Raw genomic sequence first — 57,066 nt, forward strand, 5'->3', positions numbered from 1 at the left:
GGGCCGCGATGGCCGCGGCGGCCGGATCCGCGGGCGCCGCGGCGACGACCGGCGCGCCCGCGTCGCCGCCCTCGCGCAGCGGCACGCTGAGCGGGATGCGCGCGAGCACGTCGACCTCGAGCCGCCGCGCGACCTCGTCGCCGCCGCCCGAGCCGAACAGCTCGCCGGTCATGTTCTCGACCACGCCGAGCACGGTCTGCCCGAGCTGTCGAGCGGCCAGGCCGCTGCGCTCGGCGACGTCGGCGGCGGCGAGCTGCGGCGTCGTCACGACGAGCACCTCCGCGTTCGGCAGCAGCTGGCCGAGCGAGATCGCCACGTCGCCGGTGCCCGGCGGCAGGTCGAGCAGCAGCACGTCGAGGTCGCCGTAGTAGACGTCCGTCAGGAACTGCTGCATCGTGCGGTGCAGCAGCGGCCCGCGCCACGACACCGCGCGGCCGCTGCGCGAGTCGTCGAGGAACATGCCGATCGAGATGACGCGGATGCCGGAGCCGCCCGGCACGTCCACGACCGGGGGCAGGATCATGCCGCCGACCTGCGTCGGCTTCGCGCCGGGGATGCCGAGGATGCCGGGGATCGAGTAGCCGAAGACGTCCGCGTCGACGAGCCCGACCCGCAGCCCGCGGGCGGACAGCGCGACGGCGAGGTTCGCGGTGACGCTCGACTTGCCGACGCCGCCCTTGCCGCTCGTCACGGCGATCACCCGGGTCAGGGTGCCGGGGCCGAACGGCATCGTCCGCACACCGCGCAGCCGCGTGACGAGGGCCTCGCGCTCCGCGGGCGTCATGACGCCGAGCTCGAGCCGCACCTCGTCGACACCCGGCACGGCCGCGGCGGCGGCGCGCACATCCCGCTCGATCCGGTCGGCGGCGGGGCATCCGACGATCGTCAGGCGCAGATCGATCTCGGCGGCGCCGTCGACGACACGGGCGCCCGCGATCATGTCGAGGTCGGCGAGCGGCCGCCGGATCTCCGGATCGAGCACCGCCCCGACCGCCGCGCGCAGGCGGGCGTCGAGGTCGTCAGTCACGCGATCGGGCCCTGTCCGACCCGCCCTCGCGCTCCTTGTCGAGCTCCTCGAGCATGGAGCGCAGCTCGTCGCGGATGAAGTCCTTCGTCGCGACGTCCTGCATCGCGAGCCGCAGCGCCACGATCTCGCGGGCGAGGTACTCGGTGTCGGCGAGGTTGCGCTCCGCGCGCTGACGGTCCTGCTCGATCTGCACGCGGTCGCGGTCGTCCTGCCGGTTCTGCGCGAGCAGGATCAGGGGAGCGGCGTACGAGGCCTGCAGCGACAGGATCAGCGTGAGCAGCGTGAAGTTCGTCACCGAGGGGTCGAAGCGGAGGCTCTCGGGCGCCGCCGAGTTCCAGATCAGCCAGAGCACGACGAAGACCGTCATGCCGATCAGGAAGAAGCTCGTGCCCATCGCCCGGGCGAACGACTCGGAGAACCGGCCGAAGCGGTCGTTGCCGCCCCCGCGGCGGAGCACGGCGGAGAGTCCGCGGCGCGAGCCGCGCGGCTCCTCGAGCCGGCGGTCGCGGTCAGCGTCGACGCGGGCCATCGGCGGTCCTCCGTCCTCGGATCGGGATCATGCCCGTGCTGGTCGTCACGGGCGGGGGCTGTTCGTCGCCCGAGGTACTTCGCCAGTCGTCGGGCAGCAGGTAGTCGAGGACGTCGTCGATGGTCACCACCCCGACGAGCCGGTGCTTCTCGTCCACCACGGGCAGGGAGACGATGTTGTAGGAGGCGAGGATTCGCGACACCTCGGCGGCGCTGGTCTCCGGGCGCACCGGCTCCAGCCCCGGGTCGAGCAGGGTGCCGAGGCGCTCCATCGGCGGGTAGCGGAGCATCCGCTGGAAGTGCACCACGCCGAGGAACCGGCCCGTCGGCGACTCGTACGGCGGCAGCGTGACGCAGATGGCGGCGCCGAGCGCCGGGGCGAGCTCGTGCCGGCGGATGAGGGCGAGGCCCTCCGCGACGGTCGCGTCGGCCGACACGATGATCGGCTCGGTGGTCATGAGGCCGCCGGCCGTGTCGGTGTCGTAGGCGAGCAGGAAGCGGACGTCCTCCGCCTCCTCGGGCTGCATGAGCTCGAGCAGCGCCTGGCCCTTCTCGTCGGAGAGCTGGCCGATGAGGTCGGCGGCGTCGTCCGGCTGCATCCGGTCGAGCACGTCGGCGGCGCGCTCGTCGGCGAGGTGGCTGATGAGCTCCACCTGCTGGTGCTCGGGCATCTCCTCGAGGGCGTCCGCGAGCCGCTCGTCCGGCAGCTCCTCGGCGACCTCGCGGCGGCGCTCCTCCGGCAGGTCGAGCAGCGTGGAGGCGAGGTCGGCGGGCAGCAGCTCGGAGTAGGTCGCGATGAGCTGCTCGGCCGACTGCGACTCGCCCGGCGTCGTCTTCTCGCGCACCTGGTCCCAGCGCGCGAACATGGTCTTGCCGCGCCCGAACGGCGCCCCCGCGGTGCGGGGACGGCGGAGGAAGAGCTCGCTGACGCTCCACTCGCCGGGGCCGGTCTCCTCGATGGCGACGTCCTCGATGGCCGCCTCGCCGGAGCGGTCGCGCAGCACCACCTTGCGGTCGAGCAGCTCCGCGATCACGCGGACCTCGCCGCCGCGCTGCTCGAAGCGGCGCAGGTCGATGAGGCCGGACGCGATGATCTGCCCGGAGCCGATGCTGGTGACCTGGTTGATGGCCATGAACACCCGGCGCTTGCCGGGCACCTCGACGATGATCCCGGTCACGGTGGGCGGGTCGTCGGTGCGGTAGACCACGAGCACGTCGCGGACCTTGCCGACCTTGTCGCCGGCGTCGTCGAAGACGCTCCGCCCGGCGAGCCGGGCGACGAAGACTCGGGCGGCGCTCACACGGAAACCCTACTCGCGCGCGGTGTCCATCCCGGCCCGCCGACGGCGCCGCGCGCGGGGATTCCCAGGCGGCGGCGCGGGCGTTCCTGCCAGAATCGGCGCATGACGAATCCCGGACTCTTCGGCCCCCGCCGAGCCGCCCAGCCCAGCGTCCCCCGCGGCGATGTGCTCGGCACCTACGACACCTACCCCGAGGCGCAGGCGGTCGTGGAGCGGCTCGCGCAGCACGAGGAGTTCCCGATCGACGCCCTGAGCATCCTCGGCAACGACCTCAAGACCGTCGAGCGCGTGACCGGGCGCCTGAGCTACCCGCGCGCCGCGCTCGCCGGTGCCGCGAGCGGCCTCTGGTTCGGCCTGTTCGTCGGCCTGTTCTTCCTGCTCACCGGCGGCGGGCTGCAGTTCCTCATCGTCGCCATGCTCATCGGCGCGGCGTTCGGCCTGCTGTTCGGCGTGATCAGCTACGCGGTCACGCGCCGCCAGCGCGACTTCGCCTCGCAGTCGCAGGTGCTCGCGTCGAACTACCAGGTGATCGTCAAGCCTGAGCTGACCGCCCGCGCCGAGCAGCTGCTCGCGCAGGGACCGCCGCAGCAGCAGTAGCGCTCACGACGGCCCCGTTCGGCGCTTGCGGACGGGGGCGCGCTCGTCCGCGAGCGCCGGAACCGTCCTCGGCGGGCTCGGCGACTCAGCGACCCGCGAGCCAGGCCTCGACCTCGTCGGCGGTGCGGGGGATCGCGGCCGAGAGGTTCTCGGCACCGTCGGACGTGACGACGATGTCGTCCTCGATGCGCACGCCGATGCCGCGCAGCTCCTCGGGCACGGTGAGGTCGTCGGGCTGGAAGTACAGGCCCGGCTCGATCGTGAACACCATGCCCGGCTCGAGCACGCCGTCGAGGTAGAGATCGCGACGGGCCTGCGCGCAGTCGTGCACGTCGAGCCCGAGGTGGTGCGAGGTGCCGTGCACCATGTACCGCCGGTGGTACTGCGCGTCCGGATCCAGCGACTCCTCGGCGCTCACCGGCAGCAGGCCCCACTCGGCGGTGCGGCGCGCGATGACCTCCATCGCCGCGGCGTGCACCTCGCGGAAGCGGATGCCGGGCCGCACGATCGCGAACGCCGCGTCGGCGGCCTCCCGCACCGTCTCGTACACGCGGCGCTGCACCTCGGTGAAGGTGCCCGACACCGGGAGGGTGCGGGTGATGTCGGCGGTGTAGAGGCTGTCGATCTCCACGCCGGCGTCGAGCAGGATGAGGTCGCCCGGGGCGACCGGCCCGTCGTTGCGAGTCCAGTGCAGGATGCAGGCGTGCGGGCCGCTCGCGGCGATCGTGTCGTAGCCGACCGCGTTGCCGTCGGCGCGGGCCCGGCGGTTGAACGTCCCCTCGACGAGGCGCTCGCCGCGCGGGTGGGCGACGATCTGCGGCAGGTCGGCGATGACGTCGCCGAAGCCCTGGCGGGTCGCCTCGATCGCGTCGCGCAGCTGGCCCAGCTCCCAGTCGTCCTTCACGAGCCGGAGCTCGCTGAGGTCGCGGAGCAGCTCGGCGTCGCCGTCCTCGTCGATCTCGTCCACGCCCTCGGTCGCAAGCAGCCGCACGCCGTCGAGTCGGTCGGTGAGGTCGCGATCGGCCTCGCGCACGACGAGCGCGTCGGATCCCGAGCCCTCGAGCACGGCGGCGACGTCGGCGAGATCGCGGGTCGCGAGGCCGAGGTCGGCGGCGACGTGGGCGAGCGAGGGACGGGGGCCGACCCAGAACTCGCCGATCTCGGGGTTCGCGTAGAACTCGTCGGTGCCGCGGCCCGCCGGGGAGCGGAAGTAGAGGGTGGCGACGTGGCCGTCGGCGCTCGGCTCCAAGACGAGCACGCTGCCTGGCACGGCGTCCGTGCCCCAGCCGGTCAGGTGCGAGAACGCGGAGTGCGCGCGGTACGGGTAGTCGGTGTCGTTGCTGCGCACCTTCGCCGGGCCGGCCGGGATGATGAGGCGGCGTCCGGGGTGCAGCGCCGAGATGCGACGGCGGCGCTCCGCGGCCGGATCGGCGGCCTCGCGCGGCGCCGGGACCGGCTCGTCGCGGTCGGCCCAGCCGCTCGAGACCCAGTCCGCGAACACGCCGCTCCTCGGCGTGGTCGACCGGTTGCCGGTGGCGCGCGGCGTCTCGGCCGGGGTGGCGGGTGCAGGGGTCGTCTCGGAGGCCATGCCTCCATTCTCCACCCGGCGCGCGACTCAGCCCGTGTGCTGGAGGTGGGCGACCACGGGGCGGTGATCGCTGCCGGCGTCGTCCTGGTCCTCGATGACGTCGAAGCGGGTGAAGGTCCAGTCCGATCCGGCGACGACGTGGTCGATCGCCGTGCCGAGGCTGACGGGCAGGTCCGTCGGCCAGGTGCCGAGCGCGGCCGAGCCGGCCTCGCGGGCGCCGTCGCGGCATCCGCCCAGCACGCCGCCGTCACGGCCGAGCGCGCCCCAGTGGTCGAGGGTCGAGTTGAAGTCGCCGGCCATGATCACGTCGGGGTCGGTGCAGTGGTCGGCGAGCCACTTCAGGCCGACGCGCCAGTTCGCCATCTGCCCCTGCACGGGCGCGACGGGATGCGCGGCGACGATCGTCGGGCCGTCGCCGTCGACCGGCTCGAACACGCCGCTCGGGATCACCGGCGTCGAGCTCGCCGTGGCCAGCCGGTAGCGGCCGAGCTCCGAGCTGACGAGCAGCGACGTGGTGCGCGCCTTGAGCACCTTGTCGAAGTAGCGGTTGTGCACGCCCATCGGCCGCCCGGACTGCGCCATGAGGTCCGCGACGGCGGCCGCGGTCTCGGCGCTCGTCTCCGGCAGCACCACGATGTCCGCCCGCTCGCGGAGGGCGAGCGCGGCGATGCGCTCGGCGCCGGGCTCGTCGCCGCGGGTGTTCCAGCTCAGCACGGTGACGTCGTCGTCCGCGGCCGCGGTCGCGGATCCGCCCCAGCCGCGCACCGACAGCACGGCGCCCTCGACCGCGGCGAACGCGAGCACGATCGCGGCGATCAGCGCGAGGCCGCGGCGCGCGCGCTTGACGGCCAGTGCGAGCAGCGCGAACGCGATCGCGGCGCCGAGCGCGGCCAGGCCGGCGATGGCGCGGAACGAGACGAGCTGCGCGACGCCCGGCTGCCGCTCGATGCCGATCAGCTGCGGCCATCCGAGGAGCACCAGGCCGACGACGAGCGCCGCGAGCAGGACGACGGCGAGGACACGACGGAGCATGGCCCCGCGAGACTAACGACCTAGCATGTGAGGATGCCAGCGCCGAGCCCCGCCGACGACGTCGCGGCGGCGTCGCCGCACGCGCGCATCGACCTGCACACGCACTCGTCGGCGTCCGACGGCACCGAGACCTCGGGCCGCGTGATCGCGCAGGCGGTGGCCGCCGGGCTCGACGTCGTGGCCCTCACCGACCACGACTCGACGGCCGGCTGGGCGGAGGCGTTCGACGCCGCGCGCGGCACGGGCATCGTGGTCGTGCCGGGCATCGAGCTCTCGACGCAGCTCGACTACGCGAGCGTGCACGTGCTCGGCTACCTCATCGACCCGGACCACCCGGAGCTCGTCGCCGCCATGCACGAGCTGCGCGAGGAGCGCCTGCACCGGGCCGAGACGATGGTCGGGCGCATCGGCCGCGACTACGACCTCACCTGGGACGACGTGCTCGCGCAGACGAGCCCCGGCGCCACCGTCGGCCGCCCGCACATCGCCGACGCGCTCGTCGCGAAGGGGCACGTGAGCGACCGCACGGCGGCGTTCGAGAGCATCCTGCACTGGCGCGGCGGCTACTACCAGCCGCACCGCGCTCCGGCGCCCGCCGTCGGCGTCCGCCTGGTCCGCGCCGCCGGCGGGGTGCCGGTGATCGCGCATCCGGGCGCCCGCGGTCCGCAGCGCGTGCTGGCGGGCCGGATGGGCGAGCTCGTCGACGCCGGACTCGCGGGCCTCGAGATCGCCCACCGCGACAACCCGGAGGCCGCGCGGCGGTCGTGGTCGGAGGTAGCCGCCCGCTACGGGCTGATCACGACCGGCTCGAGCGACTACCACGGCGCCGGCAAGCCGAACCGGCTCGGCGAGAACCTGACCGCCCCGGCGCAGTACGACCGGATCGTGGCCGCCGGCACCGGATCGGTGCCGTTCCGCGGCTGACGGTCGCGCGTGCCCGGCCCCGGACGCAGCAGGGCGCCGGGATCCCGGAGGATCCCGGCGCCCGGGAGTGCTGCGTGCTGCACGCTACGCCGTGGGGGGCGTCGCGGGCGCGCCGCCCGATGCGCCGCCGCGGCGGCGGCGGGTGCGGCGGCGACGGGCCGGGGTGGCGCCGTCGTGCGTGCCGCCGCCCTCCGAGCGGGTCGGCTCCTCCGAGGAGGGCTGGTCGCCGTGGGCGTGGGCTCCGCCGGAGCGGGTGCGCGAGCGGGACGAGCCGGACCGGGATCCCTCGCCGCGCGCGGAGTCGCGGGACGAGTCCCGCGCCGGTCGCTCGGTGTGCGGTGCAGCGGGGGACGGCTTGAGCCGGCCCTTCACGCCCGCGGGGATCGAGAGCTCCTCGAACAGGTGCGGCGACGACGAGTACGTCTCGCGCGGCTCCGGCTGCCCCATGTCGAGGCCCTTGTTGATGAGCGCCCACTTGTGCAGGTCGTCCCAGTCGACGAAGGTCACGGCGATGCCGGTCTTGCCGGCGCGGCCCGTGCGGCCCGCGCGGTGCAGGTAGGTGTCCGGGTCGTCCGGCACGGTGTGGTTGATCACGTGCGTGACGTCGTCGACGTCGATGCCGCGCGCGGCCACATCCGTCGCGATGAGCACGTCGCGCTTGCCGGCCTTGAAGCCCGCCATCGAGCGCTCGCGCGCCTCCTGGCTCATGTCGCCGTGCACGGCGCCCGCGTTGAAGCCGCGGTCGTTGAGCTCCTCGACCAGCTTCGCGGCCGCGCGCTTCGTGCGGGTGAAGATCACGGTCTTGCCGCGGCCCTCCGCCTGCAGGATGCGCGAGATGACCTCGTCCTTGTCCAGGCTGTGGGCCCGGTAGACCATGTGCTTGATGTTGGCCTGCGTCAGGCCCTCGTCGGGGTCGGTCGCGCGGATGTGGATCGGCCGGTTCATGAAGCGGCGCGCGAGCGCGACCACCGGGCCGGGCATCGTCGCCGAGAACAGCATGGTGTGGCGGGTCGCCGGCGTCTGGGCGAACAGCTTCTCGACGTCGGGCAGGAAGCCCAGGTCGAGCATCTTGTCCGCCTCGTCGAGCACCATCGTCTGCACGCCGGCGAGGCTGAGCAGGCGCTGGCCGGCGAGGTCGAGGAGACGGCCGGGCGTGCCCACGACGATCTGCGCGCCGTCCTTGAGCTGCTCGACCTGGCCCTCGTAGGCCTTGCCGCCGTAGATGGCGACGATCTTGGTGGGGCGGTTGGAGGCGGCGAGCTCGAGGTCCTCCGCCACCTGCACGCAGAGCTCGCGGGTCGGCACGACGACGAGCGCCTGCACTCCCGGAGCCGGGTCGGGGCCGAGCGACTGGATGAGCGGCAGGCCGAACCCGAAGGTCTTGCCGGTGCCCGTCTTCGCCTGGCCGATGATGTCCTGGCGGGACAGGCCCAGGGGGATGGTCTGCGTCTGGATCGGGAAGGGCTCGATGATGCCCTTCGCCGCCAGCGCGTCGACCATGTCCTGGTCGATCTTGAGTTCGCTGAACGTCACGGAATGCCTTCGTAATAGGAGAGGCCAGTCTACCGGGGCGATGCCCGGCGGGCCGACGTGCGGGTCCGCGCGCCGTCGCCTCTACGATTGACGGGTGGCGAACTGGTTCCGGCGGCGGCGTCCGCGCCCCGCTGAGTCGCCGCGACTCGGCCGCGAGCAGACGATCACCGCGAAGGTCGAGCTCGCGGATCTCGCGCCGGACCCCGTCGACTTCCTCGGTCTCGCCGCCTATCTCGAGCTCGCCCTGTTCGAGGACGTGTCGCGGGCGATCGCCGCTGCGCCCACCACGGAGGCGAAGTCGGCGCTGAGCCGCGTGGCGTCGCCGCACCTCGCCGCGCATGAGGGGCTCGTGGCCGAGCTGCGCTCGCACGGCGCCGACCCGGCGGAGGCGATGGACCCGCACCGGCGCGACCTCGACGACTACCAGCGCCGCACGCAGGGGCAGGACTGGTACGAGAACCTCGTCACCTGCTACATCACGGCCGGCTTCCTCACCGACTTCTTCCTCGGGCTGGCGGCCGGGCTGCCGCGCGACCTCCGCGACCGCGTGGTCGCGCTGCTCGACGTGGAGGCCGGCGAGGAGGTGCTCGTCGCCGAGCTGCGCGACGCCGTCGACGGCAACGCGCGCCTGGCCTCGCGGCTGGCGATGTGGGGCCGGCGCCTGGTCGGCGACACGATGCTCGTCGCGCGCAGCGCGCTCGGCATCGACGAGGCCGGGCACGTGCGGCCGGGGGAGGCGCGCATCGAGCCCGTCTTCACGGAGCTGGTCGCCGCGCACACGCGCCGGATGGACGCGCTCGGGCTGACGGCCTAGCGCCGGGCCGCGGTTGTCGCGTCCGGCGAAGCCGGTCCGCTCCGCCGCGCCGGGTCAGGCGACGCGGCCGCCCGAGAGCGAGTGCAGGCGGTCGCGGTCGATCCGCGCGCGCATCCGGTCGACGAGGATCGCGACGGCGGTGGACACGATCACGGCGCCGCCGATCGCGGCGACCCAGATCCAGGTGCCGTCGGCCTTGAGCCCCGCCCAGGTCAGCGCGACCCAGAGCGCCGCCGCCGTGACCGCGCCCACGGCCGGCAGCAGGAACAGGCCGTAGCTGCCGCGCCCCGGGAGCGCGTAGCGCAGCACGTAGCCGGCGCCGAGCCCGATGACGGTGACGTAGATGAACTCGGCGGGCATGTCAGGCGACGAAGCCGACGCGGCGCTCGGACTCGCTGCCGACCTCGAGGTAGGCGAAGGAGGCGGTGGGCACGATGTAGACGCGGCCCTTGGCGTCGGCGAGCTTGATGTACCTGCCCTCGGACTCGAGGGCCGCCGACACGACCTTCTCGACCTCCGCGGCGGTCTGCGAGGTCTCGAACGCGATCTCGCGGGGGGAGTTGGCGATGCCGATGCGAATGTCCACGGTGCGAGGATACGGCAGGCGCGGGGCCGCTCCGCCGCCGTTTCACCCTGAGCAGAACGCCGGGAAGCGCCGGACTCCCGGACGAGGCCGTCGCCGCCGCGCCGCGCGGCGGCACCCGGTCGCGGTGTCGTCCGGACCGGTTAGCGTGGCCGCGTGACAGGCACCCGGTTCCAGGCGGCGCGTGCCGACGCCGCGGGACTCGAGCTCGATGCCGGCCAGCGCGCCGTCGTCGAGCTGCCCGCCGACGCGAGCGCCGCCGTGCTCGGCGCGCCCGGCACCGGCAAGACCACGACGCTGCTGGAGCTCGCGGCCGCACGGGTCGCCGCCGGCGCCAGTCCGGACGAGCTGCTCGTGCTCGCGCCGTCGCGGCAGACGGCGACCCGGCTGCGCGACGACCTCGCGCTCCGGCTCGGGGTGCCGACCGACGGACCCCGCGTGCGCACGGTCGCCTCGCTGGCGTTCGAGATCACCTCGTCCGCCGCACGTCGCGCCGGCGCCCCGGCACCCCGGCTCATCACCGGCGGCGAGCAGGACGCCGACCTCGCCGCCCTGCTCGAGGGCGAGCTCGAGACCGGGAGGGGAGCCGGCTGGCCCGACCATCTCGGCCCAGCGACCCGCCGGCTGCGCGTCTTCCGCACCGAGCTGCGCGAGCTGCTCGGCCGGATGACGGAGCGCGGCTTGGACCCGTCCAGCCTCGCGGCGGTCGCCGCCGAGACGGGGCGGCCGGAGTGGGCGGCCGCCGCGCGCTTCCTGGCCGGCTACCTCGACGTCGTCAGCTCCGTCCGACCCGGGCAGCTCGACTCGGCGGAGCTCGCGCGGTTCGCGGTCGGCGCGATCGAGGCCCGCACGGCGGGGGAGCGCATCGACCGCCTCCGCCTCGTGCTCGTCGACGACCTCCAGGAGGCGACGGAGGCCGGGCTCGGCGTGCTGCGCGCGCTCGCCGCAGTCGGGGTTCCCGTCGTCGCGTTCGGCGATCCGGATGTCGCCGCCAACGCGTTCCGCGGCGGCGAGCCCGACGCCCTGGGCACGCTCGGCGCGGTGCTCGGCGTGCCGGTGCGCACGCTCGTGCTCGACCGCGTCCACCGGCACGGCGGCGGGATCCGCGAGCTCGTGTCCCTCGCGGCCGGCCGCATCGGCACCGCCGCGGCGGGCACCCAGCGCGCCGCGGCACCGGCCGAGGGCGCCGACGGCGTCGTGGAGCGGGTGACCGCCCTGTCGCCGGCGCGCGAGTCGGCCGCCATCGCCCGGCTGCTGCGCGAGGAGCACCTCCTCGGCGGCGTGCCGTGGAGCCGGATGGCGGTCGTCACCCGCAGCGGCGCGCGCGCCCCGGTGCTCGCCCGCAGCCTCACCGCCGCCGACGTGCCGACCCGCGGCGGATCCGGCGGCGTCGCGCTCCGCGACGAGTCCGCGGCCCGCGCGCTGCTGCGCGTCGTCGACGTCGGCATCGGCCGGGCCCCGCTCGATGCCGAGGCCGCTGAGGAGCTGCTGCTCGGTCCGTTCGGCGGCCTCGACGCGCTGCGCCTCCGCCGGCTGCGCCGTGCGCTCCGGGCCGAGGAGCTCGCCGGCGGCGGCGCGCGCTCGGCCGGCGAGCTGCTCGCGGAGGCGCTCGCCGCTCCGGCGCACCTCGCGACGATCGACTCGCTCGCCGGCCGCCGCGCGACCTCGCTGGCCGAGACGCTGGCCGACGTCCGCGCGTCCGACGGGTCCGTCGAGGACCTGCTCTGGCTGGTCTGGGATCGCAGCCGGCTCGCCGAGCCGTGGCGGCGGCAGGCGCTCGGCGCGGGCATCGCGGCCGCCGAGGCCAACCGCGACCTCGACGCGGTCGTGGCCCTGTTCACCTCGGCCAAGCGGTTCGCCGAGCGCCGGCCGGACGTGCCGGCGTCGGAGTTCCTCGCGGAGGTGCTCGACGCGGAGGTGCCGGAGGACATCCTGACGCCGCGCAGCCTCGACGACGCCGTCACGGTGACGACGCCGTCGGGGCTCGTCGGCACGGAGTTCGACGTGGTGGTGATCGCGGGGCTGCAGCAGGGCGTCTGGCCGAACATGCGCCCGCGCGGCACGCTGCTCGCGCCCCAGCGGCTCGCCGTCTCGCGCGACCCGGGCTCGGCCACGCTCGACGAGCGCCGGCTCGTGCTCGACGACGAGCTGCGGATGTTCGTGCTCGCCGTGTCGCGGGCGACCCGCCGCGTCGTGCTCAGCGCCGTGGCCAACGACGACGAGCAGCCGAGCGCGCTGTTCCGGGTCGGCGAGCCGCCCGAGCCGGACGAGTCAGCGGCGGGGGCGGCGACGTCGCGGGATGCTGCCGTGCGGCTTCCGCTGACGCTGCGCTCCGCGGCCGGTGCGCTGCGGCGGCTCGCGGCCGAGACGCGCGATCCACGGCTCCGCGACGCGGCGATCTCGACGCTCGCGCTGCTCGCGGAGGAGCGGGTGCCGGGGGCCGATCCGTCCGACTGGCTCGGGCTGCTGCCGGCCTCGACGGAGCGCCCGCTGTTCGACGGCGAGACGGTGCACCTGTCGCCCTCGAAGGTGGAGCAGATCGAGGACTCGGTGCTCGACTGGTTCCTCGAGCGGATCGCGGGCGGCGACGCCGGCATCTACGCGAGTGTCGGCACGATCGTGCACTGGGCGATGGAGACCGCGGAGGACCCGGCCGTCGACGCGCTCTGGGCCGCGATCGAGTCGCGCTGGGACGAGCTCGTGTTCGACGCCCCGTGGCTCGCGGAGCGGCACCGCCGCATCATGCGCCGGATGGCCGAGGGCGTGTCGTCGTACCTCCGCGCCGGGGCGGCCGCCGGCGTCACCCTCGTCGCGGCGGAGGGCGGCTTCGAGCTCGAGCTCGACGGGGCGCTCGTGCGCGGCAAGATCGACCGGATCGAGCGCGCCGCCGACGGGTCCGTCGCGATCGTGGACCTCAAGACCGGCACCACGCAGCCGACGAAGGCGCAGGTGCCGGAGCACCCGCAGCTCGGCGCCTACCAGCTCGCCTACGCCCTCGGGACGCTCGACGAGGCGCTCGCGCCGCACGGCGAGCACCGCGCCGGCGGCGCGCGGCTGCTGTTCGTGCAGACGAAGAACAAGAAGCCCTACGACCAGCACGACCAGGCGCCGTACGACGCGGAGGCGCTCGAGCGGATGCGCGCCCGGCTCGAGCAGGCCGCCTCGCTCCTCGCCCGCGCGGAGTTCCGTGGCCTCATCGAGGTCGCCGACCGGGGCCAGGTCGACAAGACCGGGTTCCGGATCCAGCGGGTGCCGGCCGTGACCAGCGACCGCATCGCGCTCGAGGGAGACGAGGACCGCCGGGATGCCTGAGCGCCGACATGCCTGACGCCCGCGAGATCGCGCAGCGCCTCGAGCTGCCGCAGCCCACCGACCAGCAGCAGGCCGTGATCGAGAGCGCCCCGGACCGGCCGGCGCTCGTCATCGCCGGCGCCGGCAGCGGCAAGACCGAGACGATGGCGGCCCGCGTGCTCTGGCTGCTCGCCAACGACCACGTCGCGCCGGACGGCATCCTCGGCCTCACCTTCACGCGCAAGGCGGCGGGCGAGCTCGGGCTGCGCATCCGCCGCCGCATCCGCCAGCTCGCCGACCGCGGCATGCTGCCCGGCGGGCACGACCCGTTCGCCGAGCCGGTCGTCGCGACCTACAACTCGTTCGCGAACACGATCTACGGCGACTACGCCGCGCTGCTCGGCCGCGACGCCGACGGCCCGCTGCTCGGCGAGGCGGCGGCCTGGCAGCTCGCGCGCTCCGTCATCCTCGCGAGCGGCGACCCGCGGCTGCCGGAGCTCGACCGCGGGCTCGACAGCCTCGTCGACGCCGTGCTCGAGCTGAGCCGCGCGATCGCGGAGAACGTGGTCGACGTGGACGCGCTGCGCGCCCTCGCCGCGGACTTCGGCACGCTCGCCGACCTGCCGCCGGGCGGCAAGGGCGCCTACGCGGAGGTCGAGTCGTGGGCGTCGCGCGTCGCGTCCCTCGACGTGCTCGTCGAGCTCGCGACCGCGTACGACGCGGAGAAGCGCCGCCGCAGCGCGGTCGAGTACTCCGACCAGGTCGCGCTCGCGCTCGAGGCGGTGCGCATCCGCCCGGCGATCGCCGACGAGCTGACGTCGCGGCACCGCATCGTGCTGCTCGACGAGTACCAGGACACCTCGGTCGTGCAGACCGACCTGCTCCGGCGGCTGTTCGCGGCGCACCCGGTCATGGCGGTCGGCGACCCGAACCAGTCGATCTACGGCTGGCGCGGCGCCAGCGCCTCGAACCTCGGCGCGTTCGCCGACGCGTTCGGGGTGACCGATCCGGTGTTCCACCTCTCGACCAGCTGGCGGAACGGCCGCGACATCCTCGCGGCCGCGAACCTGCTCGTGACGCCGCTGGCCGCGGGCTCCCGCGTGGAGGTGCCGCCGCTCGAGTCGCGGGCGGATGCGAGCGCCGAGCCGGTCGACGTGCGGTATCCGGAGACGCTCGACGACGAGGCGGACGCCGTCGCGACCTGGCTGCGGGACCGCGTCGGCACGCGCACCGCGCCCGTCGTGGACGCGGCGGGGCGGCGGCCGTCCGCGGCCGTGCTGTTCCGGGCGCGTCGGACTCAGACCCGGTTCCTGCAGGCACTGCGCCGCCTCGACGTGCCGTACCACGTGCTCGGCATCGGGGGGCTGCTGCAGGAGCCGGAGGTCGCCGACCTGGTCAGTGCGCTCGGCGTGATCGACGATCCCGGCGCGGGCCTCGAGCTCGTCCGGCTGCTGGCCGGCCCGCGCTGGCGCGTCGGCGCGGCGGACCTCGAGGGACTCCGGGTCGCCGCCGGGTGGCTCGAGCACCGCGACGACGCGCAGCACGCCTACGCGGACGAGGTGCGCGAGCGGATGCGGCAGTCGGTCGCGCCCGGCGACGGCGGCTCGCTCGTCGATGCGCTCGACGTGCTGGAGCGGGCACGGGATGGGCATCCGGCGTTCGAGGCGATCAGCCCGACCGGGCGCGAGCGGCTCCGCGACGCGGCCGGCGTGCTCCGCCGACTGCGCGAGCGCGCCGGCTGGGAGCTGCGCGACCTCGTCAGCTCGGTGGAGCACGAGCTGCTGCTCGATGTCGAGGTGGCGGCCAACCCGTACCGCTCCGCCGAGGCGGCGGCGATGGAGGCCTTCGACGACGCGCTGCGGGGGTACGTCGATCTGGCCGAGACCGCGACGCTGCGCGGCTTCCTCTCCTGGCTGCGGGCCGCGGAGAAGAAGGAGGACCTGGCGCCGCGTCCCGAGCCGCCGGAGCCCGGCACCGTGCAGGTGCTCACGATCCACGGCTCGAAGGGCCTGGAGTGGGACGCCGTCGCCGTGCCGCGGCTCGTCGCGGGGGAGCTGCCCGGGCTGTCGCAGGAGACGATGGGCTGGCTGTCGTTCGGCGCGCTGCCGTACGACTTCCGCGGCGATCGCGCCGACCTCCCGGTGCTCGCCTGGCGCGCCGCCGAGACCCGGAAGGACCTCATCGATCGGGTGGCGGACTTCAAGGCGCAGGTGAAGGACCGCTTCGAGGCGGAGGAGCGCCGCCTCGCCTATGTCGCCGTCACGCGCGCTCGCGACAGCCTGCTGCTCTCCGGCTCGTACTGGGCGGGTCAGCAGAAGTCCCGCGAGCCGAGCACGTACCTGACCGAGCTGCGCGACGCGGGCATCGTGTCCGGGCTGCCGGAGGGCACGCTCCGCGAGGAGCGCCCCGAGGACGCGGACCCCGACACCTTCCTCTGGCCGCCGGATCCGCTCGGCGGACGCCGCGCCGGCGTCGAGCGGCTCGCGGCCGCCGTCCGCGGCGCGACCCCGGAGCTCGCCGGTCCGTGGGCGGAGGACGTGCGGCTGCTGCTGGCGGAGCGCGACGCGCACGCGGCGGCGGCGGGGCGGATCGCGCTGCCGGCGCGCATCCCCGCGTCGCGGTTCAAGGACTTCGTCTCGACGCCCGACGAGGTCGCCGGCGCGATGCTGCGGCCGATGCCCGAGCGGCCGTACCGGGCGACCCGCCTCGGCACGCTGTTCCACGCCTGGGTCGAGCAGCGCTACGGGATGGCCGGCGGATCGGACGAGCTCGACGCCGAGACGTTCGAGCTGGACGGCGTCGCGGACGCGGACGCGGCACCCGACGACGCGGCGGCGCTCGCCGCGCTGCAGGAGACGTTCGCGCGATCGCGATGGGCGACCCGTCGTCCGGTCGAGGTGGAGCGCGAGATCCACCTGCCGTTCGCCGGGCGGATCGTGATCTGCAAGATCGACGCGATCTACGCCGTCGGCGACCGCTTCGAGGTCGTCGACTGGAAGACCGGCAAGGCGCCGAAGGACGAGGCCGACCTGCAGCGCAAGCAGCTGCAGCTGGCCCTCTACCGGCTCGCCTACGCGCGCTGGAAGGACATCGACCCGTCGCGCATCGACGCCGCGTTCTACTTCGTCGCCGAGGACCGGGTGATCGAGCCGCCGCACATCGACTCGGAGGAGGAGCTGCTCGCGCAGTGGCGCGAGGCGTTCCCCGAGGGCGGCGACGGCAGCGTGCTGCTCCGCGCCGCCGGGGAGGCCGCTACCGGCTCGAGGTGATCGCCGAGATCAGCGCTTCGACCGGCTCGCGCGGCGCCCGCGGGCTGTCGAGCAGCGTGAAGTCCACCTCGCCGAGCTGCGGCAGGCCCCACGACTGCGGCACCGGGTCGAGGTCGGCCGGCACCATGTTCCGCGGGAAGACGGCGACGCCGATGCCGGCCCGGGCGGCGGCGCTGATGCCGCTGACCTCCCGTGCGTTGCAGGTGATCCGCCAGCTGCGGCCGGCGTCCTCCAGCGCCTGGATCATCGCCGCGCGCGACAGGCTCGGCGCCTGGTAGACGATGAGCGGCACGGGCCGGGTGGCGTCGAGCTGCAGCGAGCGGTGCGCCACCCAGACGAGCCGCTCGCGGCGCACCAGCCGTCCGTCCGGCAGCCCGCTGTCCTGCTTGATGTAGACGAGGTCGAGCTGGCCGGCCTCGAGCCGGCGGGTCAGCGCGTACGACTGCGCGACCGTGAGCTCGAGGTTGATCTGCGGGTAGAGCTGGCGGAAGTCGCGGAGGATCTGGGGCAGCTGGGTCAGGGCCAGGTCGTCCGCCGAGCCGAAGCGCAGCCGGCCGCGCATGGCGGACCCCGTGAAGTACGCCGCGGCCTCGTCGTGCGCGGCGAGGATCGTGCGCGCGAAGCCGAGCATCGCGTCCCCGTTGTCGGTGAGCGCGACGCGGCGGGTGTCGCGGATCAGCAGCGCCCGCCCGGCGGTCGTCTCGAGCTTCCTGACGTGCTGGCTCACGGTCGGCTGGCTGAGCCGCAGCAGCTCGCCGGCCCGGGTGAAGCTCAGCGTGTCGGCGACGGCGACGAAGGTGCGCAGCAGCTGCGGGTCGAACATCCGGTGCTCCCGATCTCGGCGGCCCGACGGACCGGTCATTGACGGATCTTATGAGACTAATAGCCGGTATTCGCCGATCCAATGCTGAGGGCGTCCGTAGGCTCGGTGGACGTGACCGCGACGATGCAGATCCCCACCCAGTCCCCGGAGTTCGGGACGGTCACCGAGCCCATCCCGGTGCTGAGCCGGCGGCCCCGCTGGAGCGACACCTTCGGCGCGCTGCGCGCCTACAACTACCGGCTCTACATCGCCTCGATGCTGTTCGCCAACGTCGGCGGCTGGATGGCGCGCATCGCGATCGACTGGCTCGTGCTCGAGCTCACCGGCAACGTCGCGCTCGTCGGGCTGGCGGTCACCCTCCAGTTCGCGCCGACCCTGTTCCTCGGCCCCTGGGCGGGTGTGATCTCCGACCGCTTCCGCCGGCACCGCACCCTGCTGTTCTGCCAGTCGTGGGGCACCGTCGCGAACGCCGTGCTGGCCGTGCTCGTGCTGACGGGCGTCGTGCAGGTCTGGCACGTCTTCGCCGTGGCGCTCACGACGGGCGTCTCGATGGCGATCGACGGACCCAGCCGCTCGGCGTTCGTCTCGGAGATGGTGGGCACGCACCGGCTGCGCAGCGCGATCAGCCTCAACGCCACGATCTTCCACTTCTCCGGCCTCATCGGCCCCGCGATCAGCGGCGCGCTCATCGTGGTCGTCGGCTCCGGCTGGTCGGTCGCCATCAACGCCTCCACGAGCGCGATCGCCGTCGTCGCGCTGCTGCTCATGCGGCGCCGGGAGCTGGTGCGGGTGCCCCGTCCGGCCGCCCGGCGCGGCCAGATCCGGGAGGCGCTCGCGTACGTGCGCCGCAAGCCGACGATCATCTGGCCGCTGACGATGCTCGCCGCGGTCGCCGTGTTCGGGATGAACCTGCCGGTGCTGTTCACCGCCTCGGCGAACGGCACGTACGGCACCGGCGCGGCCGGCTACGGCCTGTACAGCTCGCTCGCGGCGTGCGGCGCGTTCATCGGTGCGATCCTGTCCACGCGCCGGCGCACGCTGCGCCTCCGCGTCATCGTCTTCGCCACGATCGGCTACGGCGCGATCACGATGTTCGCGGGCATCGCGCCGATCTACCCGCTCTTCCTCGGGGCCCTGGTCGGCATCGGCATCACCCGCCTGACCTTCGCCACCGCGGCGGAGTCGATGACCCAGCTCTCCACGAACCTGACCATCCGCGGCCGGGTCATGTCGTTCTACCTCATGACGATCACCGGCGGGCAGGCGCTCGGCGGCGTGATCGTCGGCGGCATCGCGGAGGCCTTCGGCGGCCAGGTCGCCTTCCTCATCGCCGGCGGGGTGCCGTGCCTCGCCGGGCTCGTCGGCGCCGCCGTGCTCGCGCACCGGCATCAGCTGCGCGTGCGGCTGTCGCCGCGCCGGGGCGTGCGGATCGTGACCCGCGCCGCGGCCTGAGACCGGCGGTCCCGCCCCCGCGCGCCGGATCCGCGCGGGCGGCGGGGCCGCTTCAGGACGTCGCACGACCGGAGGCGGCCCAGGCAGGCCGGACGGGCGGCGCGCTCAGCGGTCGTCCCACGCGTACCAGGCACCGTCGGCCTCGAACGCCTTCCAGTTGCCGCACGCCAGCCCGTCGGCAGGCACGTCGGCAGGCCACCAGGTCGCATCCGACGCGCCATCGCCCCCGAGCTCGGAGGGCGAGCAGTAGTCCGCCGTCACGCCCGCGTCGGAGTCGAAGCGGAACCAGGCGCCGGTCGCGGTGCTGAGGTCGTAGCGCAGGCGGATGTCGGTCGCGTCGTCGGGGACCAGGTTCGGCACGCGGTAGCCCTCCTCCGAGTCGGCGACGGCGGGCTGGTCGTCCCAGCGGAGGTCGGCGCGGCCCGTCGAGAGGTTCGCGGGCAGCTGGACGCAGCCGGTCAGGGTGACGGCGAGCAGGGCGGACGCCGCTGCGGAGACCGCGAGCGCGCGGACCTGGCCGGAACGGCGGGGACGGGGGAGGGGAGTGGATCGCATGCTCTCATCCGACCCGACCGGCGCGACGCGGGCGTCAGCGCACAGGACGATCCGGGTCCGCCGAGCGGACGACCGCGAGCGGCGGGGTCAGCCGACCTTCTCGACGCGGTCGAGCAGCGCCTCGACGTCGTGCACGGCGAGGATCGGCGCGGTCGCCGGGCCGATCGAGTTCATGAGGTCGCTCTGCACGTCGTCGACCAGGCCGTGCAGCATCTCGACGGCGTCGTCGACGACGGCGGTCTGCCGCGTCTCGGAGCCGTGCAGCAGCCACTTGGCGAGCTCGAGCTCGGAGTAGAGGGTCGCGCGCTGCGCGAGCCGCCGGTCGGCGGCGGGCCGGGCGTGGAGGTAGCCCGACAGCGCGTCGCCCGCGATGTCGCTGCGGCGGCCCGCGAAGAGCCACGCCAGGTCGCGCGCCGGGTCGGCCACGCGGAGCTCGTGCCAGTGCAGCAGGGCGGTGACCGCGTCGCCGTCGGTGAGCACGGCCTCCGTCGACAGCGCGCCGTGCACGACGGTCGGCTGGAACTGCCAGAGCTGGTCGTCGGCCAGCGCGGCCTGCCAGCGCTCGGCGAGGGCGGCGGGCAGCAGCCCGGTCCTGACGGAGCGCTCGACGACCGTCTGCGAGGTCTGGTGCGCGTGCACCGGCCCGAGGGAGGGCAGCCCGACCTCCGTGACGCAGCTCGTCGGCAGCTCGTGGACGGCGGCGATGGCGGTGCCGACCGCGGCGGCGAGGGCGGGTGACATCCGGGAGAGCGGGGTCTCGGATCCGGGCAGGTGCTCGGTGACGACCGCGCGCGTGCCGTCGACGGCCGCCTGACCGGCGCAGCTCGCGATCGCGAACGGGAGGCGCGAGCGGATGCCGCCGGTGAGCGCGCCGAGGGCGAGCAGCTCGGCGGACTGCCGGGCCTCCGCCTCGGGGCTGCGTGGCACTCGGATGACCCAGTCGTGGCGGTCGGCGCCCGCGAGCAGCGCCGAGTCGAAGGCGCTGCCGCGCAGCGGGGCGACGCCGATGACGTCGAGCCCGGGCACGGCCGAGGTGGCGAGCGCGGCTAGAGTGAGCGGGGACCTGGCCATGCCGACAGGGTAGGTCGCGAGTGGTCCCCGACGGCTCTGCGCCACGCCCTTCCGCCCACTCCCGATCGGCTCCGATGTCCCGCTCCTTCGCCTCGCGCCTTCCGCTGTCCCGTGCCGGACTCGATCGCGACGGGCTCTCCCGCGCCGCCGGCGTCGAGGTGCTCCGCGCCGAGGAGCACGCCCGCATGGTCGTGCTGCACGATGCGCGGATGCTGCTCGACGGCGAGCGGATCGCGCTGCTCGCCCCGGACGAGGTGCCCGCCGCCGAGCTCGTGCTCTACCTCGGCCGCACCACCGAGGCCGCGCCGGACGCCCCGCTCGGCGCGCCGGTGCTCGCGGCCGTGGTGGGCGACGACGCGGCCGCCGTCGTCGCCGCCGCCCCCGACCGGGAGTGGGGCGAGCTGCGGCGCATCGGCGCGACGCTGAGCGAGCGCGACGCCGGCATCTACACGGAGGCCCTCGGGCTCGCGAACTGGCACGCCGTCGCCGGCTTCGCGCCGAGCACCGGCCGCGCCACCGACATCGGACTCTCCGGCTGGATCCGCGTCGACCCGGAGACGAAGAAGGAGTTCTACCCGCGCACCGACGCCGCGATTATCGTCGGCATCACCGACGACCGCGACCGGATGCTGCTCGGCTCGAACGCGCTCTGGCCGGGCGGCCGCTTCTCGGTGCTCGCCGGATTCGTCGAGCCGGGGGAGTCGCTCGAGCAGGCCGTGCGCCGGGAGGTGTTCGAGGAGTCGGGCATCACCGTCGACGACCCGGTGTACCTCGGCAGCCAGCCCTGGCCGTTCCCCGCGTCGCTCATGCTCGGCTTCACCGCGCGCGTCGCCGAGGGCACGAGCTCGGAGCCCCGGCCAGACGGCGAGGAGATCCTCGAGCTGCGCTGGTTCGAGCGCGACGAGCTGACCGAGGCCGCGGCCTCCGGAGCGATCAAGCTGCCGGGCAGCTCGTCGATCGCCCGCGCGATCATCGAGCAGTGGCACGGCGGCGACCTGGGCGCCGACACCTGGTGAGGCGGCGGTGAGCGACCCGGCAGGGGAGCACGAGACGGATCCGGTCGATCCGTCGGCCCCCGAGCGGCTGCTCGACGGCCTCGACGACGGCCAGCGCACGGCGGCGACCTCGCTGCTCGGCCCGGTCTGCATCCTCGCCGGCGCGGGCACCGGCAAGACCCGGGCGATCACGCATCGCATCGCGTACGGCGTCGCGACCGGCGCGTACACGCCGGAGCGCGTGCTCGCGCTGACCTTCACGGCCCGCGCGGCCGGCGAGCTGCGGACCCGGCTGCGCGGGCTCGGCGCGACCGGGGTGCAGGCCCGCACCTTCCACGCCGCCGCGCTCTCGCAGCTCGGCTACTTCTGGCCGACCGTCGTCGGCGGCCCGGCGCCGCGGGTGATGCCGGCCAAGGCGTCCGCGGTCGGCGAGGCGGCCGACCGCCTGAAGCTCCGGCTCGACACGGCCGCGCTCCGCGACGTCGCCGGCGAGATCGAGTGGCGCAAGGTGTCGCGCCTCACGCCGGCCGCCTACGAGCGGGCGGCGCGCAGCCGCGACCTGCCGGCGGGGCTCGGGGTCGAGGCGATGCTCGAGCTGCAGGCCGGCTACGAGCGGGTGAAGGACGAGCGGCGGCGCATCGACTTCGAGGACGTGCTGCTCGCCACCGCCGGCATGCTCGAGGCGGAGCCGTCCGTCGCGGACGAGGTGCGCGAGCGCTACCGGTTCTTCGTCGTCGACGAGTACCAGGACGTCTCACCGCTGCAGCAGCAGCTGCTCGACCTGTGGCTCGGCCGCCGCACCGACCTCTGCGTGGTCGGCGACGCGAGCCAGACGATCTACTCCTTCGCCGGCGCGTCCGCCGACTACCTGCTCGGCTTCGGCTCGCGCTACGACGACGCGGTCGTGGTGCGGCTCGAGCAGAACCACCGCTCGGCGCAGCCGATCCTCGACGCGGCGAACCGCCTCATGCGCGACCGCGCGGGCGCGCTCGAGCTGCATCGGGCCTCCGGGGCGCCGGCCGACGAGGTCGCACCGGACATCGCGGCCCACGGCTCGGATGCCGACGAGGCGGAGGCGGTCGCCGCGTCCGTCGCCGCCGAGGTCGCGTCCGGCCTCCGCCCCGAGCGGATCGCGGTGCTCGTCCGCGTGAACGCGCAGGTGCCGGCGCTGGAGCAGGCGCTCGCGGCGCGCGGCGTGCCGACGCGGCCCCTCGCGGGCGCGCGCTTCTTCGACCACCCGGCCGTGCAGCAGGCGCTGCTGCTCCTCGGCAGCGTGGCGAACACGCCGTCGCCGGCGCCGCTGTTCCAGCGGGTCAGCGACGTGCTGCACTCGATGGGCTGGACGAGCTCGGCCCCGGCCGGCGGACCGGCGGAGCGCGAGAAGTGGGAGCTGCTGACCGCGCTCGTCGAGCTCGCCGACGCCGCGCCGGAGGGCACGACCCTGAAGCGGTTCGCGGCCGAGCTCGAGGATCGCCGCACCGCCCAGCACGAGCCCGCGGTCGCCGCCGTGACGATCGGCACCCTGCACGCGGCCAAGGGCCTGGAGTGGGACAGCGTGCACATCGTCGGGCTCGCCGAGGGGCTGCTCCCGGTGTCGTACGCGAAGACCTTCGACGAGATCGCGGAGGAGCGGCGGCTGCTCTACGTCGGCATCACGCGTGCGCGGCGGCGACTGGCCCTGAGCTGGGCGGAGCGCTACGGCGCGTCGCCGGCCGGGGCGGGGCGGCGGCGCGAGCCCAGCCGCTTCCTGGATGAGCTCCGCACGCGCACGCCGGATGCGGGGCGACCGGCCGCGCGACCACCTCGCCGGTGAGGGCGTCGAGCACGAGCTGATCGTGCGGGCCCGCGCCGGCGAGCGATGACAGCGCGGCACGGGTCGCCAGCGCCGCCGCCTCGGACGCGGCGAGCACCGGCAGCTCGGGCGCGGGCCGCGCGAGCAGCTGCGCGGCGATCGAGGGCCAGGCCGCGTCCGCGTCCGCCCGGGCGCGGTGCAGGCAGTACAGGCACGCCGTCTCGCCGGGCCGGATGAGCGGGCCGACGAGCACCACGCCGTCCGCCGCGACGACCGGCAGGTGCGGGATGTCCCGGCTCATCCACTCCACGGCGGCCCCGGGCGGCAGCACCCAGTCGGCGACGAGCACGACGGCGCCGAGCGGTCCGGTGTCGGGTGCCGCGCCGACACCGGCGAGCAGGCCCGCGATCCGTCCGGCGAGCGGACCGGCACCGAGCACGAGGCAGCCCGCCCGGACGGGCGCCGGGTCCGCCGTCTCCCGGATCGCCGGTGCGAGCCGCGCCAGCAGCCGGTCGACGGTGCCGCGCGCCGCGACGGCGTCCGCGGCACCGCCGAGTCCGGCGACGACCTCGAGCGCCGGGCGGGGAGCGCCGCCGCGGAGCGCCTCCAGCACGAGCTCCTCGGCGCGGCCGACGCGGTCGAGGATCAGCGGCTCGCGCTCCACGCCGAGCTGCAGGGAGTCGGGGGTGCGCCACACCAGCGGCACGGCCGGATCGAGGCGCAGCACCATGCCGTCAGGATGCCGCGGCGCCGCCCGGCGCGGGCGCGCTGTCCACAGCGGCGGCCGCGGTGCGCGTCAGCCGCGCTGCGGGTCCTGGCCGTCGGGGCGCTCGCCGGAGTCGTCGCCGAGCAGCTCCTCGAGCGCGCGGTCCACCTCGTCCGACTCGTCGAGGCCGCCGGTGAGGCGGGTGAGCAGGAACGACGGGTCGTCCACGTCCGCGCTGCCCGGCACGACGTCCGGGTGCGCCCACAGGGCGTCGCGGCCCGCGGGTCCGACGGCGTCGGTGACGGCCTGCCACATGGCGGCGGCCTCCCGGAGGCGGCGCGGCCGCAGCTCCAGGCCCACCAGGGTCGAGAACGCGGATTCGGCGGGGCCGCCGGAGGCGCGGCGTCGTCGGACGCTCTCGGCGATCGCGTCGGCGCGGGGGAGTCGCGAGGTGGCCTGCGCGGTCACCGTGTCGACCCAGCCCTCGATGAGCGCGAGCATCGTCTCCAGTCGGCCGAGGGCGGCCTCCTGCTCCGGGCTCTTCGGCGGGATGAGCGCGCCCGAGGTCAGCGCGGTGCGCAGCCCCTCCGGGTTCGACGGGTCGAAGTCGGCGGCGAGCTCCTGCAGGCGCTCGGTGTCGATCCGCACGCCGCGCGAGAACTCGGCGATCTGGGTGAGCAGGTGCAGCCGCAGCCAGCGCGCGTGGCGGAACAGCCGCGCGTGGGCGAGCTCGCGCACCGCGAGGTAGAGCGCCACCTGGTCGTCCGGCACGTCGAGCCCCTGGCCGAAGTCGTGCACGTTCTGCGTCACCAGTGCAGCCTGCGTCGTGGTGCCGTCGAGCAGCGGGATGCCGACGTCGCCGCCGGAGACCACCTCGGCGGAGAGCTGGCCGACCACCTGCCCGAGCTGCATGGCGAACAGGGTGCCGCCGACGTTGCGCATGACGCGGCCGGCGCCGGCGATCATGCCGGCGAGCCCCTCCTGCTCGAGGTCCTCGCGGCTGTCCTCGAGCACGGTGCTCATGGCGTCGGCGATGGAGCCCGCCACGGGCTCGGCGAGCTGCGTCCACACCGGCATGGTGAGCGTCGCCCACTCGGTGCGGCTCAGCAGCCGCGGCTCGGTCGTGAGCGACGAGATCTCGGTGGCCTCGTCGAGCCAGAGCGACGCGACGTGGAGCGCCTGCTCGAGCGACGAGCGCTCGCCCGGCGTCGAGGGCACCGAGCTGCGCGTGGCGAGCTGGGTGGCCTGCTCGCCGGCGATCGACCAGTCGATGGTGTCGCCGGAGTTCGCCAGCGCCTGCTGCAGCTGGCCGATCAGCCTCGCCACGAGCTCCGGATCGTTCGGCAGTCCGGCGGCGCCGGCCAGCTTCGCGGGGTCGATGTCGGAGTTGCCGGCGAGGAAGTCGCGCAGCATGTCGCGGAACTCGTCGTCGTCCCGTCCGCTCCCGCCGTCCCGCGGGGAGTCCTCAGCCATGCCGACTACGCTAGCCCGCACCCCCGAGCGCGAGCCGGGGAACCGGGCGCACCGAGGTGCGCCCCTGGCGAACAGAGGACCCGCGTGACCAGCAGTCTCGACGACGCGGCCCCGCCGCGCCGCCGCCGGATCGCACCGACGACCTGGGGCTGGATCCTGCTCGTTGCCGGCGTCGCCGGCGCCGTGATCGTGGGGATGCTGCCCGCGCCGTACGTGATCGAGGAGCCGGGCCCGGTGTACGACACCCTCGGCAGCTCGAACGCGGAGGGCTCGAAGAAGGTGCCGCTCATCGACATCGACGACGCGAAGACCTATCCGACGACCGGCACCCTCGACCTGCTGACCGTCTCGGTGCGCGGCTCGCGGGAGCGCCCGCTGAGCTGGATCGACGTCGCCCTCGCCTGGTTCGACCGCACCCGGGCGATCGTGCCGGTCGAGGCCGTGTACCCGGTCGGCGTCAGCGACGAGGAGTCGGACGCGCAGAGCGCCGCCCAGATGTCGAGCAGCCAGCGCGAGGCCATCGCCGCCGCCGAGCGCGAGCTCGGCTACGACGTGCCGGGCTCGGTCGCCGTGCAGAGCGTGCAGAAGGACTCGGCCTCGTCCGGCGTGCTCGAGGCCGGCGACCGGATCCTCACGGTCGACGGCGCCGCGCTCGACAGCGCCTCGGCGCTCCGCGCCGCCATCGCCGCCAACGGCACGACCGGCGCGCTGGAGTTCGGCATCCGCCGCGACGGTGCGGACAGCACGGTCGAGATCACGCCGAAGACCGGCGACCGCGGTGACGGCACCACCGGCCCGCTCATCGGCATCGTGACCGAGGTCGCCTACGACTACCCGGTGAAGGTCGACATCCGCCTCGACCAGGTCGGCGGCCCGAGCGCGGGCATGATGTTCGCCCTCGGCATCATCGACAAGCTGACCCCCGGCGCGATGACCGGCGGCGAGCGCATCGCCGGCACCGGCACGATCGACGCGGCCGGCGAGGTGGGCGCCATCGGCGGCATCCGCCAGAAGCTGGTCGGGGCCCGCGACGCCGGGGCCGACTGGTTCCTCGCCCCCGCCGACAACTGCGACGAGGTCGTCGGCCACATCCCGGACGGCCTGACCGTCTACTCCGTCTCCACCCTCGAGCAGGCGCGCGACACCGTCGACGCCATCGCGAGCGGCTCCGGCCGCTCCAAGCTCGCCACCTGCTCTGGAAAGTAGGATCCGAATGCCCCGACCGCTTGGAGCGTCCGCGTGACCACCGCATCCCCCGCCGCCCCGCGCAGCCGAACCCGCACGACCGTGGCCATCACGGTCGTCGTGCTCGCCGCGCTGGTGATCGCCTTCTTCATCTTCTCGAACCTCTACACCGACTGGCTCTGGTTCCGTCAGCTCGGCTACCTCGAGGTGCTCACGACCCAGTGGTGGGCCGCGATCGGCATGTTCGCCGTCGGGTTCCTCGGCATGGGCATCCCCGTGTTCCTCACCGTGGAGATCGCCTACCGCGCCCGCCCGATGATGGCGAAGCTGAGCTCGCAGCTCGACCGCTACCAGCAGGTCATCGAGCCGCTCCGCCGCCTCGCGATGTGGGGCGTGCCGGCCGTGCTCGGCCTGTTCATGGGCGTCTCGACGGCCATGCACTGGCAGACCGTCGCGCAGTTCGTGAACCGCACGCCGTTCGGTCAGACCGACCCGCAGTTCCACCTCGACGCGTCGTTCTACATCTACGAGCTGCCCTTCTACCACGGGCTCCTCGGCTACGCGTCGGCCGTGCTCGTCGTCGCGCTCATCGCGACGCTCGCCACCACGTACCTCTACGGCGGCGTGCGGATCGTGAACCGCGAGGTGCGGATCACCCGCCCGACGCGCGTGCACCTCGCGATCATCGCCGCGCTGTACCTCGCCGTGCAGGCCGTGAGCATCTGGTTCGACCAGTACTCGACGCTCACCGACCCGAGCGGCATCAGCAGCAACGCGAACGTCGGCACCGGTGCGACCTACACCGACGTCGCCGCCGTCATCCCGGGCCGCGCGATCCTCGCCGGCATCGCGCTCATCGTCGCGGTCCTGTTCCTCGTCACGGCCTTCGTCGGCCGCTGGCGCTTCCCGCTCATCGGCACCGCGCTGCTCATCGTCTCGACGCTGGTCGTCGGCACGCTGTACCCGGCGATCGTGCAGAAGCTGACGGTGGAGCCGAGCGAGCAGACGCTGGAGCGCACGTACATCGAGCGGAACATCGAGGCGACGAGGAAGGCGTACGGGGTCGACGACATCCAGACCGTGCCGTACGACGCCACCACCTCGGCGAACCAGGGCGCGCTCCGCGCCGACGCGGAGACGACCGCGAACCTCCGCATCCTCGACCCGTCGATCGTCTCGAAGACGTTCGCGCAGCTGCAGCAGCAGGTGCAGTACTACTCGTTCCCCGAGCACCTCGACGTCGACCGGTACACGATCGACGGCGCCACGCAGGACACCGTCATCGCGGTGCGCGAGGTCGACGTGAGCGGCCAGAGCTCGCCCGGCTGGTACAACGACACGCTCGTCTACACGCACGGCTACGGCGTCGTGGCTGCGTACGGCAACCAGCGCAACGACAAGGGCGAGCCCGTCTTCCTGGAGTCGAACATCCCGGTCTCCGGCGAGCTCGGCAAGTACGAGCCGCGCATCTACTTCGGCGAGAACTCGCCGAAGTACTCGATCGTCGGCCAGCAGCGCGCCGGATCCGGCGTCGAGATCGACTATCCCGCGGGCGGCAAGAGCGGCAGCTCGACGAAGCGCACCACCTACGACGGCAACGGCGGACCGAAGCTCGACAACTGGTTCAACCGGCTCGTCTACGCGACGAAGTTCCAGTCGCAGGAGGTGCTGCTGTCGCAGGACGTCGGCACGAACTCGCAGATCCTCTACGACCGCGACCCGATCAAGCGCGTCGAGAAGGCCGCGCCGTGGCTGACGACCGACAACGACGCCTACCCGGCAGTCGTCGACGGGCGGATAGTCTGGATCGTCGACGCCTATACGACCACCGACCAGTACCCCTACTCGCAGGTGGAGCAGCTCGGCGATGCCGTGGCCGACACGAACGTGACGAGCCCGAACTACTCGCTCGACAACATCAACTACATCCGCAACTCGGTGAAGGCCACGGTCGACGCCTACAGCGGCAAGGTGACGCTGTACGAGTGGGACTCGACCGACCCGATCCTGAAGACGTGGAAGAAGGTCTTCCCGGGCACGGTCAAGCCGAAGTCGGCGATGAGCGCGGAGCTGCTGGCCCACGTGCGCTACCCGTCCGACCTGTTCAAGATGCAGCGCGACATCCTCGGCAGCTACCACGTGACGAACGCCGACACGTTCTTCTCGGGGGATGACCGCTGGGTCACGCCCGCCGATCCGACGACGTCGGGCTCGACGACGAAGCAGCCGCCGTACTACCTGACGATGCAGACGCCCGGCACCGACAAGCCGGCGTTCACGCTGTACTCGACGTTCATCCCGCAGTCCGCCCAGAACAAGGAGCGGAACATCCTCAAGGGGTACCTGACGGCGAACTCCGATGCAGGGGAGGACTACGGCAAGCTGACGATGCTCACGCTGCCGAAGGACGCCACCGTGCCGGGCCCGGGCCAGGTGCAGAACAGCTTCGACTCCGATCCGACGGTCTCGCAGGACCTCAACGTGCTGAAGATCGGCGACTCGGAGGTGGTGAAGGGCAACCTGCTCACCGTCCCGGTCGGCGGCGGCCTGCTGTACGTGCAGCCGGTCTACGTGCAGTCGAACAAGGGCACGGCGTACCCGCTGCTGCAGAAGGTGCTCGTGAGCTTCGGCTCGGACATCGCGTTCAAGGACACCCTCGACGAGGCGCTCGACGCCCTGTTCGGCGGCGACTCGGGCGCGAACGCCGGCGACGCGGGCGCGGTGCCGGGCGACGGCAGCGGATCGGGTGACGGCTCCGGCTCCGGCGACGGATCCGGGACCGGCACGGGCTCCGGCTCGGGCTCGACCGGCGACAACGCCGCCGTCACCGCCGCGCTGAAGGACTATCAGACCGCGCTGCAGCAGCGGCAGGCGGCCTACGCCTCCGGTGACCTCGTCGCGGCGGCACAGGCCGACCAGCAGATGCAGGCCGCCATCGAGCGCGCGATCGCGGCGGAGGGCTCGCAGGGCTGACCCGGACGACCGGGCGGCGGCCTCGATTCGCCGCCCGGTCCGCCCCGTGCTAGAGTCGATTCTCGTGCCGCGGGGTGGAGCAGTTCGGTAGCTCGCTGGGCTCATAACCCAGAGGTCGCAGGTTCAAATCCTGTCCCCGCAACTCCAGCAGTACGTCGAAGGCCCCGGATCCACTGGATCCGGGGCCTTCTCCGTGTGCCCGCAGCGCGACTGGCGGGCGACGTGCGCGTCCAGGAGAGTGGTGGCCGTGGATGACGTCGAGGTCGTGGTCGCGCACGCCGAGCGGGCGACGATCCGGGTCGGCGACGTCTTCCTCAAGGTCGACGGCGATCCGGCTCGGCTCGACGCGGAGGCCGCGGCGATGGCGCGCGCCCCGATCCCCACCGCCCCCATCCTCTGGCGGCAGCCGTCGGTCGTCGCGATCGCCGCGGTCGCGGGGACGGCCCTCGGCAGGCTCGGCGAGCCCTCGCCGGCCTCGCCCGCCGCCTGGGCCGCCGTCGGCGCCGTCGTCCGCACACTGCACGACGCGCCGCTGCCCGAGCGAGCGTCGCGGATGCCGGACGCGGCCGTCCGCGCCGAGCTCGAAGCCGAGTGCGCCGCCCTGGTCGACGGCGGCGTCCTCCCGCGCGAGCTCGTCGCCCGCAACCGGGAGGTCGCGGAGGCGGTGTTCCGCCCCCTCGAGCCGGCGTTCATCCACGGCGACCTGCAGATCACGCACGTGTTCACGGAGCGCGACCGCGTCGTCGGGGTGATCGACTGGTCGGAGGCCGGTGCCGGCGATCCGGCGTTCGACCTCGCCACCCTCACCCTCGGCCACGAGGACCGCCTGGCCGAGCTGCTCGAGGGCTACGGCCCCGCCGACGAGGACGCGATCCGCGGCTGGTGGTCGCTGCGGAGCCTCCTCAACATCCGCTGGCTCGCCGAGCACGGCTTCGACCCCTTCACCCCTGGTGCGGAGGTCGACGCGCTCCGAGCGCGGATGTAGGGGCTCTCTCAGCGCCAGAAGCCGGCGAGCGACGGCGCGAGCGAGCGCCCCTGCTCGAAGCCCGCACGGGCGGCGCGGGCGCGCGTCGTGGGATCCAGGGCGCGGGCGTTGAACACGTCGCCCGCGGCGGCGTCCGGGAACACGGTCTCGACCGCGCTGCCGCCCGCCCGCAGCTCGGCGACCTGGGTGGCGAGATCCATGCCCCAGGCGGCCGGCATCCGCGAGCGGCCGCCGAAGGGCGACAGCACGAGCACGCGGTTGCAGCCGGCGGCGAGATCGGCGTTGTCGTTGCGCCGGAAGCCGCCGTCGAGGTAGCGCTCCGCGCCGATCCGGTAGGGCGTCAGGGGCGAGGTGCTCGCGGCGACCGCGTCGACCAGGTCGATTCCGCTCGCGGAATCCAACGCGACCGGCTCGCCGGTGCGGGCGTCGACGGCGGTGATGAGCACGCGCTGCGCGGGCCACCGGGCGCCGGGCAGCCGTGCCGCGACGACCGCGCGCCAGCGGGCCGAGGCCTCGCCGTCGCCAGCACTGCCGGCCGCGACGTCCGCAGCCTCCCGCGCGAGCGTCGCGGCCCCCATCCGGCGGCGCAGGTCGCCGTCATCCGTCGCCGACCGGATGATCGCGTCCGACCAGTCGAGGTAGTCCTGCGCGGGCGCGGCTGCCGGCCGCGGCCCTCCGGGAGCGGTCGGGCGTCCTGCGGCGGGACCGGGCTGCTGCGCTTGCGTGTCCGCGAAGAGCGCAGCGGGACCTCGGCCGCTCGTGAGCTGCGCGGCGGCCGTCGCGCCGGCCGAGGTGCCCACGACGAGGTCGGCGCCGGTGACGTCGAGGCCGGCGTCGGCGAGCCCGGCGACGACGCCGAGCTCCCAGGCGTTGCCGGCCGCGCCGCCGCCGGCGAGTACCAGCGCCCGTGTCGGGTGTGGAGCCGGAACCGAGGACGAGGAGAAGGAGTGGAGGGTGTCGTTCATGGGAGTGCCTCTCGCGAGTGCTGGCGGCGCTCCCGGCGCTGATGCGTCAGCGCGTCGCGATCGGACGCGCGCTCGACGGCAGCGGGGGAGCACCCTGAGCTGGTGCTGCGGGCATGGGTTCCCACCTCCTCCGGTCGATCGTGGTGGTCGGCAGGCTAGCAGGGCTGACTACGCTGGCGGGATGCAGACCGGAGCCGTGCCCCTCGGCGTCGCGGTCGCCCAGTTCGCACCCGGAGCGGACACGGAGGACAACCTCCGCGTCATGTCGGGCCTCGCGGCGAGAGCGGCGGAGCGCGGCGCGAAGCTCGTCGTGTTCCCGGAGTACTCGTCGTTCTTCCTGCCCCAGCTCGGGCCGGCCTGGCTGGCCGCGGCCGAGCCCGTCGACGGCCCGTTCGTCGCCGCGCTCGGGCGGATGGCCTCCGAGCTCGGCATCGTGGTGGTCGCCGGCATGGCGGAGCGCCCCGAGGACTCGCTCGGCGCCGAGGGCCGCATCGCGAACACGGTCGTCGCCGTCGGTCCGGACGGCTTCGTGCGCTCCGTGTACCGCAAGCTGCACCTCTACGACGCGTTCGGCGCGAAGGAGAGCGAGTGGATCGTGCCGGGCCGCATCGACGCGCCGGCGGTGTTCGTGGAGTCCGGCGTGCGCGTCGGCATCCAGACCTGCTACGACCTGCGGTTCCCCGAGGTGACGCGGCGGCTCGCGGACGCCGGCGCCGAGCTCGTCGTCGTGCCGAGCGAGTGGGTGCGCGGGCCGCTCAAGGAGGCGCACTGGCGCACGCTCGTGACCGCGCGGGCGATCGAGAACACCGTCTACGTCGCCGCGCCCGACCACGCGCCGCCGATCGGCGCCGGCAACAGCATGATCGTCGACCCGATGGGCGTGGAGCTCGCCACCATCGGCGAGCAGACGGATGTCGCCGTCGCCTGGGTCTCGGTGGACCGCGTCAGCGCGGTCCGCGAGATCAACCCCTCGCTGGGGCTGCGGCGCTTCCGGGTCGTACCCGCGGAGTAGCCGGTCAGGCCGCGCCGGGGTCGGTCAGGCTCGGGGCGTGCGCGACGAACGAGCGGAACGCCGTCTTGCCGGCGGTCGTGTCGCGCGGACTGGCGTCGAACATCGTGACGATCGTCAGCTCGATCGCCTTCACCACCAGGTCGTAGTCGTCGCGCGGCGACGTGAGCGCCAGGCCGGCGGAGAACGTCTCGAGCATGCCGGCGACGAGCTCGGCATCCGTCCCGGCGCGGAGCATCCCCACCTCGATGAGGCGCTGCACGAAGTCGATGCGCACCGGGATCTGCGGCGCGAGCTCGAAGCGGTCGATGCTGCGGACGAGCTCGCGCAGCGACTGGCCGTCGGTCAGGTAGAGCGCGCGGTGGAGCGGGCGCTCGTACACCGCCGAGAGGTTGTAGTAGTAGATGCGCGACAGCAGACCGCCGAGCGGATCGCGCTCCACGTTGTCGAGCACGATGTGCGAGATCTCGCGGCGCTCGCGCTCGAGCATGAGGATGACGGCGTGCTCCACGCCGCCGACGAGCTCGAGCACGCGGTCCCGATCCAGGCGCGACCGTCCGGCGAGGGCGCCGAGCGACAGGCTGGCGAAGCCGTCGTTCACGACGATGTCGACGGCGGCATCGAGCACGCGCGGCAGGTCGGCGTCGGTCATGTGGCCCTCGTCTCCGATCGGGTCACTCCAGCCTAGGGGCGCCCTGGAACCCCCTGTCCACTGTGTGACGCCCCACACGTGGGGACAGGTGAGGGCCGGGCGAGGGCCCGGCGAGGCGCCCGCGGCGCGCTCGTCGGCGTCGCGGCGCGGCCTGTGGATGATCCGTCGCGCGCGGATGCCGTCTGCTCTACCGTCGGAGCATGCGGGCGGAGGCGGGCGTGCGGAGCGCGCGGCGCGGCGCGTCCACGGCCGTCTGGGCCGCCGTCGCCGCGTTGCTGCTCGCGGGCTGCGTGCCCGGTCCGGCCGACCCGACCCGGAGCCCGACGCCGAAGCCGACACCCCTGTTCGCGACGGACGAGGAGGCTCTGGCGGCGGCGACCGCTGCCTACCAGCGGTACCTCGAGGTGTCGGATCAGGTCGGGCAGGGCGGGTGGCTAGATACCGAACCGCTGAGGGAGGTCGAGACCGGCAGTGCGCTGAAGTCGGATGTCGACCTCGCTACGGACTCAGCAAGGCAGCAAATCCATCAATCAGGCGTTTCATCATTTCGGAACGTGGTGCTCCAGTCGCACGACTCGAAATCAGTTGTTCTGTACGCCTGCGTCGACGTATCACAGGTCGACATTTTGGACGCAGCAGGGAACTCGACTCTTCCGACTAACCGAGCCACGAACGCGTCGGTCGAGCTGACATTTGCCCCCGCCAAAACAGGACTTCTCCTTGAACGGAACGAACCGTGGTCGCAGGATCTCTGCTAGTTGCGGGAGCGGTAGCCCTAGCCCTCGCCGCCGCACCCGTGCATGTGGAAAGTCAGTGCTCCCCGCAGGGCGTGTTGATGGGGCTGTGCTCGGTCCAGGCGCAGAACGGTGCAAGTCAGACGACATTGACAGGCACTGCGACTCGAAGTCATAGCGGCGCCAACGGCGGAGCCGCCGACCGATCGGGATCCGCTCCCGTCACCCCACCGCCGACGACCTTCGTCACGGTCGACGGGGTGACCTGCCCGGTGATCTCGAATCCGCTCAACACCCGCGACACGGTGTGCATCGCGTGGCCCGACGACCCGGGATTCGTCGCCGCGACCGGCATCACGCTCCGCGATGTGGCCGCGTTCGCGCCGACGCCCGGCCGGCTCGTGATGGAGCCGAACGGGTGGGCCGTGCTCGGGTCCGATGCCAACTTCTACGGCACCGCGAGCGCGCAGACCGTGGCCGGCACCCTGCTCGGCAGCCCGGTGCAGGTCCGCTTCACGCCGGTCGGGTTCGACTGGGACTACGGCGACGGCGTCACGCGCCGCACCGGCGCCGCGGGCACGAGCTGGGCGGCATCCGGGCTCCGCGAGTTCAGCGCGACGCCCACCGGCCACCGGTACGCCGCCGCAGGCGACTTCACGGCGCGGCTCACCGTCTCGCTCCGTGCCGAGTTCACATTCGGCGGGACGTGGACGACCATCCCCGGCACGCTCGACCTGGCGGTCGCGCCCGTCTCCGTGCACGTCGCGGCCGCGGACACGCTGCTCGTCGACCATCCGTGCCTCGCGAAGGGGCGCGGCACGGGCTGCTGACCTGTCAGGTTGCAAAGGCGGTCCATAGGAATGCGGTGGGACGCATTCAGCCCGGATGCGAACAACGTCCAGATTCGCGAACCATGCTGGCTCCAGCTTGAAAGGAGCGCAGCACGCATGAACGAAGACCCCCGCACCCCGGATGAGGCCGACGCCCCGGAGACCGCCTCGACCGGGGACGCCGCGCACGCTGCCGCTCCGACGGAGCACGACGCGACGCCCACCGCCGACGCGTCCGAGACGGCCGTCCAGCCGTCCGCTCCGACGCCGGACTACCCGTCCGGCACCGCGCCGACCGCCGCGTACGGTGCCGCGGAGTCGTCTCCCGGCCAGCCGTCGCCCGCCGGTCAGCAGCCCGTCGCCCATGAGCCCGCCGCCCAGCAGCAGCCGTGGGGGCAGCCGGCCCCGCACGGCGCGTACGCCGGCGCCCAGCAGCCCGCCGCGCACCAGCCCTACGGCTCGGCGCCGACGCACGGCGCCCCCGCGAACCCGTTCGGCACGTCGGGCAGCTCCTTCGGCCCCGCCGCCACGGGCGCCGCGCCCACCGGCACGACGACCGCACCGACCCGCAAGCGCTCCATCACCGTCCCGGTCATCGCCGCGCTGGCGATCGGCGCGGTGCTCGGCGGCGTGTCGGGCGCCGGGGTGACCGCGCTCACGTCGCGCGGCAGCGGCACGGCCGTCAGCTCCAGCGACTCGAAGCCGCAGACCATCACGGTCAACGACACCACGAGCGTCAACCAGATCACCGCGGTCGCCGCGAAGGCGTCGCCGTCCGTCGTGACGATCAGCGTCTCCTCCAGCAGCGAGGCCGGCACCGGCTCCGGCGTCGTCATCAGCGACGACGGCTACGTGCTCACGAACACGCACGTCGTCACGCTCGACGGCGCGACCTCGAGCGGCACAATCGAGGTCACGATGTCCGACGGCACGCTGTACCAGGCCGAGATCGTCGGCACCGACCCCACCGACGATCTCGCGGTCATCAAGCTGAAGAACGCGAAGAACCTCACGCCGATCAGCTACGGCGACTCCGACAAGCTCAACGTCGGCGCGACCGTGATCGCGATCGGCGCCCCGCTGGGCCTGTCGAACACGGTCACCGACGGCATCGTGAGCGCGGTCAACCGCAGCATCTCGATCGCGTCGTCCGCCGCGCCCGACAACTCCGACTCCTCGAGCGGCAACAACGGCCAGGGCGGCGGCAGCCCGTTCGACTTCTGGGACAACAAGAACGGCAGCGGATCGAGCGGCACCAGCGCCACGTCGACGATCTCGATCCCGGTCATCCAGACGGACGCGTCCATCAACCCCGGCAACTCGGGCGGCGCGCTGCTCGACGACGAGGGCAAGCTCATCGGCATCAACGTGGCGATCGCGAGCACCGGCAGCACGAGCGACAGCAGCAGCCAGTCCGGCTCGATCGGCGTGGGCTTCGCCATCCCGGTCAACGTCGCGAAGCGCGTCGCGCAGGAGATCATCTCCGACGGCAAGGCGACCCACGGCCTCCTCGGCGCCTCGGTGACCGACGCGACCTCCGCCGACAGCAGCACGGTCGGCGCCGTGATCGCGGACACCCCGGTGTCCGGCGGCGCGGCTGACCAGGCCGGCCTCAAGAAGGGCGACGTCGTGACGAAGTTCGACGGCAAGCCCATCACCGGCGCGACCGATCTCACCGCGCAGGTGCGGGCGCTCAAGGGCGGGGCGAGCGCGACGCTCACCTACGTCCGCGACGGCGACGCGCGCGAGGTGACCGTCACTCTGGGCACGTACCAGAGCTGACCTCCAGTCCCAGGGAAGGGGCGGCGGCGCAGTCCGCCGGTCGGGGCGGGGGGAGCATTCGCTCCCGCCGCCTCGGCGCGTCTGCCTCAGGAGCGCGCTGATAGGCTCGCCGCGCGCACGACAGGAGGCACGCGATGGCGGAACACCCCGCCGGCACGGGCCGCACGGGCGCCGACCGGTTCGAGCCGCTGCCGCCGCTCCCCGTCGCTCCCGGTGTCAGCTTCGTGATGCCGGTGCTCAACGAGGGCGGGTACATCGCCGCTGCGATCGACAGCGTGCTGTCGCAGAGCTACGACGGCCCGAGCGAGCTGATCCTCGCGCTCGGGCCGTCGACGGACGACACCGATGCGATCGTCGAGCGGATGCGCGCGCGCGACCCGCGCATCCGCACCGTCCGCAACCCCGGCATGGACATCCCGATCGGCCTCAACCTCGCGATCGCGGCCGCTGCGCATCCGGTGATCGTCCGGGTCGACGCGCACACCGAGCTCGACGCGGACTACACGACCCGCGCGGTCGCCATCCTCCGCACGACGGGCGCGGCGAACCTCGGCGGCGTCATGCACGCGGTGGGGGAGGGCGGCGTGCAGTCGGCCGTCGCACGGGCCTACAACAGCCGCTACGGACTCGGCGGCGGCGCGTACCACGGCGGCGACAAGGTCGCGGCCGGCCCCGCTGAATCCGCGTACCTCGGCGTCATGCGCGTCGAGGGCATCCGGGCCGTCGGGGGCTTCGACGAGTCGCTCCGCCGCGGCGAGGACTGGGAGTTCAACCACCGCCTCCGCGCCGCCGGTCACACGGTGTGGCTCGACCCGTCGCTCGTCGTCACGTACCGCCCGCGCAGCTCGTGGAGCAAGCTGGCACGCCAGTTCTACTCGACCGGCATCTGGCGCGGCGAGCTCGTGCGCCGGCTGCCGAGCGGCAACCCGCTGCGCTTCTTCGCGCCGCCGGTGCTGCTGCTGTCGATCGTCGTGTCGATCGTGTTCCTCCCGCTGCACCTCACCGGCGTCCTCCACGGCTGGTGGGGCGCGGTGCTGGCGCTCGTCTACCTCGGTCCGCTGCTCTACCTCGGGCTGCTCGCCGCCGCGGTGCTGACGGGGTCGGGGCGGAGCGGTCCGATCGCCGCCCGGATGCGCTTCGCTCGGGCGCTCGCCACCATGCACGTGAGCTGGGGGCTCGGCTTCACCGTCGGCGTCCTCCGCGGCGCGCGCGACACCGTCGACACCTCGCGCGCCGAGGTCTAGAGCGCCGCGCCCGCGCTCGCCGGGTCCGCGCTCGCCGAGCCGGGGCTCGCTGGGCGGCCCTCGAGTGCCGCGTGTGCGAACGCGTCGATCGCCAGGGCCGTCAGCTCCATCTCCGTCGGGCCGCCGTGCCCCTCCGACTCGACGATCTGCAGTCGGCTCGCGGGCCAGTCCCGATGCAGCAGCCAGGGCGTGATCGCGGGGCCGCTGATATCGCGCCGGCCGTGCACGAGGACCGCCGGGATGGACGCCAGCGCCGTGATGCGGTTCAGGATCGCGTCATCGCCCCGCCGGAAGCAGTCGTTCGCCCAGACGTGCGTGACGAGGGTCGCGAAGTTCGCGCGCGCCCGAGCGTCCGCGTGGAGCGGTCCGGGCTGCCAGGCCGGGTCCAGCGAGATGTGGATCGACTCCCAGGCGTCCCACGCGTCCGCGGCAGCCGCCCGGACGGACGGATCCGGGTCGCGCAGCCGCCGTGCGAAGTGCTCGACGACGCGCACCCCCGGCGGCACCTCGGCGCTGAACGCCGCCCACGCCTCGGGGAAGACGCGGCCGACGCCCTCGGTGATCCAGTCGATCTCCGCGCGGCCCCCGGACGTCACGGCGGTCAGCACGAGCTCGGACACGCGGTCCGGATGCTCGAGCGCATAGGCGAGCGCGAGCGTGGAGCCCCACGAGACGCCGTGCACCAGCCAGCGCTCGATGCCGAGGTGCTCGCGCAGGGCCTCGATGTCGGCGATCATCGCGTCCGTCGTGATCGCGTCGAGATGCTCGAGGTCTTCGATCGCCCAGGGAGCGCTCCGTCCGCAGCCGCGCTGGTCCATCCCGACGATCCGGTGCAGGGCGGGATCGAAGCGACGCCGATAGCCGCCCGCACCGAGCCCGCTGCCCGGCCCGCCGTGCAGGTACAGCGCCGGGCGACCGCCCGGTGCGCCCGATGCCTCCCAGTAGAGCCGCGCGCCGTCCGGCCGCTCGAGCATGCCGCGCTCGTCCGGTTCGATCGGGGGATGCACGGTCAGAGCAGCCCCTCGTCGAGGATCCGGCGCACGACGCGCTCGCCGGCGTCGCCGTCGTCGTGCGGGGCGAAGCGCTCGCGCCAGACCTCGCGCGGACCCGTGAAGACGTCGGTGAGATCGATGTCGCGCAGCGTGTCGACGAGCGCATCCCGCGTCTCGACGACCGGCCCCGGCGCCTCGGCGAGCAGGTCGAAGTAGAAGCCGCGCAGATCGGTGCCGTAGTGCGCGAGGTCCGGCGTGAAGAAGACGATCGGACGCCCGGTGCTTGCCCAGTCGAACATCACCGACGAGTAGTCCGTCACGAGCACGTCGGCGACGAGCAGCAGGTCGGCGACGTTCGGATACCCCGTGACATCGAGCAGCCGGTCGCCCTCGAGATCGCGTCCGAACGGCAGGGTGCGCGAGTGCCCGCGCACGAGCAGGATCGTTCCCTCATCGAGGTCGTCGGCGAACGTCTCGAGGTCGAGATAGTCGACGAGCTCCTCGCGGTCGTCGCGCCACGTGGGCGCGTAGAGCACCAGGCGGGCGTCGTCCGGCACGCCGAGACGTCGGCGGATCGCGCTCGGGTCGCCGTCGGTCAGCACGTCGTTGCGCGGGTAGCCCTCGAGCCAGATCGGACCGCGGAACGCGTACGCGGAGCGGAGGATCTCCGCCGAGTAGCTGTTCTGCGCCAGGAGGACGTTCCAGCGGTCGCGCTCGCGGAGCACCGCCAGCCGCGTGCGCAGCGGCACACCGGGCCGGTCGATCGCGAGGCGCTTGAGCATCGTGCCGTGCCAGGTCTGCAGCACGGTCTGGTACGAGCGGCGCCGGTACCGCTTGCGAAGCCAGTCGTTCACGACGAGCATCCGCGCGGCGCCGCGCACGTGCCACCACTCGCGGCTGCCCTCGATGAGCCGGATGCCGCCATCGGGGATCGGGATGCTGCCGTCGACGACGCTCCAGTACCGCCGCGTCTCGGGCCGGAGCCGGGCGAGAGCGCGGTCGACGCCGAGCGGGTTGTCGGCGGCGGTCCGCCCGTAGAAGCTCTCGAGGAAGACCGCGTCCTCCGGCGTGTGGATCGCCCGGTGGTAGCCGTCCTCGAGCGCGCGCTGCGCGCGGTGTCCGCGCTCGTCCGACCCCAGCGGCGGCCCGACGACGAGCTGCACACCGCCGCCCGACGCCGTCAGCTCGGCCCGGAACAGCGGATGCTCGGCCGCGGCGGGAAGCTCGGTGAGCTCCGACACGATCCGCGTCGAGGGCTCCTCACCCGGCGCCCGGACGACGAGCCGGTAGGTGCCGCTCGGCAGCGCGAGCCCGGCGGCGCCCCAGCGGTCCGCGAGGAGGGGGAAGCGGACGCGCAGGACCCCGCCGCGCGGCACGTCGGCGTCGGCTACGCGCTCGGAGTCGCAGTCGGGCACCGCGTCCGGCGCGATCGTCCCGGTGACCCGGGCGCGGACGCCCTGGAGCAGGAGCTCGGCCCCCGCCGGAACGTCGGACAGCTCGACGACGAGCGATGGCACGGACGAATCGGACGATTCGGACCGCGCGGACCCTTCGGCACCCGCCCGCTCTGCACCCGCCCGCTGGGCGCCCGCCGGCGACTCGGATCGGGCATCCGGGTCGGGCGATCGCTCGGGATCCATCGCGCCAGCACCCGCGATCCCGTCGACGCGCGCGGCGCGCAGCCGGGGCCGCGCCGTCCCGGCATCCGCGACGGCGTCCGTCAGCGACGGCGGCACGGGGCGTCCGGTCAGGGCGAGCAGCCGCGCGAGCACCCGCTCGGTGGCGCGTCCGTCGAGGTGGTCGACGTACTCGGCGACGAGGTGGCGGGTGTGGGGTGCGGACACCTCGCGCGCGTCGTCGAGCCAGAGCAGCACCCCGGCCCAGTCGACGACGTGCCGGCCGCCCGTGAAGTCGCGGTACGCGCCGTACAGCCCGCGGCGCATGGCGTAGCGCTCGAGGTCCGGCGCGAGGAAGATCTGCCGCCCGCCGGTGAGCGCGTGGTCGAAGGCGATCGAGGAGTAGTCCGTGATGAGGTCGTCGACCGCGGGCAGCGCGGGCGTGATCTCGCGGAGCACGTCGGCCCCGAGCAGGCGGATCCGCTGCGAGGTCGTGGGACCCGCGGCGTAGTCGCCCGCGCCCAGCGGGTGGGTGCGGACGAGCAGCGTGCCGTCGACGTCGGCGAGCCAGCCGCCGAGCGCCCGCCAGTCCGCGGCGGTCGGCGCGCCCGGATCCGGGTCGCCGTCGCGCCAGGTGGGGGCGTAGAGCACGATCGGGCCATCGGACAGCGGCCCCACGGCCGCCTCGATCCGCGCCCGGGCCTCCTCGCGGCGCGTGTCGGCCGAGCCGCGCAGGAGCACGTCGTCGCGCGGGTCGCCGACGGGGGCGATCCGGTCCCGCGGCACGCCGAACGCCGTCGCGATCCGCTCGGCGACGAGCGACGAGGCGACCGGGAACAGCGAGATCTGCCGGCCGGCGGACGCGTACGCGCGTCGCATCAGCCCGCGGACGAGCCGGTGGTCGGGCAGCACCGAGACGCGGAGCGCCTCGGGGGAGTCGAGGTGCAGCCGCTTCAGCGGGATGCCGTGCCAGAGCTGCGCGATCACGGCGCCGCGGATGCCGTACCGGTTCACGTCGCCGAAGCCGTGCGTGACGATCGCGGCGCGGGCGCGGAGCGTCAGCCAGAAGCCCCGCCGTCCGGTCTTCAGCTCGGCGTCCATCCCGAGCCCGCGAGCCTCCGCCAGCTCCGCCGGGGTCGAGGCGAGCCAGACCAGGCGCACCGGGTCGTCCTGCTCGGCCAGCAGCGACGCGGCCAGATCGTGGAGCGGGCGAGCGCCCTCGCCGATGCCGATCCCGCTGCCGATCACCCAGAGTCGCGGCGACCGCGGCACCACCGCGCCGGCGAGTGCACCGAGGGCGTACAGCGGCAGGGCGAGGAGCTTCCGGGCGTTGCCGGACCCGAAGGTGAATCGCGCCATGGTCCGCCGCAACCGATCCTCTCGCCTCGGGTCGTCGAGCCTCACGATTCTGACACGATCGCCCGCTCCGGTCGGGGGCGACCGGCCGGGGCTGGGAGGATGGGATGTCGACCGGGAGGGGATCGAGCGCATGGGTCTGATGTCCGATCTGGGGTCGGCGCGGCGTCTGCTGCGCAACGCGCTCCGCTCCCGCGAGAACCGGCGCGAGGCCGCGCGGCGGTCCGCGGAGCTGTTCCCGAAGCCGGCCCGCGGCAGCTTCCGCGTCGCGGTGTACTTCCCCGACAACCGGACGAACCTGTACCAGATCCGGCAGTGGTACGCGCCGCTCCGCGAGCTCGCCGCCGCGCATCCGGTGGTGGTGATCTCCCGCAGCCCGGGTTCCGCGATCACGATCGCGGAGGAGTCCGGACTGCCGACGCAGTACCTGCGCACGGTCGTCGAGCTCGAGGAGTTCCTCGACGGCCAGGACATCCGGACCGTGCTGTACGTCAACCAGAACACCCGCAACTTCCAGATGTTCCGGTACAGCCGCATGTGGCACGTGTTCATCAACCACGGCGAGTCCGACAAGATGTACATGACCACCAATCAGTTCAAGGCCTACGACTACGCGCTGGTCGCCGGCCAGGCGGCGCGCGACCGCCTGACCCGCAAGCTCTGGGACTACGACGTCGACGCGCGCACCATCGACATCGGGCGACCGCAGACCGACCACCTGGCCGGGGAGCTGCCCTACCCGGCGGACGACCGCGTCGTCGTGCTCTACGCGCCGACCTGGGAGGGCGACCGCCCCGCCGCGATGTACGGCTCCATCGGGACGCACGGCGTCGCGCTGGCGGAGGCCGTGCTCGCCTCGCCGAGCCACCGGCTGATCTACCGGCCGCACCCGCGCAGCGGCGTGGTCGACCCGCGCTTCGGCGACGCGAACCGGCGGATCATCGCCGCCATCGCCGACGCGAACCGCCGCGACCCGTCGGCGCACCACGTCTTCGACGACGGACCCGAGCTCGGCTGGCAGCTCGCGGCGGCCGACGTCGCCATCACCGACGTCTCGGCGATGGTCTACGACCGCCTGGCGACCGGCAAGCCGATCATCGTCACCCGGCCCGCCGAGCCCGAGGCCGAGATCGACGAGGCCGGCTACCTCGGCTCGGCCCAGTGGCTCACCGCCGCCGACGCCGGCCACGTGCTCGGCGCCGTCGATCGCGCGCTGCGCGACCCCGAGGCCCAGGCGGAGCTCGCGCGCTGGTCGCGGCACCACTTCGGCGACACGACGCCTGGCGCCGCGACGATCCGCTTCCATGCCGCGATCGACCGGCTGTCGGCCGAGTGGGAGCGGCAGGCCGCGCTCCACGACCGCGACCCGGAGGCCCACGACCCCGACGAGATCGACGGCGACGGGGACGACTGACCGACCGGTGCGACGCCCCCGGCGCGGCGCATCCCGCCTGCACGCGCGACGCTTTCGACGCGCACGCCCATGGCGGCTCGCGTTCGAGCGGTCTCACCGGTAGGCATGACGCATGCCCACCGGATCGTCTCGCGCCGCCCGTCAGCCCTCGGAGGCCGGCGAGGTGCCCGACGCGGCGGGTGGCTCCGCGGTCGGCGGCTCTGGGGCTGACGGCTCCGCCGCGGGCGGCTCTGCCGACGGCTCCGCTGCGGCGCGGCTCATCGGCGAGCGCATCCGCGCCGAGCGCCTCCGGGTCGGGGTGACCCAGATGGACCTGGCCGACCTGGCGGGGCTCAACGTCGCGAACTTCGGGCGGATCGAGCGCGGCGCCGGCAACCCGAACGTCGAGACGCTCATCCGTATCGCCGGGGTGCTCGGCGTCGACGTGGCGGACTTCGTGCGCGGCATCACCGTCGACCAGCTCGGCCCGGCGCATCCGCGCTTCACGGCGGCCGACTTCCTCCGCGCGCAAGCGGACCGCGCCCGCTAGGCACGTCGTCGCGGTCGGTGCAGCGCCCCGGCTCAGCACAGCGCCGCCCGCCAGAGCCACTCCGAGCCGTCCGGGCGCAGCCAGCGGACGACGAGCGCCGAGTCGTGCGCCACGTCGTCCCCCAGCACCTCGACGTCGAGGTGCTCGCCGGGCGGGAGCACCGCCGTCGCCGGCGCCAGTACCCGGGCGGACCCGGTCGCCAGCACGCTGACGCCGCGCAGGGACTCCGTGCCGGTGTTCACGATGCGCAGCCGGGGGAAGCGGCTGCGGTCGAGGGCGACGGGGAGTCGATAGGGGTCCACGTGCCGGACGCTAGGGGCGGCGTCCGACGGCGTCCGGCCGGCGGTGGATCAGTCGGCGGGACCGCCGTCTGTGGAGGAGGGGTGACCGTCGGTCGGCACGGCGCTCCCGGCCCCGGGCAGGACCTCCTCGCCGGTGTCGCGCGGGCTGGATTCGATGGCCTCCGGCTGCGCGCCGGCGCTCCGGCCACGGCGTCCCGGGCCGATCCGCGGGAGCCGCCCGCGCGCCGTGCCCGTCCGCTCGGCGCGCACCTTGACCACCGGCGCGAGCACGTCGGGGAAGGTGAGCGGCGGCGGGCCGAATGCGCTGCGCGACGCCTGCACGACGCGGCGTCCGAGGATGTGGTTGCCGGCGCCGCCGATCACGGCGCCGATGCCGAACGGGATCGCGCGACCGACCATGGAGGCGCCCTGGCTCGCGGCGAAGCGGCGGAGGAAGGCGTCGCGGAGGCGGTCGCCGAGCTCCTTCGCGACGCCCTTCGGCAGGGTCGAGGCGACGAGATCGCCCCAGTACGCCGAGCGCGTGGCGCCGGAGCCGGCTGCCTGCGTGGCGAACTGCGTGACGAGGTCGGCACCGCCCGTGCCGAGCATGAGCGCCATCACGAGCGTGCGGGCCCGCTCGGGGTCGTCGATCGCGACGCCGTGGATCTCGCCGACGGACTGCGCGAAGAGCGCGGTGGCCTCGAGGAACCCGGCCGTCTCGACACCCGACAGGGCGATCGAGGTGCCGATGCCGACGGCCGGGATGGCCGCGCTCGCGCCGACGGCTGCGCCGCCGCCGGTGACGGCCGCGAGATACCGCGTCTCGAGGATCGACAGCACCCGGGCCGGATCGGCGTCGGGGTGCCGCGACCGGATCGAGCGCAGGTGCGCCAGCACGACCGGGCGCTGGACGCTGAGCATGCGGTCGACGATCCCGGCGATGCGCGGATGCACCTCGCCACGGGACGCGGCGCTGAGCGGCTTGGCCATGATCGGAGGATACGTCGCCGGACCGTCATGAGGCGGGGAGGACGGGTCTGGGGGAGCCATCCTCAGCCGACACGGAGCCGCGATCGCCCCGCCTGCGCGCCGGTCCATGCCGCGAGCGGCATCCGATGGCGGCATCCCATGGACGCATCCGATCAGCGGATCGAGGCGGAGGTCAGCCTTTCGGCGCGTAGTCCGCGTTGTAGCGGTCGACGACCGCGCGGATGCCGCCGTCGAGGAGCAGGGCGCCCTTGTCGAGGTAGAGGCCCCGTGAGCAGAACCGGAGGAGGTCGCGCTCGCTGTGCGACACGAAGAACAGCGTGCGTCCCTGGGCGAGCATCTCGTCGATGCGCTGGTAGCACTTCGCCTTGAACGCCTTGTCGCCGACCGCGAGCACCTCGTCGACGAGCATGATCGGCTCGTCGAGCCGCGAGACGACCGCGAACGCGATGCGCACCTTCATGCCGCTCGAGAGGTGCTTGTAGGGCGTGTCCACGAAGTCCGGGATCTCGGCGAAGTCGATGATCTCGTCGAAGGCGTCGTCGATCTCGGCCTTCGACATGCCGTGCAACCCCGCGGTCAGGTAGACGTTGTCGCGCACGGTCAGGTCGTTGACGAAGCCGCCGGTGATCTCGATGAGCGGGGCGACGCCGCCGCGCACCTCCACGACCCCCTCGTCGGGGATCATCACCTGCGCCACGAGCTTGAGCAGCGTCGACTTGCCCTGGCCGTTGCGGCCGACGACGCCGATCGCCTCGCCCGGATGCACGTCGAACGAGACGCCGCGGAGCGGCCAGAACTCGCCGGGGCGGGCGCGCCGGTTGCGGCTCGAGAACAGGTCCTTGAAGCTCCGGCGCGACGTGCGGTTGCGGCGGAAGCGGATGCCGGCCTCGCGCACCGAGATCACGGCGCGCGCGTCGGCGGCATCCGCTGCGGCGGGGGAGTGGTCGAGATCCGTCATCAGATCTCCTTCAGCACGGCGGGCATCGTGCGGCGGAACACCAGGGTGCCGAGGCCGAGGAGCACGAGCGAGACGGCCGTGCCGATGCCGATCGCCGCCCAGTCGAGCGGCTCGTCGAAGAAGCCGGCTCGGTAGATGCCGACGATGCCGGCCAGCGGGTTGAGCGAGCCGATCATCTCGAGCGACGGGTGCACGCGCCCGAGGTCGGCCAGGCTGAAGATGATCGGCGTCGCGTAGAAGCCGAACCGGAGCACGAGACGGACGGCGCGCTCGAGATCGCGGAAGAACACGACCAGCGGCGCGACGATGAGGCCGATGCCGGTCGTGAGGATGGCCTGGAGCACGATCGCGAGCGGGAACAGCAGCAGCTGCCAGTCGAGGCGCGCGGGCTCGTCGGTGAACAGGCTGACGACGACGAACAGCAGCAGCACCGGGAGGCTGAAGACGAACTCGATGCCCTTCGAGAGCACGATCCGCGTCACCCAGATCGAGCGCGGGATCGTGGTCGATCGGATGAGTTTCGCGTCGCGCGTGAAGGCCTTCGCGCAGTCGTTGATCGCGCCGCTGAACCAGGTCCAGGGCAGGAGTCCGGTGAGCAGGAAGACGATGTACGGCGGGTGGTCGACGCCGCGGTGGAACACCTGCGTGAAGACGAACCAGTAGATCGCCGCCATGAGCAGCGGGTCGAGCACCGACCAGAGCCAGCCGAGGGCGTTGGTCGAGTAGCGCACCCGGAGGTCGCGGGTCGTCAGCAGCCAGAGGGAACGCCGATAGCGCTGCGCCGGCGTCCATCTCGAGGACGCCGGCGCGCGCACGGAAGCTGCGGCGGCGCTCACGGCGCCACCCTATCGCGGGAGATCAGACGAACAGGTTCGCGCGCTCGAGGTCCTCGGCGAAGTCGATCTCGACTGCGTAGAGGTCCGAGATGTCCATCGGCTCGACCTTCATGCCGGCCTGCTCGATGGCGAGCTCGATGCCGCGCTCGAAGTAGTCCTGGTCGTCGACGCGGCCGAGCTGGCGGATGAGGCCTGCCTTGTCGGCGCTCGACACGTAGTTGATGCCGACGGCCTCGCCGAGGCCGCCCTTGACCGTCTTCGACAGCTCCTGGATGAAGCCCTCGGCGTCCGTTGTGTACTTGACCTCCTCGTCGGACACCTTCGCGGTGTTGACGCTGACGAAGCTGCGGTCGGACTCGATGTACTCCGCGGCGCGCATGAGCGCGGCCGGGTCGAACACCACGTCGCCGTTCATCCAGAGCACGCCGCCGTCTTTCGACGCCTTGAGCGCGCGGTGGAGGCTCTTGGAGGTGTTGGTCTGGTCGTACCGCTCGTTGTAGACGAACGACGCGTGCGGGAACGCCTCGATGATCGTCTCCATCTTGTAGCCGACGACGATCGTCACCTTGGCCTTCTTGCCGAAGGCGGCGCGGATGTTGTCGAACTGCTGCTGCATGATCGTGCGGCCGTCGCTCAGCTCGGTGAGCGGCTTGGGCAGCGAGCGGCCGAGGCGGCTGCCGAGGCCGGCGGCCAGGATCACGATCTGCGTGCTCACGATGCGGATTCTCCTTCACTCCGGTGAACCTCATCGGGTCTCACCTGGGTTTCGCGGGGCCGGTTCATCGTGCGGTGACGAGCGGTTCGCTCGCCGTTCACCCGTGCGGGGAGCGCACGGAGATCCAGCCACGTCGGTGTGCAGAGAAAACGTTAGCCTCGGTGAACAACAGGTGAACAGGGTTCCCAGGCGACTGCAATGGAACCGTGATCGGGTCGTTATCGCCGCATTCGACGAATCCGGGCTGGCACCGACCCCGTCCGAGCAGGACCGGCCGATGCGGTTGGTAGGCTCCTCTGGTGGACGCCCCGCCCCCGCCGCCCCCGCCCGATGAGGGACGTGCGCCGGACGACGCGGAAGACCGTCCGGCCCCGGATGCGGCGGCCGAGACGCCTCGCCAGCCGGCGGCCCGTCGGCCCGCGACCCGCACCCCGCGCTCGAAGTCGGCGGCTGCGACCGCCGCTGCCGCCGCGGCGTCGACGACCGCCTCACCGCGGTCGCGCACCGGCAAGGCCGCGACGACTCGGGGCACCGCCAGCCGGAGCGCCTCCACCAGCTCCCGCACCCGCGCCACGCGCGCCTCCGTGCCGCCCGCGCCGCCCGTCGAGGAGGTCGCCGAGGACGCTCAGGTCGCGGACGCTCAGGTCGAGGACGCTCAGGTCGCGGACGCTCCCATCGAGGACGCTCAGGTCGCGGGCGCTCCGGTCGAGGACGCTCAGGTCGCGGACGCGGTGGTCGAGGACGCTGCCGTCGCCGACGCGGTCGAGGAGACCGCGGTCGAGGAGACCGCGGTCGTGGAGGCCGCAGACGATCCGCCGGCCGAGGCTCCGCTCGACGAGGACGAGATCTTCGCCGCGGTGACGCCGCCGGAGGAGGACGCGTCGCTCATCGAGGAGGTCGCGCTCGACGAGATCACCGAGGAGCCGATCACCGAGGTCGAGCCGATCACCGAGGTCGAGCCGATCGCCGAGATCGGGCCCGACCCCGAGCCGGTCATCCCCGAGACCCCCGCCGCCGAGCCGCTCCTGAGCGCCGACCGCGCGCCCGAGCCGGCCGACTTCGCCGACCTGGTCGGTCCCGAGCGCCGGATCGCGCGGGGCCGCACCGCCCTGCGGATCAGCGGCGTGACGAAGACCTACGGCTCGGTGACGGCCGTCGACGCCATCGACCTCGACATCCCCGTCGGCAGCTTCTACGGCATCGTCGGCCCGAACGGCGCCGGCAAGACGACGACCCTGTCGATCGCGACCGGCCTGCTGCGTCCGGATGCCGGCACGGTCGAGGTCTACGGCGCGGACGTCTGGGCCGATCCGGATGTGGCGAAGCAGTACCTCGGCGTGCTGCCCGACCGGCTCCGCCTCTTCGACCGCCTCACCGGCGCCCAGCTGCTCCACTACGCGGGCGCGCTCCGCGGGCTCGACCCCGCCGTCACCTCGCGCCGCGCCGCCGACCTCGCCCGCGCGTTCGGCCTCACCGCGTCGCTGAGCCGGCTCGTCGCCGACTACTCGATGGGCATGACGAAGAAGGTCGCGATCGCGGCGGCGCTCATCCACTCCCCGCGGATGCTGGTGCTCGACGAGCCGTTCGAATCCGTCGACCCGGTGTCGAGCGACGCCGTGCTGAAGGTGCTGCGGCGCTTCACGGCCGGGGGCGGCACCGTGCTGCTCTCGAGCCACAACATGGAGCTCATCGAGTCGGCGTGCGACGACCTCGCCATCATCGTCGGCGGGCGCGTGCTGGCCGCCGGCCCCACCTCGCAGGTGCTCGCCGGCGTCTCGCTCGAAGACCGCTTCGTCGAGCTCGCGGGCGGCAGCAGCGCGGTGGAGGGCCTCGAGTGGTTGCACAGCTACTCCGACTGAAGGTCGACGCCCTCGTCAACGGCTGGACCCGGCAGCGCGCCGGCGCGCTCCGGGTCGCCGGGGTGCTGGTCGCACTGATCGTCGCGATCCTCGTCGCCGGGCGGATGATCTCCCTCGGCACGACGGACGCCCCGCAGCTGCGCGCCGTGTCGGTCGCCGTCGGCGTCGTCGTCCTCGTCTGCGCGGTGCTGCTCCCGGCGGCCATCGCGCGGATCGAGCCGCTGAGCCCGCGGGCGCTGGTCGGCTACGGCATCCGTCCCGTCCGGGCATCCGGCGCGCTCATGCTCACCGACCTCGTCGCACCGCACGTCGCCGTGCTCGCCGTGCTGCTGGTCGGCTACGTCGCCGGCTGGACCGCGGCCGGGCAGGGGCTCATCGCCCTCGTCGCCGCGGTGCTGCTCTTCGCCGGCTGCGTGCTGCTCGTCCGCCTGTCGGCGACGATCGGCGCCGCGGTGGCCCGCAGCCCGATGGGGCGCAACCTGCAGGCGCTGCTCTGGACCGCGCTCGTCGTCGCCCTCGCGATCGTCGTCGTGCCGACGGTGGCAGACCCGCGCTACTTCGCGACGAACGTGGCCACGATGGCCGAGCGGCTCGACCGGCTGCTCGTCGGCACCGTCTGGGACGCGCCGGCGCTGCACGGCGAGAGCGGCACGGGCGCTCTGGTGCTGCTCGTCGCCTTCGCCGCGGACGTGCTGCTCGCCGGCCTCTGGGTGCTCGTGGTGGTGCAGGAGTTCCGCCCGCCGCGTCCCGTGCGCGAGAGCGACGGCCTCGACCGGCTGGGCCTGTTCCGCTTCACCGGCGGCTCGCCGCTCGCCGCCATCGCCGCGCGCACGGTCGTCTACTGGCTGCGCGACCCGCGCTACGCCAGCGTCCTCGTGCCGCTGCCGATCATCCCGGTGCTCATGATCGCCGCCGCGACGATCGGCGGCATCCCGCTCTCGGTGATGGCGCTCGTGCCGCTGCCGGTCGTCGTGCTGCTGCTCGGCTGGGGCACGATGCACAACGACGTCGCCTACGACTCGACCGCGGTGTGGCAGCACGTCGTCGCTCCGCTCTCCGGTGCCGCCGACCGTGTCGGACGCGCCCTGCCGGTGCTCGTGCTCGGTGCGGCCGTCATCGCCGTCGGCACCCCGCTGACCGCCTGGGGCGCCGGCACGGCCGATGTCGTGCCCGCCGTCATCGGCATGAGCGTCGCCACGCTGCTCGGCTCGATCGGGGTCTCCAGCCTCGTGTCGGCGCGGTTCCCGTACGCGGCCCCGAGCCCGGGATCCTCCGGCTTCCGCGCGCCGCAGACCGACGGCGGGTCCGGCGGCGCCGTGCAGGTGCTCAGCGTGCTCGTGATCGCCGTGCTCGCTGCGCCGGCGGTCACCGCGACGGTGATGGCGCTGTCGTCCGGCGGATCGTGGACCTGGATCGCGCTCGCCGCGGGCCTCGCCACGGGCATCCCGGCGGCGCTCATCGGCGTGGTCGCCGGCGGCCGGGTGTTCGAGCACCGCGGCCCGGAGATCATCGCGTTCGCCGTGCGAAACTAGCGGCATGAGCGACACCGACATCTCGGGCGGCGGCGGCACCGACGTGCTCGACCGCGAGCTCGAGGAGCTGCTCCGCGACGAGCAGGTGGAGGACGGCGACCACGACCGCTTCTCGCACTACGTGCAGAAGGAGAAGATCCTGCAGTCGGCGATGACGGGGAAGCCGGTCATCGCGCTCTGCGGCAAGGTCTGGGTGCCCGGGCGCGATCCGGAGAAGTTCCCGGTCTGCCCGGACTGCAAGAAGATCTACGAGCGCCTGAAGTAGGCCCCGCTCAGCGGTAGACGGTGCCCAGCGCCGGCTCGCCGCGCGACAGACCCGTCGCGTCGACGGGCAGCTCGGCGACGACCGCGGCGTGGTGCGCGCGCGCGGCCGCGACGCCGGCGGCGCCGAGCGGCTCGGGCAGCGGCTCGCCGTCGACGACGAGGTCGACGAGCAGCGGCCGGAGGTCGTGCGCCGCCGAGACCGGAGGATCCTCGACGTAGATCGTCTCCTCGACGGCGACGCCGCCGCGAAGCGTGCGGACCGGCTGCTTCCGTCCGCCGATGGTGGCCTTGTCCTCGCTCTTCTTGCCGACCGCGATCCACGCCCCGGCGTCGTCCGTGTGGGCGACGAGCTTGTAGACCATCCCGGCCGCGGGGGAGCCGGAGCCGGTGACCAGCGAGGTGCCCACGCCGTAGGAGTCCACCGGCGCCGCGGCGAGGGCGGCGATCGCGAACTCGTCGAGATCGTTCGTCACGGTGATGCGGGTGCCGGTCGCGCCGAGGCCGTCGAGCTGCGCGCGCACCTCCCGCACGACGACGCCGAGGTCGCCGGAGTCGATGCGCACGGCGCCGAGGCCGGTCCCGGCCACGCGCACCGCGGTCTCCACGCCCTGGCGGATGTCGTAGGTGTCGACGAGCAGCGTCGTGCCGGTGCCGAGCGCCTCGACCTGGGCGCGGAACGCCTCCTCCTCCGTCGCGTGGAGGAGCGTGAAGGCATGGGCGGCCGTGCCCATGGTCGGGATGCCCCACGAGCGGCCGGCCTCGAGGTTGCTCGTCGCGCCGAAGCCGGCGATGTAGGCGGCGCGGGCCGCGGCCACGGCGCTGCGCTCGCCGGTGCGGCGCGAGCCCATCTCGGCGAGCGGACGGCCTCCGGCGGCCGACACCATGCGCGCGGCCGCGCCGGCGACCGCGGAGTCGTAGTTGAAGACGCTGAGCGCGAGGGTCTCGAGGAGCACCGCCTCCGCGAACGTCCCCTCGACGACGAGGATGGGCGATCCGGGGAAGTACAGCTCGCCCTCGCGGTAGCCGCGGACCCGCCCGCCGAAGCGGAAGCCGGCGAGCCAGTCGAGCGTCGCGGGGGAGACCACGCCGGCCTCGTGCAGCCAGGCGAGCTCCTCGTCGCCGAAGCGGAAGTCGCGCAGCAGCTCGAGGAACCGGCCAGTGCCGGCCACGACGCCGTAGCGCCGTCCGGTCGGCAGCCGTCGCGCGAACAGCTCGAACACGGCGGGGCGCAGCGCGCGCCCGTCGCGGAGGGCGGCGTCGATCATGGTGAGCTCGTAGCGGTCGGTGAGGAGCGCGCTCGTCATGAGGCGAGCCTAGGGCGCCCGGCGCTAGCCTGAGAGGATGACCGCCGCCGACGACGCCCCGATCGGGGTGTTCGACTCCGGCGTCGGCGGGCTGACGGTGGCGCGGGCGATCATCGACCAGCTGCCGCGCGAGCGCGTGCTCTACGTCGGCGACACCGCGCACTCGCCGTACGGGCCCAAGCCCATCGCCGACGTGCGCCGCTACGCGCTCGAGGTGCTCGACGATCTCGTCGCGCGCGGCGTCAAGGCGCTCGTGATCGCCTGCAACACGGCCACCGCCGCCGTGCTCGGCGACGCCCGCGAGCGCTACGAGCAGGGCGCGGGCATACCGGTCGTCGAGGTGATCCGCCCAGCTGTCCGCGCCGCAGTCCGCTCGACCCGCAACGGCCGCGTCGGGGTCATCGCGACCGAGGGCACGATCACCTCCCGCGCCTACGACGACGCCTTCGCCGCCGCCGCGCACCTCGAGCTGACCAGCGCGGCGTGCCCGCGATTCGTCGAGTTCGTCGAGGCCGGCGTCACGAGCGGACCCGAGCTGTTCGCGGTCGCCGAGGCGTACCTCGCGCCGCTGCGGGCGGCGGGCGTGGACACCCTCGTGCTCGGCTGCACGCATTACCCGCTCATGTCGGCGGCGATCTCGTACGTGATGGGGCCGGAGGTGAGCCTCGTGTCCTCGGCCGAGGAGACCGCCTCCGACCTGTACCGCGTGCTCGTCTCCCACGGCCTGGAGCGCACCGCGCCGGGCCGCGCGGCGCACGAGTTCGAGGCGACCGGCGCCGACGAGTCCGGCTTCCGCGCCCTGGCCGCGCGCTTCCTCGGTCCGGAGGTCTCGCGGGTCGAGACGTTCGAGACCGGCACCATCCCGATCCCCCTCCCGAAAGGCACCCCATGACCACCACGCGAGCTGACGGACGCGCCCCCGACGAGCTGCGGCCCGTCACCATCGAGCGCGGCTGGAGCGACCAGGCCGAGGGCAGCGCGCTCATCAGCTTCGGCCGCACGAAGGTGCTCTGCACGGCGAGCTTCACGAACGGCGTGCCGCGCTGGCTGACCGGCAAGGGCCGCGGCTGGGTCACGGCGGAGTACGCGATGCTGCCGCGCTCGACGAACGACCGGATGGACCGCGAGTCGATCAAGGGCCGAGTCGGCGGCCGGACCCACGAGATCTCGCGGCTGATCGGCCGCAGCCTCCGCGCGGTCGTCGACACGAAGGCGCTCGGCGAGAACACCATCGTGATCGACTGCGACGTGCTGCAGGCGGACGGCGGCACGCGCACTGCCGCGATCACCGGCGCCTACGTGGCGCTCGCGGACGCGATCGAGTGGGGCCGGGCCAAGGGCTTCGTCGGGAAGAACGCGAAGGCCCTCAGCGACTCCGTGGCGGCGATCAGCGTCGGCATCGTCAAGGGCGAGCCGCTGCTCGACCTCATGTACACCGAGGACTCCACCGCCGAGACCGACATGAACGTCGTCGTCACCGGACGCGGGCTGTTCGTCGAAGTGCAGGGCACCGCCGAGGGCGCCCCGTTCGACAAGGCGGAGCTCGACCGGCTGCTCGAGCTCGGCGTCGCCGGCACGACGCGGCTCACCGAGCTGCAGGTCGCCGCTCTCGCCGCGGAGCGCTGACGTGCGGCTCGTGCTCGCGACCCGGAATGCGCACAAGGTCGAGGAGCTCACCCGCATCCTCGGCACGGCGCTGGGGGAGCACCGGCTCGTCTCGCTCGCCGAGCTGCCGGGCGGCGGCGGCCCCGAGCCGGTGGAGGACGGCGAGACCTACGCCGCGAACGCGCTGATCAAGGCGCGCGCCGCGTTCGCCGAGACCGGGGTCCCGGCGCTCGCGGACGACTCGGGCATCGAGGTGGAGGCGCTCGACGACGCGCCGGGGATCCACTCGGCCCGCTACGCCGGCACCCGGGACGACGCCGACAACCGCGCCCTCGTGCTCGAGCGGATGCGCGGCCGGCACGAGCGACGGGCGACCTTCGTCTGCGCGGCGGCCTACGTCGACGCGGACCACGAGGTCGTCGAGCTCGGCTCGTGGGGCGGCACGCTGCTCGAGCACGAGATCGGCGACGGCGGCTTCGGCTACGACCCGGTGTTCCGCCCCGAGGGCGAGACCCGCAGCGCCGCCGAGCTCCGCCCGGAGGAGAAGGACGCCCAGGGCCACCGCGGACGGGCGTTCCGCGCGCTGCTCGCGCGCATCCGCCCGATCCTCGACGCCGCCGGCTGATTCCGGGACCCGGACGCCCGGATGACGCAGCGATGACCGCCCCGCCCGTCGCGACCCCGCGCCCTGCACCGCGGGTCGCGGGACTGCTCGGGCCCGCGCTCGTCGCCGGCGTCGCCTACCTCGACCCCGGCAACGTGGCGAGCAACATGACCGCGGGCACGCGCTACGGCTACCTGCTGCTCTGGGTGGTCGTCGCCGCGAACGCGATGGCGTGGCTCGTGCAGTACCTCTCGGCGAAGCTCGGCCTGTCGACCGGGCAGAGCCTGCCGGAGGTGCTCGGTCAGCGGATACGGCGCCGTCCGGCCCGGCTCGCCTTCTGGCTGCAGGCCGAGCTCGTGGCCATGGCGACGGACATCGCGGAGGTCATCGGGGGCGCGATCGCGCTGAACCTGCTCTTCGGGCTGCCGCTGCTGCTCGGCGGCGCGATCACCGGCGCGGTGTCGCTCGCGCTGCTCGTGCTGCACAGCCGGCGCGGCGCCCGCACCTTCGAGCGCATCGTGATCGGGCTGGTCGCGATCATCGCGATCGGGTTCTGCGCCGGGATCGTCGTCTCGCCGCCCGACGCCGCCCCCCTCGTCGCGGGCCTCGTGCCGCGCTTCGAGGGCACCGGATCGGTGCTGCTCGCGGCGTCCATCCTCGGCGCCACGGTCATGCCGCACGCGATCTACGCGCACTCCGCGCTCACCCGCGACCGCTTCGGAAGGGTCGAGGGGGAGGAGCGCCGCTCGGTTCTGCGGGCCACCCGCATCGACGTCACGATCGCCCTCGGCGTCGCCGGAACCGTGAACGCAGTGATCCTGCTGCTCGCGGCGGGCACGCTGCGCGGCGTCGACGGCACGGACACGCTCGCGGGCGCCCACGCCGCCCTCGACACCGTGCTCGGGCCGGTCGTCGCGACGCTGTTCGCGATCGGGCTGCTCGCCTCGGGCCTCGCCTCGACGAGCGTCGGCGCCTACGCCGGGGCCGAGATCATGCACGGGCTGCTCCGCGTCCGCGTCCCGCTGCTCGGCCGCCGGCTGCTCACGCTCGTGCCGGCGCTGGCCCTGCTCGCCGTGGGAGTGGAGCCCACGCTCGCGCTCGTGATCAGCCAGGTGGTGCTGTCGTTCGGCATCCCGTTCGCGCTCGTGCCGCTCGTGGTGCTGACCTCGCGCCGGGACCTCCTCGGCGACGCGGCGAACCGCTGGTGGACGACGGCGCTCGCGGCGGTGTGCGCCGTGCTGCTGACCGCGCTGAACGGCGCCCTGCTCGTGCTGCTGCTCAGCGGCGGGGGCTGATCGGCGGTGCCGGTCAGCGGGGATCGGTCGGCGGGAGCCTGATCAGCGGTTCACGTCGTCGTCGGCGGTGACGTCGTCGGCGCGGACGCTCTCGCCGGCCTTCTGCTCGCGGCGGTTGCGCACCACGGCCTGGATCGTGTGAAAGGCCGTCGGGATGACCGCGATGGCGACGGCGCCGAGCAGGATGACGTCGATGTAGCTCGAGACGAAGTCGGCGAGCGGCGGGATGAACCCGAGCAGGAAGCCGGCGAGCGTGACGCCCGCGCCCCAGATCAGGGCGCCGATCGCGTTGTACGCGGCGTAGCGCCGGCGATGCATGTGGCCGACGCCGGCCGCGACCGGTGCGAACGTGCGCACGATCGGCACGAAGCGGGCGATGATCACCGCGAGACCGCCGTAGCGGTCGAAGAACGCGTTCGTGCGGTCGACGTTCTTCCGGCTGAAGATGCCGGTCTCCTTACGCTCGAAGATGCGCGGACCGGAGAACCGGCCGATGAAGTATCCGCCCTCGCCGCCGAGCCACGCCGCGAACGCGATCGCGAGGCAGACGAGGTAGATCGGGATCTGGATGCCGTTGCCGCCCTCGTGCATCGTGCCGGTGAAGGTGAGCAGCCCGGTGATGATGAGGAGCGTGTCGCCCGGCAGCACGAAGCCAATGAGCAGGCCGGTCTCGGCGAAGACGATGAGGCAGACCACGAGCAGCGCCCACGGCCCCACCGAGGTGATGATCGTGTGCGGATCGAGCCACGGCAGCAGCGCGGCGGGGATGTGGTGCACGTGGTCTCCAGTCGTCGGTCGCGCAGCGATCGGCGTGATGTCTGCGGCCACAGTACCCGCCGGATGCGACGCGGACCTCGGGGTTCGCCCGAGATCATCCGCAGGGCTGACGAGCGTCCGCTCAGTGCCGCGGGTGCGGGCTCTGGACGGCGACCCGGGGCGGGCGCCTCGCGGCTACCAGAGCCAGCCGGCCCCGATCAGCACGCTGAGCAGGCTGACGCCGCCGAGGCTGAGCCCGACGATCGACAGCGCGAGCCCCGAGGCGCCGCCGCGGGCCTTCACGATACCGATGATGCCGAACACGACGGCGAGGATGTCGGGGATGCCCCCGAGCACGAGTCCGATGCCGAACGGGATGCCCATCAGGATGAAGCCGGGGATGCCGAGGGCGAGCGCGGCGACGGCGAAGCCGTTGCCGGGACGCGG

General features: G+C 73.7%; 49 protein-coding genes, 1 tRNA gene and 1 pseudogene (1 of these 51 only partly in view). 26 read left to right on the forward strand and 25 right to left on the reverse strand.

Translation table 11 applies throughout. The features are described from left to right. From AC1RSJ_RS12115 to AC1RSJ_RS12125, 3 genes are all read right to left on the reverse strand, one after another. The coding region (locus AC1RSJ_RS12115; protein ID WP_493118645.1) for a P-loop NTPase at positions 1-1,027 on the reverse strand (1,027 nt) is incomplete at its 3' end. Beyond that, positions 1,020-1,556, reverse strand: a complete 537-nt coding sequence (locus AC1RSJ_RS12120) for a DUF1003 domain-containing protein (protein WP_493118646.1) — start codon at positions 1,554-1,556, stop codon at positions 1,020-1,022. The genes AC1RSJ_RS12115 and AC1RSJ_RS12120, both read right to left, overlap by 8 nt. After that, positions 1,537-2,856 (reverse strand): magnesium transporter MgtE N-terminal domain-containing protein, encoded by a 1,320-nt coding sequence (locus AC1RSJ_RS12125; protein WP_493118647.1) that lies wholly within the window; start codon positions 2,854-2,856, stop codon positions 1,537-1,539. The genes AC1RSJ_RS12120 and AC1RSJ_RS12125 overlap by 20 nt, the downstream gene beginning before the upstream one ends. Positions 2,857-2,958: 102 nt before the next feature. Between AC1RSJ_RS12125 and AC1RSJ_RS12130 the strand changes: the two genes are divergently transcribed. Beyond that, on the forward strand, positions 2,959-3,453 hold the full coding sequence (locus AC1RSJ_RS12130; RefSeq protein WP_493118648.1) for a YflT domain-containing protein: 495 nt from the start codon (positions 2,959-2,961) through the stop codon (positions 3,451-3,453). 85 nt (positions 3,454-3,538) lie between these two features. On the opposite strand, the gene AC1RSJ_RS12135 is transcribed toward AC1RSJ_RS12130, so the two are convergent. Beyond that, positions 3,539-5,041 (reverse strand): aminopeptidase P family protein, encoded by a 1,503-nt coding sequence (locus AC1RSJ_RS12135; protein ID WP_493118649.1) that lies wholly within the window; start codon positions 5,039-5,041, stop codon positions 3,539-3,541. A 27-nt stretch (positions 5,042-5,068) separates the two neighbouring features. Next, a complete protein-coding gene (locus AC1RSJ_RS12140) occupies positions 5,069-6,073 on the reverse strand; it encodes an endonuclease/exonuclease/phosphatase family protein (RefSeq protein WP_493118650.1) in 1,005 nt (334 codons plus the stop codon). Between the two features lie 33 nt (positions 6,074-6,106). On the opposite strand from AC1RSJ_RS12140, the gene AC1RSJ_RS12145 reads away from it, so the two are divergent. Continuing rightward, entirely contained in the window at positions 6,107-6,997 is an 891-nt protein-coding gene (locus tag AC1RSJ_RS12145) for a PHP domain-containing protein (protein ID WP_493118651.1), read from the forward strand. 84 nt (positions 6,998-7,081) lie between these two features. On the opposite strand, the gene AC1RSJ_RS12150 is transcribed toward AC1RSJ_RS12145, so the two are convergent. After that, complete coding sequence (locus AC1RSJ_RS12150) at positions 7,082-8,497, reverse strand: DEAD/DEAH box helicase (RefSeq protein ID WP_493118767.1); 1,416 nt, start codon at positions 8,495-8,497, stop codon at positions 7,082-7,084. Between the two features lie 127 nt (positions 8,498-8,624). Here AC1RSJ_RS12150 and AC1RSJ_RS12155 point away from each other — a divergent pair, with 127 nt between their 5' ends. Next, positions 8,625-9,344, forward strand: a complete 720-nt coding sequence (locus AC1RSJ_RS12155; RefSeq protein ID WP_493118652.1) for a ferritin-like fold-containing protein — start codon at positions 8,625-8,627, stop codon at positions 9,342-9,344. 54 nt (positions 9,345-9,398) lie between these two features. Here AC1RSJ_RS12155 and AC1RSJ_RS12160 read toward each other — a convergent pair whose 3' ends face one another. After that, entirely contained in the window at positions 9,399-9,704 is a 306-nt protein-coding gene (locus AC1RSJ_RS12160) for a hypothetical protein (RefSeq protein ID WP_493118653.1), read from the reverse strand. Position 9,705: 1 nt separating this feature from the next. Continuing rightward, on the reverse strand, positions 9,706-9,930 hold the full coding sequence (locus AC1RSJ_RS12165; protein WP_493118654.1) for a DUF3107 domain-containing protein: 225 nt from the start codon (positions 9,928-9,930) through the stop codon (positions 9,706-9,708). Between the two features lie 153 nt (positions 9,931-10,083). On the opposite strand from AC1RSJ_RS12165, the gene AC1RSJ_RS12170 reads away from it, so the two are divergent. Beyond that, entirely contained in the window at positions 10,084-13,239 is a 3,156-nt protein-coding gene (locus AC1RSJ_RS12170) for a PD-(D/E)XK nuclease family protein (RefSeq protein WP_493118655.1), read from the forward strand. Between the two features lie 8 nt (positions 13,240-13,247). Beyond that, positions 13,248-16,487 carry an ATP-dependent DNA helicase gene (locus tag AC1RSJ_RS12175; protein ID WP_493118656.1) on the forward strand — a complete coding sequence of 1,080 codons (3,240 nt, stop codon included), beginning with the start codon at positions 13,248-13,250 and terminating at the stop codon, positions 16,485-16,487. On the opposite strand, the gene AC1RSJ_RS12180 is transcribed toward AC1RSJ_RS12175, so the two are convergent. Then, entirely contained in the window at positions 16,471-17,310 is an 840-nt protein-coding gene (locus AC1RSJ_RS12180; RefSeq protein WP_493118768.1) for a LysR substrate-binding domain-containing protein, read from the reverse strand. The genes AC1RSJ_RS12175 and AC1RSJ_RS12180 overlap by 17 nt on opposite strands. A 111-nt stretch (positions 17,311-17,421) precedes the next feature. Between AC1RSJ_RS12180 and AC1RSJ_RS12185 the strand changes: the two genes are divergently transcribed. Beyond that, positions 17,422-18,762: an MFS transporter gene (locus AC1RSJ_RS12185; RefSeq protein WP_493118657.1), complete on the forward strand. Its 1,341-nt coding sequence runs from the start codon at positions 17,422-17,424 to the stop codon at positions 18,760-18,762. 105 nt (positions 18,763-18,867) lie between these two features. Here the strand turns inward: AC1RSJ_RS12185 and AC1RSJ_RS12190 are convergent, their stop codons facing one another. Together AC1RSJ_RS12190 and AC1RSJ_RS12195 are read right to left on the reverse strand one after the other, a co-directional pair. Then, the gene (locus AC1RSJ_RS12190; RefSeq protein ID WP_493118658.1) at positions 18,868-19,317 is read right to left on the reverse strand and encodes a hypothetical protein; all 450 of its coding nucleotides are present in this window, start codon (positions 19,315-19,317) and stop codon (positions 18,868-18,870) included. Positions 19,318-19,404: 87 nt separating this feature from the next. After that, positions 19,405-20,388: a phosphotransferase gene (locus tag AC1RSJ_RS12195; protein WP_493118659.1), complete on the reverse strand. Its 984-nt coding sequence runs from the start codon at positions 20,386-20,388 to the stop codon at positions 19,405-19,407. Between the two features lie 74 nt (positions 20,389-20,462). On the opposite strand from AC1RSJ_RS12195, the gene nudC reads away from it, so the two are divergent. Together nudC and AC1RSJ_RS12205 are read left to right on the forward strand one after the other, a co-directional pair. Beyond that, positions 20,463-21,404 carry an NAD(+) diphosphatase gene (gene nudC / locus AC1RSJ_RS12200; protein ID WP_493118660.1) on the forward strand — a complete coding sequence of 314 codons (942 nt, stop codon included), beginning with the start codon at positions 20,463-20,465 and terminating at the stop codon, positions 21,402-21,404. Positions 21,405-21,411: 7 nt separating this feature from the next. After that, entirely contained in the window at positions 21,412-23,196 is a 1,785-nt protein-coding gene (locus AC1RSJ_RS12205) for an ATP-dependent helicase (protein ID WP_493118661.1), read from the forward strand. Here the strand turns inward: AC1RSJ_RS12205 and AC1RSJ_RS12210 are convergent. Both AC1RSJ_RS12210 and AC1RSJ_RS12215 read right to left on the reverse strand, forming a co-directional pair. After that, positions 23,138-23,905 (reverse strand): annotated as a pseudogene (locus AC1RSJ_RS12210) (TOMM precursor leader peptide-binding protein); the annotation flags it as partial. The gene AC1RSJ_RS12205 and the pseudogene AC1RSJ_RS12210 overlap by 59 nt on opposite strands. 66 nt (positions 23,906-23,971) lie before the next feature. Then, the gene (locus AC1RSJ_RS12215) at positions 23,972-25,354 is read right to left on the reverse strand and encodes a zinc-dependent metalloprotease (RefSeq protein WP_493118662.1); all 1,383 of its coding nucleotides are present in this window, start codon (positions 25,352-25,354) and stop codon (positions 23,972-23,974) included. Between the two features lie 84 nt (positions 25,355-25,438). Between AC1RSJ_RS12215 and AC1RSJ_RS12220 the strand changes: the two genes are divergently transcribed. The 4 genes from AC1RSJ_RS12220 (at position 25,439) to AC1RSJ_RS12235 (ending at position 30,497) form a co-directional block, all read left to right on the forward strand. After that, positions 25,439-26,560, forward strand: coding sequence for a YlbL family protein (locus tag AC1RSJ_RS12220; protein ID WP_493118663.1), 1,122 nt, complete (start codon positions 25,439-25,441; stop codon positions 26,558-26,560). 33 nt (positions 26,561-26,593) lie between these two features. Further along, positions 26,594-29,512 carry a UPF0182 family membrane protein gene (locus AC1RSJ_RS12225; protein ID WP_493118664.1) on the forward strand — a complete coding sequence of 973 codons (2,919 nt, stop codon included), beginning with the start codon at positions 26,594-26,596 and terminating at the stop codon, positions 29,510-29,512. A gap of 68 nt (positions 29,513-29,580) precedes the next feature. Continuing rightward, positions 29,581-29,654 (forward strand) — tRNA-Met (locus AC1RSJ_RS12230). A gap of 105 nt (positions 29,655-29,759) precedes the next feature. Next, on the forward strand, positions 29,760-30,497 hold the full coding sequence (locus tag AC1RSJ_RS12235; protein ID WP_493118665.1) for a phosphotransferase family protein: 738 nt from the start codon (positions 29,760-29,762) through the stop codon (positions 30,495-30,497). Between the two features lie 8 nt (positions 30,498-30,505). Here AC1RSJ_RS12235 and AC1RSJ_RS12240 read toward each other — a convergent pair whose 3' ends face one another. After that, positions 30,506-31,462, reverse strand: a complete 957-nt coding sequence (locus tag AC1RSJ_RS12240; protein ID WP_493118666.1) for a patatin-like phospholipase family protein — start codon at positions 31,460-31,462, stop codon at positions 30,506-30,508. A 181-nt stretch (positions 31,463-31,643) separates the two neighbouring features. Here AC1RSJ_RS12240 and AC1RSJ_RS12245 point away from each other — a divergent pair, with 181 nt between their 5' ends. After that, complete coding sequence (locus tag AC1RSJ_RS12245) at positions 31,644-32,474, forward strand: carbon-nitrogen hydrolase family protein (RefSeq protein ID WP_493118667.1); 831 nt, start codon at positions 31,644-31,646, stop codon at positions 32,472-32,474. A 4-nt stretch (positions 32,475-32,478) separates the two neighbouring features. On the opposite strand, the gene AC1RSJ_RS12250 is transcribed toward AC1RSJ_RS12245, so the two are convergent. Then, the gene (locus AC1RSJ_RS12250) at positions 32,479-33,123 is read right to left on the reverse strand and encodes a TetR/AcrR family transcriptional regulator (protein ID WP_493118668.1); all 645 of its coding nucleotides are present in this window, start codon (positions 33,121-33,123) and stop codon (positions 32,479-32,481) included. A gap of 200 nt (positions 33,124-33,323) precedes the next feature. Between AC1RSJ_RS12250 and AC1RSJ_RS12255 the strand changes: the two genes are divergently transcribed. The 4 genes from AC1RSJ_RS12255 (at position 33,324) to AC1RSJ_RS12270 (ending at position 37,713) form a co-directional block, all read left to right on the forward strand. Further along, positions 33,324-33,881 carry a hypothetical protein gene (locus AC1RSJ_RS12255; protein ID WP_493118669.1) on the forward strand — a complete coding sequence of 186 codons (558 nt, stop codon included), beginning with the start codon at positions 33,324-33,326 and terminating at the stop codon, positions 33,879-33,881. Positions 33,882-34,117: 236 nt separating this feature from the next. Continuing rightward, on the forward strand, positions 34,118-34,687 hold the full coding sequence (locus AC1RSJ_RS12260) for a PKD domain-containing protein (RefSeq protein ID WP_493118670.1): 570 nt from the start codon (positions 34,118-34,120) through the stop codon (positions 34,685-34,687). A gap of 117 nt (positions 34,688-34,804) precedes the next feature. Then, a complete protein-coding gene (locus tag AC1RSJ_RS12265) occupies positions 34,805-36,469 on the forward strand; it encodes a S1C family serine protease (RefSeq protein ID WP_493118671.1) in 1,665 nt (554 codons plus the stop codon). A 134-nt stretch (positions 36,470-36,603) separates the two neighbouring features. Then, a complete protein-coding gene (locus tag AC1RSJ_RS12270; protein WP_493118672.1) occupies positions 36,604-37,713 on the forward strand; it encodes a glycosyltransferase family 2 protein in 1,110 nt (369 codons plus the stop codon). Here the strand turns inward: AC1RSJ_RS12270 and pip are convergent. Then, entirely contained in the window at positions 37,710-38,720 is a 1,011-nt protein-coding gene (pip, locus tag AC1RSJ_RS12275) for a prolyl aminopeptidase (RefSeq protein ID WP_493118673.1), read from the reverse strand. The genes AC1RSJ_RS12270 and pip overlap by 4 nt on opposite strands. A 2-nt stretch (positions 38,721-38,722) precedes the next feature. Continuing rightward, positions 38,723-41,680, reverse strand: coding sequence for a CDP-glycerol glycerophosphotransferase family protein (locus AC1RSJ_RS12280; RefSeq protein WP_493118674.1), 2,958 nt, complete (start codon positions 41,678-41,680; stop codon positions 38,723-38,725). A gap of 130 nt (positions 41,681-41,810) precedes the next feature. On the opposite strand from AC1RSJ_RS12280, the gene AC1RSJ_RS12285 reads away from it, so the two are divergent. Beyond that, positions 41,811-43,091, forward strand: a complete 1,281-nt coding sequence (locus AC1RSJ_RS12285; RefSeq protein ID WP_493118675.1) for a CDP-glycerol glycerophosphotransferase family protein — start codon at positions 41,811-41,813, stop codon at positions 43,089-43,091. A gap of 112 nt (positions 43,092-43,203) precedes the next feature. Further along, positions 43,204-43,620 (forward strand): helix-turn-helix domain-containing protein, encoded by a 417-nt coding sequence (locus AC1RSJ_RS12290; RefSeq protein ID WP_493118676.1) that lies wholly within the window; start codon positions 43,204-43,206, stop codon positions 43,618-43,620. A gap of 32 nt (positions 43,621-43,652) precedes the next feature. On the opposite strand, the gene AC1RSJ_RS12295 is transcribed toward AC1RSJ_RS12290, so the two are convergent. The 5 genes from AC1RSJ_RS12295 to AC1RSJ_RS12315 all read right to left on the reverse strand — a co-directional run bounded on the left by AC1RSJ_RS12295 (position 43,653) and on the right by AC1RSJ_RS12315 (position 47,400). Then, positions 43,653-43,922 (reverse strand): hypothetical protein, encoded by a 270-nt coding sequence (locus AC1RSJ_RS12295; RefSeq protein WP_493118677.1) that lies wholly within the window; start codon positions 43,920-43,922, stop codon positions 43,653-43,655. A gap of 48 nt (positions 43,923-43,970) precedes the next feature. Continuing rightward, positions 43,971-44,891, reverse strand: a complete 921-nt coding sequence (locus AC1RSJ_RS12300) for a hypothetical protein (protein ID WP_493118678.1) — start codon at positions 44,889-44,891, stop codon at positions 43,971-43,973. A gap of 172 nt (positions 44,892-45,063) precedes the next feature. Continuing rightward, positions 45,064-45,849 carry an ABC transporter ATP-binding protein gene (locus tag AC1RSJ_RS12305; protein ID WP_493118679.1) on the reverse strand — a complete coding sequence of 262 codons (786 nt, stop codon included), beginning with the start codon at positions 45,847-45,849 and terminating at the stop codon, positions 45,064-45,066. Beyond that, positions 45,849-46,685 carry an ABC transporter permease gene (locus AC1RSJ_RS12310; RefSeq protein ID WP_493118680.1) on the reverse strand — a complete coding sequence of 279 codons (837 nt, stop codon included), beginning with the start codon at positions 46,683-46,685 and terminating at the stop codon, positions 45,849-45,851. The genes AC1RSJ_RS12305 and AC1RSJ_RS12310 overlap by 1 nt, the downstream gene beginning before the upstream one ends. 22 nt (positions 46,686-46,707) lie before the next feature. After that, the gene (locus tag AC1RSJ_RS12315) at positions 46,708-47,400 is read right to left on the reverse strand and encodes a phosphocholine cytidylyltransferase family protein (protein ID WP_493118681.1); all 693 of its coding nucleotides are present in this window, start codon (positions 47,398-47,400) and stop codon (positions 46,708-46,710) included. A gap of 299 nt (positions 47,401-47,699) precedes the next feature. On the opposite strand from AC1RSJ_RS12315, the gene AC1RSJ_RS12320 reads away from it, so the two are divergent. The 3 genes from AC1RSJ_RS12320 to AC1RSJ_RS12330 are packed head-to-tail and all read left to right on the forward strand — an operon-like array spanning position 47,700 to position 51,056. Next, the gene (locus AC1RSJ_RS12320; protein ID WP_493118682.1) at positions 47,700-49,259 is read left to right on the forward strand and encodes an ABC transporter ATP-binding protein; all 1,560 of its coding nucleotides are present in this window, start codon (positions 47,700-47,702) and stop codon (positions 49,257-49,259) included. After that, positions 49,235-50,791 (forward strand): hypothetical protein, encoded by a 1,557-nt coding sequence (locus AC1RSJ_RS12325; protein WP_493118683.1) that lies wholly within the window; start codon positions 49,235-49,237, stop codon positions 50,789-50,791. The genes AC1RSJ_RS12320 and AC1RSJ_RS12325 overlap by 25 nt, the downstream gene beginning before the upstream one ends. Before the next feature lie 4 nt (positions 50,792-50,795). After that, positions 50,796-51,056: a DUF3039 domain-containing protein gene (locus tag AC1RSJ_RS12330; RefSeq protein WP_493118684.1), complete on the forward strand. Its 261-nt coding sequence runs from the start codon at positions 50,796-50,798 to the stop codon at positions 51,054-51,056. A gap of 7 nt (positions 51,057-51,063) precedes the next feature. Here AC1RSJ_RS12330 and AC1RSJ_RS12335 read toward each other — a convergent pair whose 3' ends face one another. Continuing rightward, a complete protein-coding gene (locus AC1RSJ_RS12335; protein ID WP_493118685.1) occupies positions 51,064-52,359 on the reverse strand; it encodes a nicotinate phosphoribosyltransferase in 1,296 nt (431 codons plus the stop codon). Positions 52,360-52,396: 37 nt separating this feature from the next. On the opposite strand from AC1RSJ_RS12335, the gene murI reads away from it, so the two are divergent. The 4 genes from murI to AC1RSJ_RS12355 are packed head-to-tail and all read left to right on the forward strand — an operon-like array spanning position 52,397 to position 55,863. Next, the gene (murI, locus tag AC1RSJ_RS12340; RefSeq protein ID WP_493118686.1) at positions 52,397-53,251 is read left to right on the forward strand and encodes a glutamate racemase; all 855 of its coding nucleotides are present in this window, start codon (positions 52,397-52,399) and stop codon (positions 53,249-53,251) included. After that, complete coding sequence (rph, locus tag AC1RSJ_RS12345; RefSeq protein ID WP_493118687.1) at positions 53,248-53,985, forward strand: ribonuclease PH; 738 nt, start codon at positions 53,248-53,250, stop codon at positions 53,983-53,985. The genes murI and rph overlap by 4 nt, the downstream gene beginning before the upstream one ends. 1 nt (position 53,986) lies before the next feature. Continuing rightward, positions 53,987-54,589 (forward strand): non-canonical purine NTP pyrophosphatase, encoded by a 603-nt coding sequence (locus AC1RSJ_RS12350; protein WP_493118688.1) that lies wholly within the window; start codon positions 53,987-53,989, stop codon positions 54,587-54,589. A 32-nt stretch (positions 54,590-54,621) separates the two neighbouring features. After that, positions 54,622-55,863: an Nramp family divalent metal transporter gene (locus tag AC1RSJ_RS12355; protein WP_493118689.1), complete on the forward strand. Its 1,242-nt coding sequence runs from the start codon at positions 54,622-54,624 to the stop codon at positions 55,861-55,863. A 42-nt stretch (positions 55,864-55,905) separates the two neighbouring features. Here AC1RSJ_RS12355 and AC1RSJ_RS12360 read toward each other — a convergent pair whose 3' ends face one another. Continuing rightward, a complete protein-coding gene (locus AC1RSJ_RS12360; RefSeq protein WP_493118769.1) occupies positions 55,906-56,631 on the reverse strand; it encodes a DedA family protein in 726 nt (241 codons plus the stop codon). A gap of 183 nt (positions 56,632-56,814) precedes the next feature. Further along, positions 56,815-57,066: the 3' portion of a hypothetical protein gene (locus AC1RSJ_RS12365; protein ID WP_493118690.1), read on the reverse strand. Its footprint extends 498 nt past the window's final position; only the last 252 of its 750 coding nucleotides appear in the window; its start codon lies beyond the right edge, outside the window; the stop codon is at positions 56,815-56,817.

Source organism: Schumannella sp. GW821-FHT10F01 (genome assembly GCF_058809295.1).

Coding starts and splice junctions, on each gene's coding strand:
- AC1RSJ_RS12120 (WP_493118646.1), bottom strand. CDS start 1,556: ATGGCCCGCGTCGACGCTGACCGCGACCGCCGGCTCGAGGAGCCGCGC.
- AC1RSJ_RS12130 (WP_493118648.1), top strand. CDS start 2,959: ATGACGAATCCCGGACTCTTCGGCCCCCGCCGAGCCGCCCAGCCCAGC.
- AC1RSJ_RS12135 (WP_493118649.1), bottom strand. CDS start 5,041: ATGGCCTCCGAGACGACCCCTGCACCCGCCACCCCGGCCGAGACGCCG.
- AC1RSJ_RS12140 (WP_493118650.1), bottom strand. CDS start 6,073: ATGCTCCGTCGTGTCCTCGCCGTCGTCCTGCTCGCGGCGCTCGTCGTC.
- AC1RSJ_RS12145 (WP_493118651.1), top strand. CDS start 6,107: ATGCCAGCGCCGAGCCCCGCCGACGACGTCGCGGCGGCGTCGCCGCAC.
- AC1RSJ_RS12150 (WP_493118767.1), bottom strand. CDS start 8,497: ATGGTCGACGCGCTGGCGGCGAAGGGCATCATCGAGCCCTTCCCGATC.
- AC1RSJ_RS12160 (WP_493118653.1), bottom strand. CDS start 9,704: ATGCCCGCCGAGTTCATCTACGTCACCGTCATCGGGCTCGGCGCCGGC.
- AC1RSJ_RS12175 (WP_493118656.1), top strand. CDS start 13,248: ATGCCTGACGCCCGCGAGATCGCGCAGCGCCTCGAGCTGCCGCAGCCC.
- AC1RSJ_RS12180 (WP_493118768.1), bottom strand. CDS start 17,310: ATGTTCGACCCGCAGCTGCTGCGCACCTTCGTCGCCGTCGCCGACACG.
- AC1RSJ_RS12190 (WP_493118658.1), bottom strand. CDS start 19,317: ATGCGATCCACTCCCCTCCCCCGTCCCCGCCGTTCCGGCCAGGTCCGC.
- AC1RSJ_RS12195 (WP_493118659.1), bottom strand. CDS start 20,388: ATGGCCAGGTCCCCGCTCACTCTAGCCGCGCTCGCCACCTCGGCCGTG.
- nudC (WP_493118660.1), top strand. CDS start 20,463: ATGTCCCGCTCCTTCGCCTCGCGCCTTCCGCTGTCCCGTGCCGGACTC.
- AC1RSJ_RS12215 (WP_493118662.1), bottom strand. CDS start 25,354: ATGGCTGAGGACTCCCCGCGGGACGGCGGGAGCGGACGGGACGACGAC.
- AC1RSJ_RS12240 (WP_493118666.1), bottom strand. CDS start 31,462: ATGAACGACACCCTCCACTCCTTCTCCTCGTCCTCGGTTCCGGCTCCA.
- AC1RSJ_RS12245 (WP_493118667.1), top strand. CDS start 31,644: ATGCAGACCGGAGCCGTGCCCCTCGGCGTCGCGGTCGCCCAGTTCGCA.
- AC1RSJ_RS12250 (WP_493118668.1), bottom strand. CDS start 33,123: ATGACCGACGCCGACCTGCCGCGCGTGCTCGATGCCGCCGTCGACATC.
- AC1RSJ_RS12255 (WP_493118669.1), top strand. CDS start 33,324: ATGCGGGCGGAGGCGGGCGTGCGGAGCGCGCGGCGCGGCGCGTCCACG.
- AC1RSJ_RS12265 (WP_493118671.1), top strand. CDS start 34,805: ATGAACGAAGACCCCCGCACCCCGGATGAGGCCGACGCCCCGGAGACC.
- AC1RSJ_RS12270 (WP_493118672.1), top strand. CDS start 36,604: ATGGCGGAACACCCCGCCGGCACGGGCCGCACGGGCGCCGACCGGTTC.
- AC1RSJ_RS12280 (WP_493118674.1), bottom strand. CDS start 41,680: ATGGCGCGATTCACCTTCGGGTCCGGCAACGCCCGGAAGCTCCTCGCC.
- AC1RSJ_RS12285 (WP_493118675.1), top strand. CDS start 41,811: ATGGGTCTGATGTCCGATCTGGGGTCGGCGCGGCGTCTGCTGCGCAAC.
- AC1RSJ_RS12290 (WP_493118676.1), top strand. CDS start 43,204: ATGCCCACCGGATCGTCTCGCGCCGCCCGTCAGCCCTCGGAGGCCGGC.
- AC1RSJ_RS12300 (WP_493118678.1), bottom strand. CDS start 44,891: ATGGCCAAGCCGCTCAGCGCCGCGTCCCGTGGCGAGGTGCATCCGCGC.
- AC1RSJ_RS12305 (WP_493118679.1), bottom strand. CDS start 45,849: ATGACGGATCTCGACCACTCCCCCGCCGCAGCGGATGCCGCCGACGCG.
- AC1RSJ_RS12330 (WP_493118684.1), top strand. CDS start 50,796: ATGAGCGACACCGACATCTCGGGCGGCGGCGGCACCGACGTGCTCGAC.
- AC1RSJ_RS12335 (WP_493118685.1), bottom strand. CDS start 52,359: ATGACGAGCGCGCTCCTCACCGACCGCTACGAGCTCACCATGATCGAC.
- murI (WP_493118686.1), top strand. CDS start 52,397: ATGACCGCCGCCGACGACGCCCCGATCGGGGTGTTCGACTCCGGCGTC.
- rph (WP_493118687.1), top strand. CDS start 53,248: ATGACCACCACGCGAGCTGACGGACGCGCCCCCGACGAGCTGCGGCCC.
- AC1RSJ_RS12355 (WP_493118689.1), top strand. CDS start 54,622: ATGACCGCCCCGCCCGTCGCGACCCCGCGCCCTGCACCGCGGGTCGCG.